The following is a 57,671-nucleotide window of genomic DNA, read 5'->3' on the forward strand; positions in this document are numbered from 1 at the left end:
AATGTTTATGGTGGATTAAACGGAATAGAAGGTATTTTAAATAAAAAAATAATAAATCTTTCAGAACTTGATGAACTTCAATTAGAAAGATTTAAAAGTTCACCTGCCTCTGGTTTAGGTTCTTGTAGATATAAATTAAAACCTCTTAGCGAAAGTGAAGATGAGTATTTAAAACTTTTAAATATTTTAAATTCACTTAATATAAAAGCTTTCTTTTATGTAGGTGGAAATGACTCAATGGATACTACTGCTAAATTAAATGCTTTTGCAAAAGCTAAAAATATAGATATAAAATTCTTTGGAATCCCTAAAACAATAGATAATGATTTAATGCACACAGACCATACTCCAGGCTTTGGTAGTGCTGCAAAGTTTATATCTACAGCTGTTTTAGAAACTTATTTAGATTCAAAAGTTTATAGTAATAATGGAATTTTCATAGTTGAAACTATGGGAAGAGATACAGGCTGGCTAGCAGCTTCCGGAGCTTTAGCCAATATAAATGGAACTAAGTGTGCTGATTTAGTATATTTACCTGAAAGAGCATTTTCAGTACAAAGCTTTTTAACTGATGTAGCTAAAATATTTAAAGAAAAAAAACATGTTTATATAGTAGCTTCTGAAGGATTAAAAGATGAAAATGGAAAGTTTCTTACTGAAACTGCATCAAATGGAGATTCATTTGGACATGCTCAATTAGGTGGTGTAGGTGATTACTTAAAGAACCTAATAATTCAAGCTAGTATAACAAATAGAGTTAAATCTCTAGAACTTAATACTCTACAAAGATGTTCTATGCATGCATCCTCTAAAATAGATGTAAATGAAGCTATTATGGTAGGACAAGCTGCCTTAGAAGCTTCTGTTAATTCAGAAGGTGGCTATATGGTTGCTATAAAAAGAGAATCTTCATTCCCATATAAGAGTTCTACTTTTTTAATTGAAGCCGATAAAATAGCTAATAATATAAAATATTTCCCAAGTGAATGGATAAATGAAGAAGGTAATAATATAACGGAGGAAGGTTTATCATATCTTAAACCATTAATTAGCGATTTCAAGGATAGAGATTCTCTTCCTCTTTATCATAGTTTTGTTTTATAGATATTGTTTTACTCAATTACCTACATTTAATGAAAGACATGCAAAAATGCATGCCTTTTATTTTTCTTTAAGAACATCTTTTAAAGTATCATATGCAAAATCTATTATTTCTCCACAACTTACCTTATTTTTCTTTATATCTTAAAAGTTAAGAATTTATTTAGAATGAGTTTCATAGCCTAAAATCTTTTTGTTTTACTATTTCTAATGTATTTAAGAATTCCTCTATTTCTTCTTTAGTATTATATAATCCTAAACTTGTTCTTAACATTCCTGGTCTAGGCTTATTACTATAAGCATATTTTGAAAATTCTTCATCCTTAAGATTTAAAAGTCTCCTAACATACGGATGTGCACAAAAAGCACCATTTCTAATTGATATTCCTCTAATATTAGATAATCCTTCTGATATTACGTCATGATGAATATCCTTAACATTAAATACCACTACTCCTATTCTATTTTCATAATTAGAATCTCCATATGTTATTATATCTGGCATACGTTCTAACCCTTCTAGTAAACTTTTTTTCAAGTTTTTTTCTAATAATTCTATTTTGTCAAATCCTATAGATTTTATTAATTTAATAGATGATAAAAGTGAACATATCCCTATTATATTAGGTGTACCTGCTTCAAAACGCTCTGGCTCACTATCTAAAAAAACTTTATTATCTGAAACTAGATCAACTGCTCCACCACCTTTTAATAATGGATCTTTATCTTTTATAAGATCTTTTAATGCAATAATTACACCTGTTCCAAAAGGAGCATACATTTTATGAGCTGAGAACACTAGAAAATCTATATGATCATTATTTCCTGTTCCCCCTATATTTATTGGTTTATGAGCAACTAATTGGGCTGCATCTACTATTATTTTAACTCCATTATCATGAGCTATTTTTGCTATTTCATTTATTGGATTTAAGTATCCTGTTACATTAGAGGCACCTGTTATTGTTATATATTTTACTTTTCCCTTATGCTTTTTAATTAATTCTTCTATCTTTTCTTTTCTTAATACTCCTAGTTCATCAACTTCAATATATAGAATATTGCTATTTTCTCTCCAAGGCAAGTCATTTGCATGATGCTCCATTCTAGTACTTATAACATAATCTTTTTTATTTACTAAAGAATGGGCTAAAAGATTCAAGCCTTCAGTAGAATTTTTAACATATATTACAGTATAATCTTCTGCATTCTTAACATTAAAAAACTCTAAAATCTTTTTTCTTGAGTTTTCATAAAATTCATTACAAAAATTTGCTTTATATCCTTTTCCTCTTCCAATAGAACTATATACATGCAACATGTCACTAACACATTTTAATCCTTCTTTTAAAGCAGGTGTAGTAGCTGCATTATCAAGATTAATGGGTACTATCTTTTTTCCATTGTAAATAGTTATTTCTTCATCAATACCTATAAATAAATCTCTAAAATTATTATTCATAACACATCACTCCAATGGTATATAAGTATTCCAAAAGCTTAAATTATATTCTTAAAACATAAGGATTCTATAAAATAATTCATACCTAAACATTTAATTTGATGAAATTCTTCATTATTAGTATAATTGTATTTGATTAATACTATAAATTCGATGATAGGAGTTTTAAAATGATTATTTTAAGCTGTAGACACTTAACTAAAAGTTTTGGTATTGATGAGATTTTAAGAGATGTAACATTTAATATAAATGAAGGTGACAAGGTTGGTTTAATAGGACCAAATGGAGAAGGTAAATCAACATTATTTAAAATTCTTACCAAGCAAATAGATTATGATAGTGGTGAATTATTTTTAGATAAAAACAAAACACTAGGATATCTCTCTCAGAATTTATCTTTAGATAGTGAAAATACTATTTATGATGAGATGCTTTCTGTATTCTCATCTTTAACGGAACTTGAAGATAAAATTAAAACCTTAGAAGAAAAACTTAATGAACCTTATGACGCTTCAAATGAAGAATATCATAATAAACTTATAAAAGATTATACACTATCTCAAGAACTTTATGAAAATAGAGGTGGTTATACTTTTAGAGCAGAAATTTCTAGAGTTCTTAAAGGTTTAGGTTTTTTAGAGGAAGATTTCAACATCAAAATTGTAAACCTTAGTGGAGGCCAAAAAACTAGATTAGCACTCTGCAAACTACTTTTAAGTAAACCAGACTTACTTCTTTTAGATGAGCCTACAAACCATTTAGATTTAGAAGCTATAGAATGGCTTGAAGAATATCTTAATGCTTATAAAGGAACAGTCTTTGTTATTTCCCATGATAGATTTTTCTTAGACTCTGTAACAAATAAAACTTTTGAACTTATTGGCGGAAAGATACATTGTTATAATGCAAGTTACACTAAATTCCTTGAACTTAGAAAAAATGATATTGAAGCTAGATTAAAAGCTTACAACTTGCAACAAGCAGAAATAAAAAGACAAGAAGAAATAATAGAGAAATTCCGTTCATTTAATAGAGAAAAAAGTGTTAGAGCTGCTGAAAGTAGACAAAAGGCTTTAGATAAAATGGATCGTTTAGAAGCACCAGAGGTTATAAAAGAAGCTTCTAAAATAAACTTTGAGACTTTAGTTAAAAGTGGTAATGATGTTTTACATATTGAAAACTTAAAAAAGAGCTTTGATAATCTTTTATTTGAAAACGTAAATTTAGATTTAAAGCGTGGAGAAAAGGTTGCTCTAATAGGTGAAAATGGTAGAGGTAAAACTACTCTATTTAAAATAATAATGGGAATGTTAAAGCAGGATTCTGGTTCTGTATCTCTTGGTAAAAACGTATTTACAGGATATTACGATCAAGAACAATCTAACTTAAATCCTGATAAAACCATAATAGATGAAGTTTGGGATGACTTTCCTAACCTTACTACTACTGAAATTAGAAATTATCTTGCTTCTTTTCTATTTACTGGTGATGATGTATTTAAAGAAATCTCTCTATTAAGTGGTGGTGAAAAGTGTAAGATAAACCTTTTAAAACTTATGCTTTCAAAAGCCAATCTTCTTCTTTTAGATGAGCCTACAAATCACTTAGATATTATGTCTAGAGAAGCTTTAGAAGATGCTATTTTAAGTTATGATGGAACTTTAATAGTTATTTCCCATGATAGATACTTTTTAAATAAAGTCATTAATAAAATCGTTGAGCTTCAAGAAAATGGTCTTAAAACATATTTAGGAAATTATAACTATTATATACATAAAAAAGCTAATCCTAATAGATATGAAGATATTGATGAAGAAATAAACCAAGGTAAAACCAAAACACAAATAAAAGAAGAAAGAAAAAAGAAAAAGTCTGCTGAGAAATCAGCTAGAGCTTTAAGAGCTCAACTTAGAGATGTTGAAAAATTAATTTCTCAAAAAGAAGAAGAACTTGAAAAACTTCAAGAAATGCTTTGTAATGAAGAGGTTTATTCAAATCCAGAAGAAAGCGTAAGAGTTAATAAAGAAATTAATTCAACTCAAGAAGAAATAAATTCTCTTTACGCTACTTGGGAAGAACTTTCTGAATCCTTAGAGGAGTAAAATATTCCCTCTAAAAAAGAGAATTTAGTGAGATTTTTTGATTAAACAAATCTCACTAAATTCTCTAATTACTTTTCAAACTACTTTCTTCCTGTAGTACCAAATCCACCACGATCTTCATTTCCAAATGATTCCACCTCTTCAAACTCTATTTCTGGCATAACTTCCATAATTCTAAATTGACCTATTTTATCACCTTTTCTTATCCAAGTTCCTTTAATTTCTTCCCCATTATCATTTTCAACATCTTTTCCCTGTAAGCAATAAACTGGCATATGCCACTGATCATTGTCCCCTATATATGTATCATCTACAACGCCAACACTATTAGTCTGTATAATTCCCCAAGTTTTAAAAGTTGAACTTCTAGGTGCTAAATGTCCTTCCCATCCTTCTGGAAGTTCTAAAGCAAATCCTAAAGGTACCATAGCTCTATCTCCACATTTAACAAATACATCCTTATTAGCATACACGTCTATCCAATTACCTTTTGTTATTTTTTTTAATTTAGTTGCTTTATCAAAATACTTAATTCTAATTATCATATCAAATTCCTTTCTTTTGTTTAATATATATAAATTTTTAGAAATTAAACTATAGCTATTATATAATTTTATTTATAAAAATTAAAGCCCACAGAATATTCTGTGAGCTTCTAAATGATATTATTTTAATTATTGACAACTTGATTTGCTATTACATCTACAATGCATAGGTGGTCTATTACAATCTTCTCTATCTCTTAACTTGTTTATTATTACTATTTTAGCATATTTATTTCTTGGACAAATACATACTTCATAACATGGATAATATTCTGGTGCTTCAAAATAGCAACGATCTACAGGTTGTTTAACAGCATATAAACCATCTTCTAGACATTTAAAACAAACCCTTCCAAAACGATCTGTATATTTACAATCTATAAGTTCAAAACCAGTATTACAATCTATTTTATATAATTCTATTGGCATTCCACTTATTGGTTCACCGTCAGAACATCCTAATAAAGATTGAACTTCAATAATCCCTTTCTTAGGAATTGGCTTTGGTTTAGGTCTCTTACAGCAATCTTTTCTATCATCATGACATCCATGATTATGATCATGATGATTGCAATGATTATGATGATCACAATGGTTGTGATGGTCATGATTATCACAACCATTGTGATAATAATTATTATATCCTGCATCTTCAAATAATTCTTCTAATTCATCTAATTCTATTCCTTTTGAATCACATTGGCAATCTCTATAATCCATAATTTACCCTCCTAGGTTTTATCATATGATTAATATATATTATGACTACCAATTACAAAATGTTACATTTTATGTGTTTTAATGTCTATTCACTATCAAGTATTTTTTCAGCTAGCTTTTTATATATATTTGCTTTGTCCACAAGCATTGCACAAAGAAGTAATTTCTTTTCACTACTTTCTAATAAATTAAATTCTTCTCCTAAATTATTCAAATCTATATTAACCTCATTTTTTATATCTTCTATATTCTTTTTTTGCCCTATTAAATATATTTTATAAAGCTTTTTTATATCATCCGAATTAAATTCATCCTTATTATATCTTTCAACAATATCTCCTAAAGCTAGTTTTATATCACTAAGTGCTAATATCCCCTTCATATTATATATAAAACACATAAGTATAATATGTTCCTTACTATACTTTTTATTTTTAATATCCATTAACAATTTTCCCTTAGCATAATTGTTAATCATAGTTTTAGTTAAAATCTTATCTTCTTCAAATCTCTTATTTCCACCTAATTTATTTTCAAATAATTGTATTACTTGATCCATATATAAATCTAATTCTGGTATATCTTCTAAATTAATATTGTTATCCAAATTTAAACTTTCTAATAAATCATTTAAATTCATAAAATCACTTCCATTCGATTCAATTTATCATATAGTTTCTAAAACTACATTTCATCCTATATATATTATATTATAAGTAAATAAAAATAAATTCAAGCTTTTTGGCAATATTATCTATATATCATTAAAATTCTCCTTAATTTAAAGGTTGATATCTTACTATATTTGAATCATAATTATAACATGATAATAAGTAGTTTTGAAAACTACTTGAAAACTTTCTCTTGGAGGTATTTTATGAAAAATAAGTTTTTTAGAGAACCAATAAACGGTTTTACTCATTTATTTGGTGCTATTTTATCAATATTCGCCTTAGTAGCACTAACAGTTAAAGCTACTTATGTGTACGGGATAGGCTTACCACTTTTATCAGTTATTCTATTTGGTTTTTCATTAGTATTGCTTTATAGCGCTTCTGCTATATACCATTTAGTTAAAGCAAATAAAAAAACTATAGCATTTTTAAGACGTTTAGATCATTCTATGATATTCATACTTATATGTGGAAGCTATATGCCTTATTGTCTTATTGGTCTTGAAGGTAAAGCTCAAATTTTTATAACTTCTTTAATAGTAACTCTTACAGCTTTAGGTATTTTATTTAAGATGGTTTGGTTTAATTGTCCTAGAATTTTTTCTACTCTTATGTATATAGGAATGGGCTGGATTTCTTTAGGCGCTATTCCATTTTTCAAAAATATAACTAATTTAGCATTAATTTGGTTAGCAATAGGAGGAGTTATATATACAGTTGGTGGAGTAATTTATGCGCTTAAACCAAAATTTCTTGAATTTAAATACTTAGGATTTCATGAAATATTTCATATCTTTATATTATTAGGAAGCTTATGTCACTTTATATCAATTTTCTTTTATTTACTATAATCAGTATAAAATAAAAAGGATAGTAATACTTATTAACAAGTATTACTATCCTTTTTATATGTTTGAATTTTTAATTTCATCTATAAATATTTCTAAATTTTTAGATATAAATTTATCTTTATGATATACAAGATATAATTCTCTACTTATATTAACATCCTCTATTTTTATTTCTTTGATTAATCCTTCTTTAATCCTTTCCTCAGTAGCCTTACAAGAAACACATGCTATTCCAAGTCCTGTTTCAACAATTCTTACAATAGCTTCAGTATCACCAAGTTCCATATATATATCATAATTACAATCTCTATTTATAAGATAATTTTCTAAAAATTCCCTTGTTCCACTTCCCGCTTCTCTCATAATAAATTTTTCATCTTCTAAATCTTTTAAAGTTATTTTTTTCTTTGAGAATATAGTATTACCAGGATTTGCTATAAATATTAATTCATCATATCCTACTGTTAAAACTTCTAACTCATCAGATTTAATATGTCCTTCTACTAAGGCAATATCAACTTTATTTTCCATGATAAGCTCTTCTATTAACTGAGTATTTTCTATAATTAAAGATATTTCTATATTTTTATGTAACTCATTAAATTCTTTTATTAATTCTGGGAGTATGTATATACCTATTGTTGTACTTGCACCTATAACTATTTTTCCTTTTTGACCTTCTTTACTACTTCTAATTGTACTGTTAGCCTCTTCATAAAGATTTAAAATTCTTCTACTATATTCAAAATATACTTCACCCTCATGAGTAAGATAAAGCCTTTTACCTATTCTATCAAAAAGTTTAACATCAAGATCACTTTCTAATTCAGCTATAGCCTGGCTTATAGATGGTTGACTTATATACATAGACTTAGCTACTTTTGTCATATTTAAACATTTAGCTGTTTCAAAAAATATTTTTAACTTTCTAAAATTCATGTAATCAAATCCTTATTCATCTTCTTTTACTTCTTCAAAATTAACATCAATAACAGGGCCATCATCTTGAATATCAGCCTCTGATTTATGCTCTTCTTTTGTAAATGTGTAAGTATAAGCTTCTGTTTTTTCTTTTTTATTAATATACTTTCTTATAAATTTAAAGTACACCCATCCTATAAGGATTAGTATTATAGCCCCTATTAAAATATAAGGTAATACCCAAATTACAAAAGCGAATATAAGTATTGTAAAAATTATTCCTAATCCTATTCTTAAATAATTCTCCATATATTATCACTCTCTTTTATATTTTTTATTTATTAATTATACCATAAAGTCAAAGAAATAAAAAATGATTATTCGTAATCTACGGTGCTTATATTTAATACTTTTTTTGAAAATACTAATTAAGATATCTCAAATATATAGTAATAATTAAGGAAGTGATAAAATGAAAAAATTTTCTTTTCTACTATTTACATTAATATTTTCTTTTTCAACCTTAGCTACTTATCCCAAATATATTAAAGCAGCTAACTTAGAAGAAAATACAAAAAAAATTTTTTTAACCTTTGATGATGGTCCTGGTGGTAAAGTTACAGAAGAAATTTTAAACACTCTTAAAGAAAATAATGTGAAAGCTACATTTTTTTTAATAGGAGAGCTAGTAGAGAAACATCCTGATTTAGTAAAAAGAATGAATGATGATGGTCACTCCATAGGTGTACACACATTTACACATGATAGAAATAAAATTTACAGAAATGATGCTTCATTCTTAGAAGAGAACTTAAAAGCTCAAGAAGCTATAGAAAAAGTTATTGGAAAGAAAGTATTTTCTCTTAGATTTCCATTCGGCTCTAATAATAGTACATATACCTTAAAAAGATCTTTAGTAGACTCCTTACATGAACAAGGTTTTAGAATATATGATTGGACAGTAGATAGCACTGATGCTCTTAATCCAACCTTAGACCCAAGTTCTATAATTCAAAAGTCAATTTCTAACTCGGATTATATAGTGCTTTTAATGCATTGTGGATACTCTAATAATAATTCTGCTAAAGCATTGCCATCAATAATAAAACATTTTAAATCAGCAGGATATAGTTTTGAAGTAATAGATGAAAATACTCCTGAAATTTATAGATTAAAAAATGAAGGTTGAGAATTTCTCTCAGCCTTTATTTAGTCCCTAAGCTTAAAATAGATTCAACTAAAGTTTTCGCTATACATGCTCCTTTTTCAATAACTTCAGATTCATTATTAATATTCAAATTTAAATATATTATTACACTTGGTTTATTTACATACAAAAGATTATAAACTTCTGAACTCTTAACCCCTTTATTCTTATAATTACTTAGTTCAAAAAATGAGCATATATTCTCTGCAAACTTTCTACCTTTCGAATCAAACTCTTCTACAAAACAAAAGATTTCATTTTCCTTTGAAAAATCAATGTTTAAAGTAATATGCAAATCTGATTCACTTCTATTTACTCTTTTAACTATGCTTTTTAACTCTTCTCCATTTGAAATAAAAATTTCATTATATGGAGTATAATCAATAAATCTTAAATTATTTTTAACTTCTTCCTTTTTTAAAAAATAAATAATAGTTTGCTCAATCTTTTCTTTTAAATTATCTGATGTATCTTTATCTATAATATGACCTTTACCTAAGTCCAAACTTATAATGGCACCTTGAGCTAAATACATATTTATCCTCCTATGTTAAAAGGTTCTAATTTATAATATGTGGTTCATTGATAAAGTGCCATTATCTTACTTATTTCACTATCTTTTTATTTATAACATGTAAAAATTAATACGTTAAACTATTTTCTTACTATAACCTTATCTCCATTTTCATAAACAAATAATTCTAATTGAGGATTAATTTCTTCAACAAAGGCTTTTATCCATGCATTTCTTAAATTATGAAACTCAGCTACATCTCCTCTTACTTCACTCCAAAATCTTTCATGCAAATCTCTACTCATATGCCAAACTATTTTTTCAGAAGAATTTTCTAAAACTTCATTAATTCTATCACAAGGCATACCATCTAGTATATAATTATTTAAAGAATTATATACTTCTAAAATATTTTCTCCATCTATTTGTCCTTTACACTCATTTGCATTTATTTTTCCCTGTCTTTCATAAAGCTCTATAAGTTCTTTTTTTATTTCCTTCTCTCCACTTAACATATTAGTTATGTAATATGCACATCTACCCTCAGCTGAATTTATTCTTGCTTCTAACCAGTCATGTATATTATTTTCATCTATTATTTCATCTAAAGGTTTATTTGGAGTTTTTTCTCCAAAATTTAAATTGGCATAAGAAACCCAATTATCTACTGGCATATTTCTTTCCTTTGCCACTTTTAAAACTTCTTCCTCTAGATTTTCAAACCATTTTATTTTATCAAATAACCAAAAATGTATTTTACCTAAAAATAAGCTCATACTTTCACCTCTTAATATAATTTATAAATCAATTATATTATATTTCTCTTTACCCTTCCGTAACACAAGTTACCATCAAGAGAATTTTTGTAAACTTTTTGTAAACAACACCTTTATTTCCTAATTAATAACGTTTCAAATCGTTCTACGAAATTGTAAATGTACAATTTAAGTAATATAATAAAAATCGACTGTTTTATAAGGAGTTGATATATTTCAATGTACAAACCAAAATTAATTTCTCTTTTAAATGATAAAGAGAACGGATTTTCAAAAGAACAATTTTTTAAAGATTTAGTTGCTGGGATAATAGTTGCTATTATCGCATTACCACTATCTATTGCATTAGGTATTTCTTCAGGAGTATCTCCTGAAAAAGGATTAATAACTGCAATTATAGCTGGATTCATAATTTCACTATTAGGTGGAAGTAGAGTTCAAATTGGTGGACCTACGGGTGCCTTTGTTGTTATAGTATTTGGTATTATACAAAATCACGGAATTGATGGACTAATAATTTCCACATTTATGGCTGGTATTATTCTTGTTTTATTTGGCTTATTAAGATTTGGTAGCTTAATAAAATACATACCTTATCCGATAACAGTAGGATTTACTTCCGGTATAGCTGTAACACTTTTCTCAACACAGGTTAAGGATTTTTTAGGACTTACAATGACTAAAACCCCTTCTCAATTCATACCTAAGTGGGAAGCTTACATATCTCATATGAATACTACAAATTTTTACACATTAACTATAGGATTACTAGCACTTACTATTTTAATCTTTTGGCCAAAAGTAAATAAAAAGATTCCAGGATCTTTAATAGCCTTAATATTAACAACTTTAGTAGTATTTATATTTAATCTACCAGTCTCAACAATAGGAAGTCAATTTGGCAAAATAAGTTCAAATATTCCAATGCCTCATATTCCTAATCTAAACCTTAATACATTAAAAGCATTAGTAGGACCTGCTTTTACAATAGCTCTTTTATGTGGAATTGAATCATTACTATCTGCTGTTGTTTCAGATGGTATGATTGGAGATAAGCATAATTCAAATGCAGAACTTATAGCTCAAGGAGTGGCTAATATTGGTTCTTCTCTATTTGGAGGAATCCCTGCCACTGGAGCAATTGCTAGAACTGCTGCTAATGTTAAAAATGGAGGAAGAACTCCTATTGCAGGTATAGTTCATTCAATAACTTTATTACTTATAATGCTTGTGTTTATGCCTCTCGCTAAATTCATTCCATTAACTACTTTATCAGCAATATTAATAATTGTTTCATATAACATGAGTGAATGGAGAACTTTTAAGGCAATTCTTAAAGCTCCTAAAAGTGATATAGCTATATTACTAACAACATTTTTCTTAACAGTATTATTTGATCTAGTAATTGCTATAGGAATAGGAATGCTAGTTTCTATGTGCTTATTTATGAGAAGAGTTGCTACTTCTATAGAAGTAAATGAATTAAATGAGAATGACTGCTCTGATAAATCTAATATAGATACTGATATGGAAAATCTTAAGGTTGGAGAAAATGTATTAGTCTATGACATAAGAGGTCATCTTTTCTTTGGTGCTGTAGATACATTCATGAATACAATGAAAGAAATAAATGATGATGCAAAAGTTCTTGTTTTAAGAATGAGACATACTAAAACTTTAGATGTTACAGGATATAAACAAATAAAAAACATAGCATTAAGTTGCAAGTCTCGTAATATTACTTTAATAATATCTGAATTACAAGAACAACCCAAAAAAGTTATGAGACTTATGGGCTTTATTGATACTTTAGGTGAAAATCATTTCGCTACAAATTTTGATGAAGCTTTAGAAAAAGCAAATTCTGTAATTTAGAATAACATATATTAGACTGTAAGGATATTTTTTAAATAAAATTCCCTACAGTCTAATATGATTTTTATAAATTAAATTATATTATTATCTTCTAGAAATTGCTTATCTGAACATACATTATTAAAATTATCATCTCTTATAATTTTATGATCATCTGAAAATACAATAGCCCTATTAAATACATCTTTGATATATTCAAACTCATGAGTTGAACAAATTATTGTCTTTCCACTTTTATTAAGTTCTATAAGAAGTTCTCTTATAAATTTTTTACCTTTTGGATCTATTTCATTTAAAGGTTCATCTAAAACTAATATTTCAGGATTCAAAGCTAAAACACTAGCTATAGCAACCCTCTTCTTTTCTCCTCCACTTAATTTATAAGATTCTTTATATTTTAATTTTTCTATACTTAATAATTTAAGACAATCATTAACTCTAACATCTATTTCTTCTTTACTTAATCCCATTTGCATAGGACCAAAAGCTATTTCATCATAGACATCTGGACAAAAAAGTTGAACATCAGAATTTTGAAATATAAAACCTATTTTTTTATGAAATCTCTTAGAAAATAAATTATCTTCTAAATTCTTCTTTGTTATTTCTTCTCCATCTAAAATATACTTTCCTTTTGATGGAAGCAAAATACCATTTAATATTTTTAATAATGTTGTTTTTCCACTTCCATTAGGACCAATTAACGCAATTGCTTCTCCTTTATTTATAGTTAAGTTTATATCTTCAAGAACAATTTCATCTTTATACTTAAAGGATAAATCCTCTAATTTAATCATATATATACTCTCCTGTATCAATACTTATATTACAAAAAAAGCACCAATCATCAAACAAGTTATTGCACAATATATATAGTCATTCAAATGTAATTCAACTTTGTGCCTTGACTTAAATTCTCCATTAAAGCCTCTACATTCCATTGCAGAATACATTTCATCACCCATATTTTTTGACTTTAAAAATAAAATACCTATTATTTTTGATAAAGATTGTCTTTTATTATTATTTTTCCCAACTGATTTTAATTTTAATGAATATAACATATTAAGAGAAAAATCACCTAATATATATATATATCTTATTGTTATATCAAATACAAGTATGAAAATATCTGGAATAGCAAAAACTTTAAGAGATTTTATTGCATCACTCCATTTTGTAGTATAAGAAAAAGTATTAACCATAAGTACTGTTATAAATATTTTCAAAATCAAATTTCGACAATTTACAAAACTATTTCCTAATAATAAAGATGGCGCTAACATTATAATAGTAAAAATAGGAATAGTAATACTTGTTTTTAATATTTTCTTAATATCATTACCATCTAAAGTAGCTAGACAAATCATTGAATATGCTAAAGAACAAAAAATATAATGAACATTTCTAGTTAATGATAAAAAAATTATAATTAAAAATGTTGATGCTAATTTTACAGTAGGATTAATTTTATAAATAAAACCATTATACTTTTCATTGTCTCTCTTAATTTTAGATAAAACTCCAACAAAAGCTAATATGGTTTTATCTAGAAACCCTTCTTTATCTGCCTTTGGTTCATATACATCAGTTTTTAATAACCAATCATTTATTTTCATACTAAACTTCTTCTTTCATTAATAAATTAACACTCAATAAATATATTGAATCATAATTTTTTTTATCCATTTACTAAATATCTAGTTTTCTTTGACAAACAAGTTACTAATTAATTTAAATATTATAATTAATGTAGCTACACCTATTATTGCAGATATTATATATCCAACAATATTATTAGTACCACTTATATTATATCCATCTGCAAAAGCATGAAAAGACGAAGATACTTCCATTCCTTTTGGGACATATCCTAAAAGTGATTGTATTTCCTCTGTGCTCCACTCTCCCCAAGCAGCACCTGAAGCTAATAATCCTAATGGTGTTAATCCTATTGCTACAATTATTGGTAGTAAAATTGTTTTTCTAAAAAAACCAACATTTGACTTAACTTTTCCTTTATCTTTTGAAAAGTCTGTAATTAGATCTGGAATTACTTTTTTAATATACGCATAAACTCCTACAGTTATTGCTCCTTCAACTAACCCAATTATTAAATGAGTAAAAAGCATTGCAGGTACTGACACACTTAATGAATACGGACAATATAAGGCATGTCCTAAAGAATCCTTAAATAATAAAGGTTGAATACCAAACTCTATAGAAGCACAAAAACTAGCTAAATTTAATCCTAAATAACCTGCTATAAATGCGGATATATATTCTCCCTTTTCGCCTTTTATTTTAGACTTTAAAAATTTATAAATATAATAACCTGCAAAAGGCATTATAAACGCCATATTAAATGCATTTGCACCAAATGCAAGAATTCCACCATCTCCAAAGAATAAAGCTTGTATTAACAAAACTATACTAACCGATATGGTAGCCGCAGCAGGTCCTAAGAGTATTGCAATTAGTACTGCTCCAACTGCATGAGCTGTTGTTCCCCCTGGAGCTGGAACATTAAACATCATTGCTAAGAATGAAAACGCTGCACAAACTCCTAAAATTGGTATTTTCTTTTTACTCATTTCTTTCTTAACTTTACTTATAGCATATTTCCAAACCGGAACCATAGCTACTCCCATAACTGCACAAGTTGATGGACTTAAATAATTTTCTGGTATATGCATAAAATCAACCCCTTTATTAACTATTTATCGACATATTTAATATTTGTTTTAAATCAACTCCTTCACTAATAATTTGTCGACACATTTCATCTTTATTTTACATCCAATTAAATATTTATTCAATAGTTTTGTATATTTTATAAATTAATTTTAAAAAAATAAGGTTTGAGTTAAAATATTTTAAAAATTTCAACTCAAACCTTTTTACTATCTTTTATTCTTCAAATTCTATATTTCGTAACTCTAACCCTGAATTTTCCATATCATTCTTATCTTTTTGCTTTTTGTCATATAATAATGATGCTACAAAAGCACTTCCTGCTAGAGCTAATAGAGCAAGTTTTCCTTTTTTTATTTTTTTACTCATAATCTCACCTCACCACATTTATATATTTATATAGGATTAATTATTAAGCCTACAATGAAATTTAAAATATGTTATTCTATCTATTTAAATCGTATTTTTCTTCTTCCCAAGTTGTTTTTTCTAACTTAGCTAAAACGGTATCTAAAGCCATATCTGGATGAATTGTTTCCTCATGTGATATTGTTATATTAGACATTGTTATAGCAAATTTAACAGTATCTTCTATAGGCATTTCATTCATATATCCGTATCCTAATCCAGCTACAAAAGAGTCCCCTGCTCCTGTAACATTTTTAACTTCAACTTCTGTTGCTTTTATTTTACCGCAAGATAAACCGTCACTATAGAATATACCGTCAGCATCTAAACTTATAAATACCTTTTTAATTCCTAAACCTAAAAAATAATTACTTGCCTTTATTAAATCCTCTGTATCTGTTATAGGGAAACCTGCTAATATTTCAGCTTCATGTCTATTAGGTTTTATTGTATGGAAATCCTTTATAAGATGTTTTACCCAGCTTGCTTTTTCAGCTGATACTGGATCTAAGATAAAATTAGTTTTATTCTTAAAGTTTTTTAATAAATACTCCATTATTTCTGGATTATCAGAATCTAAAACTGTATATTCAGCATTCTCAAAGATTTCTCTTTTAGAATCTATAAAATCAGTATTCATAGCTCCTATACTTTTCATATCTGCAATAGCTGAAACCATTTCACCATTTTCATCTAAAATAGCTAAGTAAGTTGGTGTACTTCCACCTTCTATAATCATAGAATCATCCATATGATATCCTATTTTCTTTGAGTGTTCTACTATGCTATTCCCATTCTCATCATTGCCTAATATTGACATAAAATTAGTATTTACGCCTACTCTTGCCATATTTTCAGCAATGTTTCTGCAAACTCCCCCAAAAGATATCTTTACATGACCTGGTGTTGAGTTATATGGTCTATAACTAGCCTTGCTAAATCCAAATACATCCACTACAGAAGCTCCAAACACCAATAAATATGGTTCTTTTCTTAAGTTCATTTAATTAATCCTCCCTATTTAAAAAAACATAAATTATAATTATTCAGCAACAAACTGATTATTTTCACTATTATATATGTATCCACATTCTTTAAGTCTTTGTCCAATAACTTCTTTTTCAATTCCTAAATCATCACACATACTATCTATATTGCTATAATAATCTCTTAATTTTAAATTTATAATACTAAGTAACATATACGGATCCATCTCTCTATAGTTTCCAATGTCCATTATAAAAATCTCTCCTTAAAAAAATTCTTTAATATTATTATATACAACTTATTTAACTTCTACAATTTTTTATTTAATTTATTATCACATTTTAATAAATCTGCATAGTATGTTATTAGGTTACTTATAAGACAATACCTCACTTATAATAAGTTAACCTCCTGTTTAAAAAATCACTATAACTCTTACTATACTATATTTACTTCTTTGCATTTACAATAAAAACCGTTGATAATCAACGGTTTTTATTATTTTATATATTTTTTCTTTTATTTCTTATTTCAAATATTAAAAACAATAAAAGCGTACTCAACTCAGTCATTGGAATTGTTAACCATACTCCATAAACACCTATAATTCTTGGTAATACTATTATAAACATAATAACAAATACGAGTCCTCTAAGTGTTGATAAAAGAGAGGATTCCTTTGATTTTTCAACTGCTTGTAAATAGGCTATATTAAGTATGTTACTTCCATTAAATAAGAATGCTATAAAGTATAAATATATTCCTTGTCTAGTTATACTCAATAATCTTCCTGTATTACTTGTAAATAACCCTATCATTTGATTTGGTAATAATATCCCCATACCAAAGAATCCTGCACCTAAAATCAATACTATTATTCTTGTTAATCTTAAAAATTCTTTAACACGCTCTTCCTTTTTAGCTCCAAAATTTACACTTATTAAAGGTTGAACCCCTTGAGATACTCCATTAAAGACTGCCATGAATATTAAAACTATGTTTGTAATTATTCCATAAGCTGAAACTCCTAAATCCCCTTCAAATTTATATATTACAATATTAAAAATAAATATAACAAAGCCTGCTGATATTTCATTTAAGAAACTAGGCACTCCATTTTTAAGAACCTTTCCTATATTATCTAAATTTATTCCTCCAACCTCTATATGCATACTATTCTTTTTCTTTATAAAATGTATTGATAAAACTCCTAAAGCTACCAATTGTCCTATAGATGTTGCTAAAGCTGCTCCAAACATTCCTAGGTTAAAAACATATATAAATACATAGTCTAATACTATATTAGCTGTATTTGATCCTATTACTGCATACATAGCCAATTTAGGTTCTCTATCATTTCTAACAAAAACAATAAATGCAGATGCAAAAATAAAAGCAGGATTAAAGGCTAAAATAATCTTTAAATATTCCTTAGCTAAGGAAAAGGTCGCTTCTGAAGCTCCAAGCATATAAACTATTTTATCTAAAAAGAAAACTTCTAATAAACTTATTATTATACAAAATATGATAGTTACAAATACTGCTGAAGTAAATATTCTATTTACTCTATGAAATTTTTTTTGACCCATAGCTACTGATAAGGATGTTGCCCCTCCAACGCCAATAGTAAGCCCTATGGCACTATATAAATTATATATTGGCAAAGCTATATTTAGTGATGCTAATCCTAATTCTCCGATTTTATGTCCTATAAACATAGTATCAAATAATATACATACTGATAGTCCTAACATTCCTGCAACTGAAGGTATCATATATTTTCTTAATAATATATTTTCTTTATCCTGTAGTAAATCTAATTTTTCACTCATTGTACACCACCTTTATAACCTTATTCTTTTAAAATAAGTAAAATTTTTTCTTCTATATTATTTTTTCAAAATGATTTCTCTTAAATATATCAACATATTTTTAATTTTTTCTTTCCTTTCATCATTTTTCAAATTTTTAACAATGGTAATTCAATATTAGTATATATACTATTCCATTCAATAAGCCTATCCTCTTGAAATATATAAGCTATTTTTATAAATCCCTATAATTTCACCTGATTTAAACTCTTCAAGTTTAGCTATTATATTTAATAAAGTGCTATTTCAACATCCAGCTCTTCCTAAAATACAGTTTATTTTTCCTTCTTGAAAGGTCAAAGAAAATCTATCATATATTTTTTATTCCAAAATCCTTTTCTATATCTATTAATTTAATGCTCATTTTATTTAATCCACCTAAAAACTATACCATCAATAATTTTTTGTATTAAAGAAAAAATTATTCCTACAATAATCACTAGTATTATCCATGCAAATACCATATTAGTATTTAAATAATTCTTTTCCACAAAATAGCTGTTCCTATATCATGTTTAGGTTGTCCAATAACTTCTCCTCCAACCACCAATTTTATAGTTAAAGAAAATGTTGAAACCATTATTCTACATATTACAAAACTTATGCTTGGCAAATATATATTCTTTATTAAGTTAACTATACTAAAATCATAAATCTTCGTCATCTCTAATATGTTTTTGTCTATATTTAATATAGATCCTATTATAGCATCATAAAATATAGGAAAACTGGTTATAAATCCAACTAATATAGGAGCACTACTTTGACTTAACCAAATTAAAGCCAGTATTATAAATCCTATTGTTGTCAAAGATTTCATTACATTTAATATAGGTATCATAAAGTTATAAACATATTTATTAAAAGCACTAAATACGCCTAAAAATAAACCAATAACTAAGGCTAAGATAAAACTTATGAAAGTTCTTCCTAAAGTACTTATTATTATTTTGAAAAAATCATTTGATTTTATTACTTCAATTAACCCCTTAAACGTTAAATAGGGAGAAGGTAGTACTACCTCACTCCCTATAATCATACTAGCTAATTTCCATAAAATAAAAAGTATAACTGAAGATAAAAATATTAATTTCTTATTTTTGTAAGAAAATTTCTTAATTTATCTTTTTACCTCCTATAGCTTTAGGCTCTAAGCTGTAAATCTTGTCATAAAAATTAATATATTCACTTTCACTATCCATAGCACTTACATAGTTTAAGTTTGCTCTTTTTAGAGATTTATCTATTATTTCTTTTTGGCCTGTTATGCATACCTCTTCTGCAAAGCCACCTGCTTCTTCTTTATTTTCATTTGCCACTTAGTACTATCATCTATTTCCTTTAAGATTTTTTAATAATATCTGAATTGTTTTTCAATAAATCCTCTTTAACTATAACACTAGACTGAAGATATCATATTTTTGAATCACTCATTTTCTTCCACTGTTCATTTAATGATTATACTATTTTTGTTTCTGGTTTTTTTATCATTATTTGAATTAACATAGGTTCTGGAACAACTGCATATTTAGCTTTTCCTTCTATAAATAGAGGAATATATCCCCTTCTCCTCTTAACACCTTAAAAACTAACGCATCTGATCCTTTTACTATCTGATAATTTATATCTAAGCCTTGCTTATTTCTGGTCTTTCTTTTATCATTTTAACTATACTAATAGCTGGAAGTCCATCTGGTACTACTATTTCTATGTGTACTTTTTCTTCAAGTAACTTAGCTTCTTATTTCTTAAAAGTATTTCATCCTATTAATATATAGTTAATGAGAGTAATACCATGAGATCTAATTATAAAAAACTTATTTAAGTTTTTTTACCCATGAACCTAAATATAATAAATTTTCTATATTTTATTTTGCCAATTATTAATTATTTTTTCAATGTATATCTATTTTTCCCCTTGAATTTCTGGCACTGGTTCTTCATTATTCTTTTTAGGTGCTTTAAATCTTTTTGAATTCCAAGAAGATTGTTGATCTTTCTTTGCCATAAATTTCACCTCCTAATCTTAAATCAGTTTTATTTTATGATTAAAGGATTATTTTATTCATGGCAAAATTAATTTACTTATTTTCTCTAATTCTAGTTATTAATTCACTTTCTATAAGTTCTGATTTTGAAAAACCTTTTCTAAAATATCTTATTTGTTTGTACTTTATCCCATTCATTTCAAAATCTAAAACATCTATTCTATCACCACTATAAGTAAAAGGATCTCTTCTTCCTTTAACATAAACTAAAAGTTCCATCTTATTACTACTCTCCTTTAAAAAATCTATAATGATTTTAATTATAGCATATTTTTCATTTTTATGAATATCCTCTTTATGCTCTTCATATTTTCAATATATTATTTAAAGCCATAAAAAGAAATAGACTTTGGAGAAAAATAATTTTAATTATTAAAAACTCTTTTCATCCAAAGCCTTTTTTATTTAAAGCAAATCTTACTATACTTTCTAGCCCTCTGCATTTTGAAGCTCATAAATTTCTTCTATTGTTATACCTAGCTTTTCTGATATTAACTCAGGTGATAATATCCCCGCAAGGCTTTTTGCTATTCTTAATTGCTCTTCTTTTCTTGCGTTTTTAACAGCTAAATCTCTTTCTTCATTGTATAATCTCTCAATCTTAGTCATTTCTAACAACTCCTTAAGTTCTCTTGCTTGCTCTTCACTAATAAACTTATCTGTAGATTCAATTATTCCATTTAATATAATTGCCTCATCTCTTTCAGACTTTATTGATTTTGCTAATTGAACACAATCTCTTAAAATATTGCTGTCATCATGTTCACTCTTCATAAGTGGTAACATAATGAATTTTATCTTATCCGCTTGAGTTAAATTACCTTCTAAAATTTTCTCCCTTAACTCCTTTAAAACTTTCTCAGCAGTTATCTTATTCATAAATATACTTTCTGAACAAATAAGTATATCTCCAAAACTTAATGTATTTCTTGCTTCCTTGACACTTGAGTCATAAATTATAGCCATCCTAACCTTTGGAAAGGCTCCTCTATGCTTATAATATCTCTTTACAACTTTAACAGCCACTTCTAAATATATAAACATATTTTCATCTATATTTTTTTCATCCTCATAGCCAAAAAGTAAAATAGAACCATCTTCTAAAATAAATATTTCGTTAGGCCCTCCCTCAGAAACTTCATTTTCAAAAAAGTTTCTAGGTAGCCTGTCCATTATTTTAGGAATATCGTTAACCCCTAAAGTTTCTAATGGCTTTCCTTTATAAAGTTGTCCCATAAGCTTATATAAAATATCCTTAGCTCCGTAGCTTATATTAGTTCTTCCCATGTTTTTATCACCCTCACTTTGTTGAGAATATATTCTTTTCAATTATTATATCACATTTTATTTGCATATATATTTCATATAGGTGTAAATTAAAAAGTTTTTATTAAATAGCAGTTATGAAATTATATATATTTAGTCCTATAATTAAAATCACTACAGTATTAAAAACTCTTAATATTATTTTATTACTAAACATTCTATTAAATTTAGCACCTATAAACCCACCTAAAACACCTCCAAATATCATATATGGAAGCATAGATAGATCATATCCAGAAAATCCAGTTCCAATAGTAATAGTTAAAAGTTTAGAAGCTTGTGAAAATAATATTATCATAACAGAATCTCTAGCAGCATTCTTAGCATCCATAGAAAAAAATATTGTTAAAAAGGCCACATTGATTGGTCCTCCTCCAATACCTAAAAAGGCTGCTATTAATCCTAAAAACACTCCAATTATAATGCTTAAAATAAAATTATTAATTTTGTAACTCTTAAACTTATCTTTATTATTCATGTATATATAAACAAATAGTAATAGAAATGTTAAAATTCCACTTTGTACTAAAAGTACAATTCTTCCTTCAATAATTTTTAATGTTAAAGTTAATAACTTTTGTCCTATTAACCCTCCAAGTACTGAACCAATACCTAATAATCCAGTATTTTTTATATCAATCTTACTTTTATAAGATAATTGCTTTATTATTGAAACTAATGCCATAGAAAAAATAGTAAAAGATGATAAAACTCCAATAGTTGCTATGCTATAATCTCCCAAGAAATCTAAAACTGGCTTTATTATCACTCCACCACCTAGTCCAGCCATTGAACCAGCAATTGTTGATAATAAAGCTACTAAAAAATATATTAAAAACATATTATTACTCCCTTTAATTAAAGATTTGTATTATTTCAAAATTCTTACTTATATAAATCTAAAAGATTCACTTAAATTCATCTTAAAAAATCTATATTTGTATATTACAATAAATGATTTTCAATATTAAATCATATATTGTTTACATAAGAAATCTTATGTAGTATGTTATAATTATATATTACACTATAAGGAGATATATTATGGAAACATTAAATGACTTATTTAATTTAGATTTAAATAAATCTAATATTTTTGATATAACCGAAGAACACTTAATCTTACTTAAAACAAAGGATTTTCATACTCAAAATAATTTTTATTTTTATCTTTATAACAAACTTACTTCTATAGAAAAAACGAAAAAAAAGGAACTTGCTTATTGCAATTATCTTATATCATACTATTTATTTATAGTAATGACACCCTTATATTATGAAGAATTAGCATTTTATCATGGGAAAAAGGCATTTGAATTAGAAAATTCCACAAAATATATGGAATGGCTTTTATTATTTGGAACATTAGAAAAGCCTCTATTAACTTATGAAATTTGTTCTAACCTTGCAAAACAAATTTTAAAAGAAAATCCTAATTCAACATTAGCTAATTTCTTTCTTATGTAAAATATAATAAAACAGCTTCTACTTTTATCTTTAGCTAAAAATTACTTTTCTTTTAAATTGGCTGTATTAAGATAATTAAAAATTAAACTTAAGTATATTATTAAATTCTCTAAGATTACTTAATAAATTTCAGTTTCAACTTACACTTTTCATACAGCCTTTTTTATTTATATAATAATTTTTATTTTAAAAACAAATCTCCAAAGAAATATCCTATAAATATAAATCCTAAATTCCACAAGAATATTCCTGGAGTAGAATATATTAAAAACTTCAAAAAATTCATTCTTACAGAACCTGCTATAATAGAAACTATAGTTCTTAAGACAGGTAATAGTCTACAAAGAAAAACTCCAAATAATCCTCTTTCTTTTAAAATAGTACTACTTTTTCTTATGGTTGGTTCAATTTTAGGAAACTTCAATCCTAATTTATCTAAAATCATAGCTCCTCCATAATATCCTATTAAATATAATACTATACTTCCTAAAACTCCAGCCACAACTGATACCAAAACTACAAGAATTAGACTTTGATTATTTCTAGAAGCTAATATTCCAGCAGCAGGCATTATTATTCCAGCTGGTAGTCCTGGTAAATTTAAATATTCTAAAAATACTATTACAAATAACAAGGTTAAACCATAGGTTGCAAAATAATTTAGCATAGCATCTATGTCCATAAAACTTTTCCTTCTCCTTTCAAATAATCCCTTTAACTTAATATTTTCTCCTAAAATCTTAATAAAATTCAATACACAAAATTAAAATTACAAACTAAAACTTTATATTTCCTCCAAATAAATGGCATATTACAAATCCTATAAAGCTCTAGCCAAATACATAGTATAAAAAAATAATAAACTAAAAAATAATATTATACTCTCTACTCCACTTATGATTAATTATATAAACATTACATCAATAAACTAATATATAAAACCATTATAACATATAGTCATTTTTGAACCTTATTATTCCTATTAAGTAAGTAGAAAATAAAAAAAGATATATAAAGACCAACTTATATTTTGCCTTTATATATCTCACTTTTTTAATTATCTATTTGCATACTTTTTATTTCTTTTAAAGATAAGCCTGTTTTTTCAGCTATTACTTCATCATCTAATAATCCTATAAGATTTCTAGCTATATTTTGTCTTTCATAGGCAACAGCTTCATTTACTAATCCTTTTTGCTTTAGCTCTGCCGTTGAATTTAATAATGACTCTTCATTATAAAAATCTAAGTAAGAATAATGTTCTCCATCAATATCCCATCCCAAAATAGAATCTACACTTACATTTTGTGCCGCTCTGAATATTGATTTATCTACTCCATCAAACTTTTCTTTGAACTCTTCAATCATATCTTTAATTTCAAAACGCTTATTACCTATTTTTTTTGCTGCTACCATACATGCACAGTTTAATGGCCATATTCCAGCTCTTTGAATCCATCTTTTTATATATTTTTCTTCTATATAATATAGAGGTCTTATAAGCTCTATTCCATCAAAGTTAGCAGCTTTTAATTTTGGTAACATGGTTTTAAAGTTACCTGCATATAAAACATTAAGCATTGTTGTTTCTATAACGTCATTAAAATGATGTCCTAAAGCTAACTTATTACATCCAAGCTCCTTTGCTTTACCATACAATGATCCTCTTCTCATTCTTGCACACATATAACATGGATAATCCTTAGCTATTTTGTCTACAACTTGGAATATTCCAGAATCATAAATATATACTGGTATATCTAAGTATTTACAATTATCCTCAAGTAACTCTCTAATTTGAGGATGATATCCTGGATCCATAGCTAAAAATACAAGTTCAAAATTTATTTGACCATGCTTTTTTAACTCTTGAAAAAGTTTTGCCATTATTAAAGAATCTTTTCCTCCAGAAATAGCAATAGCTATTTTATCTCCTTCTTCTACTAATTTATAATCCTTTATAGCTTTTATAAATTTTGACCAAACTTGTTTTCTATATGTTTTAACTAAACTTCTCTCTATCTCAGCTAAAGGTCTTCTCTCATTAAATGGCACTAAAATCTCGCATCCTTCTCCTGCTACACCACTCATTTTAATCACCTCACAATATAAAACTCTTTTGTTATTATAACAATTTTATCTCTTTTTGTCTTTATAAAATAGCACTTAATTAAATCACTCTACTATTTAACTAAATTTAAATAAACCTTACAAACTTATTCGAATATTACTAGATTTACTAAGAATTTAAATTCTCAAACTTATCTAGTTATTCTTTAAATAGAATTTGTAAGGTTTTTTATTAGTTTTTGTAAAACAAATTATTTATATATAAATAAAATTATTTTGTTAATATATTTAATTTGCTAAAATATTTTTTATTTATAAAATTAAATACAGGTACTCCTATTATTGTTATTACAACAAATTCACCTAATGCAACCTGTCCCATTGATAAAACTAAAGGAAATCCATAAACATAATTAAGCATCCAACCTATTATAATGCCGTTAAATATTGTTGGCCAAATTGAAGCAATCCATATAGATTTCTTTCCTTTTATATATTTACCAGTTAAATATATTCCCCAAACACTTAGAAAAGTTGCAAAAGTTCCTAAAACAACATCAACGGTACCGTTTGGCCCTAATATATTTGCTATGAAACATCCTAAGGTTAATCCTACTATATAATCTTTTTTATAAAAGGCTAAAAGGACCATAATTTCTGATATTCTAAATTGTACCCCTAAATAACTTATAGGAGCTAAAGCTATTGTTAAAGTTGCGTATAAAGCCGCAATAAATGCTGATATAACTATTCTTTTTACATTTTTATCTGTCATACTTCCTCCTTAAAACATATATTCTGAAAAACTCCTAACTAAGATGTTTTAAGAAAGATAAATAACACCTTAAATATATTAAATTTAAAAACAATATATTTAAAGCTAAAAATAGTTGCAAATAAAAAAACCGTAGAAAATTCTACGGTTAAAAGCAAACAAAATAAATCTTATATAAAAACTATATAATTATGCTTAAAACACCGTAGTTTTATTTAAAGACAGGAGGCTTTCGAACTGTCTATATATTATTTTTCTTAGTCATTATATAATATATATTCTTAAAAATCAATTAAGCTTTAATAATTTAACTTTTATTATTTATTTTCACTATGTAATTTTACATCTAAATTTTTACCATCTGAACTTATTGTTATGTCACCATCTCTGAAAGTTTCATAAACTGTTACACCAGCTTTTTTGAGATTACTCATAGTTTCTTTATGAGGATGGCCATATTTATTATCTTTAGCACAAGAAACTATTGCAATACTTGGATCAACAGCTTTTAAAAAGTCTTCACTAGTTGATGAGTGCGATCCATGATGTCCTAACTTAAGTACATCAGATTTTAAGTTCTTATTTTCACTTAAAATTTCTTTTTCTACCAAACTTTCTGCATCTCCAGTAAACATAAAGGAATTTTGTCCATAAGATATTTTCATTACTGGTGAATAGTTATTTAGTTCTTCATACTCAGATTTAACTGGTGAATAAACCTCAACCTTTGTATCCTTCCCTAAATCAATCTTTGTTCCTTCTTTTATCTGTTTTATTTTTAAGCCCTCATTTTTTACTGCCTTTAACATATTTTCATAAGTTTTTGTTGTATGCGCTACTTTAGGAGCATAAAAAGATTTAACATCGAAGTTTTCTAAAACTTCATCCATTCCCCCTATATGATCTTCATGAGGATGAGTTGCTATAGCTATATCTATAGTTTTTATTCCTCTATTTTTTAAATCTTTAACTAATTCATTTGCTCCTGCATTAGTTCCCGCATCAATTAACATATTAATTCCATTTACCTGAATTAACTCACTATCACCTTGACCAACATTTAGATATGTGACACTCATTCCACTATATTTATTATTGTCAGCCCCTTTACTAATATTATTTTTTTGAGCTCCACATCCTACAAAGCTTAAAACTGTAACTGTACTTATTATTGCTAATATTTTTTTAAACATTTCCCCTCCAAAAATACTTTTTTTTATAATATTAACACATTTTAAACTTTTTTTGTAATTTAAAATATTTTTATTTGTAATTTAAAATATTTTTAATAGAAAATATACCCCTTCTAAATTTAACATAAATATAATATAATTATAGACATAGTCAGCAAATATATAAATAATAAAAAAGAGGCATAGATTTTTTTATCTAGGCTTCTTTTTCTTGATTTATAGGAATAAGCATTTTTAATATGAATTTGTCATCTAAATGTTCTATAATTATTTCTCCATTATATTTTTCTACAGACAATTTTATATTTTTAATGCCAATACCATGTAAAAACTTATCTTTTTTATCAGTTAAAAAATCTCCATTTAGCTTTTTTATTTTATTTGTTTTAGAATTTTCAATTTTAATAACATAAAAATTATTTACACAAACTCCTTTTATACTTATATATCTATTATGATTATTCTTAACTTTTTTACAAGCTTCAATAGCATTATCAATGCAATTAGCAAAAATCGTACATATATCAAAGTACTCAATAAAATTAACCTTTGAAAAATCTATAAAAACCTTTAAAGAAATGTTATTATGAACACATTTTTCTCTCTTATTATTTAATATTACATCTAACACTTCATTTCCTGTATTAAACCCTAAATTTAACCTGTCTATTTCTAAATTAAGACTATCTATATATTTTTTTCTTATACCCGCTTCTTTATTATTTCCTTCAATACAGGATATGTGATTTTTAATATCATGATAAAGCCTCTTTACTTTCTCTTGATTATCTTTTAAATTAGAATAATACTTATATTCTATTTCTAATTTATCCTTTATAAATTCATTTTCTAATTTTAATTTGTTATTTTTTATTATTTTACTAACAATAAACATTAATGACATATTAGATAATAACAATAATATTGAAACGAAGAATATGGATACATTTTCTCCAATTCCCTCACTTCCCTCTTTAAAAGCAAATCTAAATATAACCAAAATAATAATTATATTAGTAACTATAGGAGTAATAACATATATAAAATCTCCTTTTCCAATATCTATACGAAACTTTAAACATCTAACAACTATTATTAAAGATATTAAAATAACCTTTGATAGTATCATAGTTTCTACTCTATATATATTTTCACCTAAAAGTTCTGATATACTAACTAAATTATTTGTTTTTACTATAAAAGAAATCGATAGAGCTTCTACTGTTAGCATAAATAACCAAAATATTGAAGAAATCATAATGCATTTTATATTATTCACTTTAAAATTAAATTTATAATATATCAAACCTATAAAAAAGCATATTATTATTCTTTCGTTTGGATGTACATTTAAGACTTTTAATAATATAGAAAAGATTATTACTAAGACAAAAGAATAAATCTCTTGTTTATTTTTTCTTTTTTTTGTGCTAAATTGACTTATAATTAAATAAAAACTTATCCATTCTATAACAAGAGAAGCACTTTCCATAAAATCCCAAAAAATTTTATTCATTAACATATTAGATCCCCTAAAATACTAGTTAATCTTAATTTTAAATTTTTCATTCTATGCTTACTTACAGGTAAAGTAAACTTATTTATTAAAAGATAATCCTTTTTAAGCTCTTCTATCTTTATTAAATTTACAATGTAACTAGTATGACATCTAAAAAAACCTTTATTAGTAAGTTCCTTTTCTAGTTTATTCATACCCATCTTTACTGTATAATCCTGAGAATTAGTATGTATTATTACCTTTCTCTCAAAAGTCTCAAGAAAAAGTATATCGTCTGTTCTAATTTTTAAAACATTACTTTTATCTTTTATTGTTATATATGTATCTCTTTTATGTAAAATATTTTCTACACAAGCTGTAACTTGTTCTTGTAGTTCCCTAAATTTAACTGGTTTTATTAAATATCTAAAAGCACGAACTTCATAACCTTTTTGAACATAATCCCATAGGGCAGTTATAAATATAATTTCAACTTTATCATCATATTCTCTAACCTTTTTAGCAGTCTCCATTCCTGTTAACTCTCCCATTTGAATATCTAAAAAAAGTATGTCCAATTTTTCTGGATACTCTTTTAATAAATCCTCTCCTGTCTGAAAGATTAAAATTTTATACACTACTCCTATTTCATCCAAAACTTTACTTAAATTATTTTTTAATTCTTCTCTTTGCAAGGAATTATCTTCACATAAGGCAATACTAAACATGTCTAATAATCTCCTTTTCAACTTATATTTCTTATGTAATTTTATCATATTTTAGTTTATATTGCTTAAATAAAAAAAACAAATTTGAAATCTTAAAAATTAATAATATTTTTTAAATTTAAATTTATCTAAAAAGCATCTATAAAATACTGCTTATAAAAAACTAATTTAAATAATCTTAAAATATAGCAACTAATAAAATACAAGTTTTTCTTTTTATATAAAACTTAATCAAATTAAATAAGACCTAGAAAACTAGGTCTTATAAAAATCAATCTAAACTTATATATTTTGCTGTAAACCAAGCAGTCTTGTAGCCATCACCTGCAAAATAAGTTGCTAGAACATATCCACTTTCTATTTTATGAACATAAAGTCTTTCAGCATTTTTTACATATCCCATCTTACTGGATGTTTCAGATTTTGTATATCTAGCATCTAGTTCTGTAACTACATTTATAACAGTAGCATTGGTATCTAATTTTAAATAATTCTGATTTGAACTAACCCATACCTTTTGAGATTCTATATTAGGTGAATCTTTCCAATAAGTTATTGGCAAGTAATTCTTTTTATCACAAATTTCTGGCAAAATCCTTATCCTTTCACATTTATATATCTCTCCTAAATCTCTATAGATACTACTTGGATTATCTCTAGAATCTAAATCAACTAAAGCCTTTGCATTAGTTGATTTTAAAAATTTTTCCTTAAAAGAATTCTCTGTTTTTTCAAGTTTCACCTCTTCTTTTACTATTTTCTTTCCACTTATAGATTCAGCAATTAGCTTTCCTATAAAGTCTGCACCTTTTTCTTTATATATTCTAACATCCTCAGTTGCTTCACAAAAACAAACTTCTACAATAATAGCTGGCATTGATGTTTTTCTTAACTCATATAATTTAGAATTCACCTTAACACCTCTATTTTTAAGTCCCGTTCCCTTTGAAACATTATCTACTATTCTCTTAGCATATACCTCTGCTTTTCCACCTTCACCATAAATCCACGTTCCAGTTCCTAAAGCCCCTTCATATCTATCATAAGCCTTATCAAAGTGTACTGATATAAATAACTCAACATTATTATCTTCAGCTTTTTGAACTCCTAAATATAAATCAGTATTAACATCACAGTCTCCAGGAGTCACATCTACAACATTATGACCAGCTATACTTAAATATTTTATTAAAGCTTTATAAACCTTTCTATTTTCAATAGTTTCATCTATTATACCACTAGCTCCTTTTGCCTGAAAATTATGGCCACCTCTTACTGCTATTTTCATACAAAATACCTCCTAAAAATATTTTTCTTCACTATATAAATATTTTAAAGAGATAAATTAAGTTACATTATATAAAATTTATTTTGAAAAGTTTCCATAGGACCTACTTCAAACTTTACTCCTGTTTATTCTATATATTCAATTTGATATTTTAAATACATCTTAATTATATTTTTATATAAATAATAAATTTATTTAAATATAAATTTTAAAATAAAAAGACAGACCTAAAGTCTGTCCTTTTATCGTAGTTAATTTAATATATAAACGTCTAAATTTCTAACGCCCCAGTTAGATGCTTCTGCTTCTGTGTTAAAGAAAAGATCTACCCTATTTCCTTTTATAGCACCACCTGTGTCAGCTGCAATAGCATATCCATATCCTTCAACATATAATTTTGTTCCTAAAGGAATTACATTTGGGTCAACTGCTATTGTACTATATCCATTTGGATCTCTAAGCACATGCATTCCTGATGCAGTATATGCTTCTGCAGAACCTACTGGATGATTGTAAGCTGTAGATTTAACACTTAGTTTTTTCTTAAAGTTTATGCTTTCTCCACCTCTACTTAAAGTTTGTGTTTTCTTTGTTCCTTTAACAACTTCCTTATTAATAGGTTCTTTTACAACTAGTTCCTGTATAACGTTATTACTTACTTCTTTTCCATTTTCATAAACAAGTTCACGAGTTACTTTTTTCTCTCCATCTTGTCCATCATTTAATACTTCTGTGTACGTTTGTGGTTTACTTTCATCCTTTTTTACCTCTGTTGTAAACTCTATAGGATGAACTTCTGTAACTTTTTTCACATCAACTTTTACCACTTCAACATCCATTCCGTCTTTTAAATTTTCTTTTTTATTTGGTAGTATCTTATCATCATCATCAAAAGATATTCCTTCTGATTTTAACATATCCTCTACATTATCTTCCGCACTAACAACCTCTTTTTCGCCATCTTCTGTTTTTACCTTTACTTTAATGGCCTTGTTTATAGTGATTGTTTCATTTTTTGATATTTTACTTTCTAATGAAGGTGTTACTTTGTCTTTAGGTGCTAATGTTATTCCATTATCGTGTAAAGCCCCTTTTACTGTACCTTTATAGGTAACAATCTCCGTTCTCTCTCCATTAACTACTACGTTAAGAGTTTTTCTCATTGAAAATACTACTACGCCTCCAACTAGAACTAATCCAGTCAGTCCTAATGCTAAAGTTTTATTCCTATTTTCCTTTGAAAACAACTTTTTAATATTTACCATATTATCTCCTCCTTCTGGCAAGTAAAAGTTTTACGCTTCCATGCGAAAGTTATACGCTTTTCTGTATGTCAGAAGGGATTTTACACTTTTTAAGTAAAATATATTATTTATTGTAACCTATTTGTAATTATTAATCAAATAGCCTATCTTACGCATATTCTTACTATTTCTATAAATTTTTAGATATATGCTGTAAAAACCTTGTTTATGTCTATAAATGCTCTAAGATACTTCTTCTTTCTTTAAATAATGCATAGTTTTATGCTATTAATTAAAAATTCAGACAATTTAACAAGCTAATTTTAAAGGCTTTTTTAGAAAAAATAAACTAAATTCTATTAAAATAAACTTTGATAAAAATCTAATATTTTATCTTTCATTTAAATTTCTTAATAGAATTTAGCTCTTTTAATCAATATTTATTTTTCATTCATTAAACCTAATTTATCAAATAACATAAATGCTATACTTAAAATCATAGCAACTATAGTTGCTAATCCCATTCCTTTAATTTCTATTGCGCCAAATCTTACTGCTATATTACTTAATCCAACTATCATTGTAACTGATGTTAATATTAAGTTTTTTGATTTTGAATAATCAACCTTCTCTTCTATGAAAGTTCTTAAGCCTGATGTTGCTATAGTACCAAATAGAAGTAAACTAACTCCCCCTATTACTGGTGTTGGTATACTTCTTATTAAAGCTGATAAAGTTCCTGAAAATCCCAATATTACAGAAAGAGCTCCAGCTCCACAAATTACATAAGAACTATAAACCTTTGTTAGTGCCATTACCCCTATATTCTCACCATAAGTTGTTGTAGGCACTGATCCAAAAAATCCAGATATAATAGTTGATAAACCATCTCCTAAAAGTGACCTATTAAGTCCAGGATCTTTGGATAAATCTTTTCCAACTATGCTACTTGTTACTACTAAATGGCCAACATGCTCTGCAACTACTACAAAGGTTGCAGGTAAAATTGTTAAAATTGCATTTAAACTTGGTTTAGCTATATGTATTTGAGGTATTACAAAAAGGCTTGCCTCTTTTATTGGTGTAAAATCTACTAACCCTAAAAAACAACTAGCTAAATATCCAGTAACTATACCTATTAATATAGGTATTACCTTTAAAAATCCTCTTAATAATACTGAAGATAAAATTACTGTTATTATTGTAATCATTGAAACTAGTACCCATGTTGGATTTAAAACCTTTGAATTGGATAAGCCTACTGGAAAACCAGCCATATCTGCTGCTGTTGGTGCTAACTCTAATCCTATTATTGTTACTATAGCTCCCATAGAAGCTGGCGGAAATAATTTTCTAATCCATCCTGTTCCTACAAAGCCTACAATAATTGCTATGATAGCAAACAATAAACCGGATACTACAAATCCACTTTGCACCTCAGCAAATGAGTATCCCTCTCCCATTAAAAGTAATACTGGTGATATAAATGCAAAACTTGATCCTAAATATGCTGGAATTTTTCTTTTTGTTATGAAAGCATATAATAATGTTCCTATTCCATTAAAGAACAAGACAGTCGCAGGATCAATATTTAAAAGAATTGGTACTAAGACTGATGCTCCAAACATTGCAAATAAATGTTGAACACTTAAAGGAATTGCTTTTTTTAGAGGTAAACTATCCTCTACTCCTATAACTTCTAGTATTTCTACCTCTTTATTTTGTGCAGATTCTGCCATGTTATTCTCCTCCCTTTTCTAGACTCTCAGGTCTAAATTAAAAGTTTATATAAAATATAGCATACCGTTCATAATAATTCAATATTTTTTTGTCGCATTTTATGTTATAATAAGTATTCATGTGCATAAAAATAGTTTTTTGCATTAACAAATTATTAAATTTTAAAGAAGAAAGGACAGAACTTAATGATTACAGTAAATAATGTAAGCTTAAGATTTGGTGGAAGAAAACTTTTTGAAGATGTTAACTTAAAGTTTACTCCTGGAAATTGCTATGGAGTTATTGGTGCAAATGGTGCTGGTAAATCTACATTTTTAAAAATATTAGCTGGTGAAATAGAACCTAATACAGGAGAAGTTTCAATTCCTGCTAAGACTAGAGTTTCTGTTTTAAAACAAGATCATTATCAATATGATGATTGTGAAGTTTTAAAAACAGTTATAATGGGAAATCCAAGATTATTTGAAATAATGGAAGAAAAAGATGCTTTATATGCAAAGCCTGATTTTTCTGATGAAGATGGAATAAAAGCTGCTGAACTTGAAGCAGAATTTGCAGATTTAGATGGATGGGAGGCAGAATCAGAAGCTTCTTCATTACTTCAAGGCTTAGGAATAGGTACTGAGCTTCACTACAGTACTGTTGGTGAACTTAAAGGTGATGAAAAAGTTAAAGTTCTTTTAGCTCAAGCTTTATTTGGTAAGCCAGATGTACTTATACTTGACGAGCCTACAAACCACTTAGACATAAAAGCTATTACTTGGCTTGAGAACTTCTTAGCAAACTTTGAAGGTACAGTTATAGTTGTATCCCATGATAGACATTTCTTAAACATGGTTTGTACACAAATATGTGATGTTGACTTTGGAAAAATCAAATTATACGTTGGTAACTATGATTTCTGGTATGAATCAAGTCAACTTGCTCTTCAAATGGCTAAAGATCAAAACAAGAAAAAAGAAGAAAAAATTAAAGAACTTCAAAACTTCATTGCTAGATTCAGTGCTAATGCTTCTAAATCTAAGCAAGCTACTTCTCGTAAGAAGTTATTAGATAAAATCACTTTAGATGATATTCAACCTTCAAGCAGAAAATATCCTTTCGTTGGATTTAAACCTGAAAGAGAAGTTGGAAACGACATTTTAGAGGTTAATGGAATATCAAAAACTGTTGATGGAGTTAAACTTCTAGACAATGTAAGTTTCAGAGTTAACAAAGGTGATAAGATTGCCTTTGTTGGAAACGAAAGATCAATAACTACTTTATTTAAAATAATAAATGGTGAAATGGAACCAGATTCAGGAGATTATAAGTGGGGTGTAACTATAACTAATGCTTACTTCCCTAAAGATAACACTGAATTCTTTGACGGTTGTGAATTAAACTTAGTTGATTGGCTTAGACAATTTTCTGATGAAAAATCTGAATCTTACTTAAGAGGATTCTTAGGAAGAATGTTATTCTCAGGTGAAGAAGCTCTAAAACAAGCTTCTGTATTATCTGGAGGAGAAAAGGTTAGATGTATGCTTTCTAAATTAATGCTTAGTTCAGCTAACGTTTTAACTTTAGATCAACCAACTAACCACTTAGATCTTGAATCAATAACAGCAGTAAACAATGGTTTAGCAGATTATAAGAGCGTATTATTATTCGCTTGTCACGACCACCAATTTGTTGAAACTATAGCAAACAGAATCATAGAATTAACTCCAGAAGGAATTAAATTTGATAAAGTTTGCACATATGATGAATATTTAGAGACAAAATAATAAAAAGAGCGTGTATTAAAATAAATTTTAATACACGCTCTTTTTATTTTATATATTAGCATCACTTATAGTTTTAAACTCATATCCTTCTTCTTTATAATATTTTATTATTTCAGGCAATATTTTTACGGTCTTTTCTTTTCCAAAAGTATCATGCATAAGTAAAACTACTTGATCTTTACCCTTTGATGTTCTTTTTACATAATCAATCATTTCATTTAGAGTATAAGGTTTTCCTTCTGCATCACCATTTAAAGCATTCCAGTCTATGCTTACTATTCTATTACTTTCTAAATTATTATTTAACTCTTCTAAATTTCTGTCGTTATAATACACTCTACTATTATATCCTCCTGGCATTCTTAAAACATTTGTATCAAACTCAACACCAAGAACTTCTCTCATTATATCGTTTGTTTTTCTAAACTCATCCATAAAATAATTGACATCTGTCATATTTCCTGGATAAAGCTTTTTAAAATTATGACTATAACTATGATTAGCTATAGCATTTCCCTCTTCTATCGCTCTTTTTAAACTATCCTTAGGCGCTTGTCCAGAGTCTAATCTAGAGCCTAACATAAAAAAAGTTCCTTTTACATTTTCATTTTTTAATACATCTAAAACTTGTTCTGTAAGTGGACTTGGTCCATCATCAAAGGTAAGAAAAACATATTTCTCCTTTCCTTCATAAGAACCATCTAACATTTTACTCACATCTTTTGCATTTACAGCATAATTTTTACCATCAAAAGTAACATTTCTACCTGGAATAATATCTGTTGACTTATATTGTGGAAGTTTAACTGTAGCTTCTTGCATTTCTAATTCTTTATTTTCACTTTCATTACCTGTATTGCCCTTAGCTACTTCGGCTTTGCCACTTAACGCAATTCTTGTCCCTAAAAAAATCAAAGCAAATATAGCAAGTAATAATACCTCAATTCTTCTTCGTATATATTTTTTCTTTAAATTTTTATTTTTTCTTTTGCTCAAAGTCTCCTTACTCATAATACCTCCAAAACACAACTTAATTCTATTTAATTATACATTTTTTTCACCCTTGAAATAGTAACCTTTTTATTACAGAATAGTATTATTTTTAGTAATTTTATTTGATATTAGTATGAATTTTTTAAATAAAATATTTTCTATATACAAATAGTATACTCAAAACAAAAATTTATATTATTTTATAAAAAAATAACTCTATCCATTTTTACTTATTTAATGTAAATAAGTTATTAAATGAATAAAGTTGATTTTTTAATTTTTCACTTTGAAATTGTTCATAAAATTATTTTTATATTATAAAAATAAAGAACTATACCAAACTCTAAAATAAAACTTATACATATTCACTAAATATGTTTAGTAAAATTTATTAGATTATTTTTGGTATAGTTCTTAAAATTTAATTAGTCAAATTTAAGACCACTTAAAAGATCAGCAAAAGGATTATTTACACATTCATTTGCTTCCTTTTTCATTTTTTGCATTATTTTATTTACTTCTCTTTTGTTTGTTTTGTTATTTTTATCAAATCTCTTTTTAAATTGAGATTCTTTTTCTCTAAAGTTACAATTTGCTCCTGGACAAACATATATTTTACCTTCTCCATGTCCTCTAATCTCTAATTTTTTCTTACACTCAGGACATCTAGCATTAGTTATTCTTGATATATTTTCTCTATATCCACACTCTCTATCTTGGCAAACATTCATTGTTCCATTTTTGCCTTTTACTTCAAGCATATATTTACCACAATGTGGACATTTTTTGCCTGTTAAGTTATCATGATGGAATTTACTTTCCCCAAGCTTAACATCCTCAACTAAAGCAACAGTATAGTTTCTTATATCTTTTATAAATTTCTTAGAATCCTCTTTTCCTTTGCTTATTCTTTCTAGCTTCTCTTCCCAATTAGCTGTTAAAAGAGGTGATTTTAAATCTTTTGGTACTAAATCTATAAGTTGTTTTCCCTTAGAGGTTGGTATTATTTCCTTTCCTCTCTTTTCTATTACAAAAGAATTAAATAATTTTTCTATAATATCCGCTCTAGTTGCAACAGTACCAAGACCTCCTGTTTCTCCCAAAGTCTTTGCTGAAGATTTATCTAGTGATATAAATTTTTGTGGATTTTCCATAGCGGATAATAAAGTTCCTTCATTAAATCTTGCTGGTGGCTTTGTTTCACCCTTTTTAACATTAATCTTAAGAACTTTAAATTCATCTCCCTCTTTTAATTTAGGAAGTTCTTGTTCTTTTATATCATCGTCTCCATCCTCATCTATTTCTCTATCATAAAGCTTCTTCCATCCTTTAGATTTAACTACTTTTCCCTTTGCAATTAATTTTTCCCCATTAACTTCACCAGTTAAAGTTGTTTGAATATATTCAAATGGAGGCAATAATACACTTAAAAATCTCTTAACTACAAGTTCGTAAACTCTTCTTTCGTCAGAACTTAAAGTAGCTAGATTTCCTTTTTCCTCCGTTGGAATTATAGCATGGTGATCAGAAACCTTATTGTCATCTACAAAACTTTTGTTTGCTTTTATAGGATTTTTTAATATCTCATTTGCTATGTTTCTAAATTCACCTGTAGATACAGCTCTTAATCTCTCTGGAATAGTAGAAACTATATCATTTGAAATATATCTTGAATCCGTTCTTGGATATGTAAGAAGTTTATGATTCTCATATAATCTTTGCATTATATTAAGAGTCTGTTTTGCTGAATATCCAAAAATTTTATTACAATCTCTTTGAAGCTCAGTTAAATCATATAATTGAGGAGAAAATTTCTTTTTATTACTTTCATTTATCTTGATTATTTTTCCTATTTTCTTCTCATTTAAATGAGAAACAACTCTTTCTTTGAAATCATTTTTAAATATTCTTGAATTATTATCCTTATTTATCCATGTAAAATTACATTTATCTGTTTCTATTAAAATAGTACTATACTCTTTTGGTTTAAAGTTTTTAATATCCTCTTCTCTTTGAACTATCATTGCTAAGGTAGGTGATTGAACCCTTCCTGCTGAAAGCTGAGCATTATATTTACAAGTTAAAGCTCTAGTAACATTTAAACCTACTAACCAGTCAGCCTCTGCTCTACACTGAGCAGCTTGATATAAGTTATTGTAGTTTTCTCCTGGTTTAAGATTTTTAAATCCATCTAATATAGCTTTATCTGTTTGAGAGGATATCCAAAGTCTCTTTATAGACTTTTTAACATGTGCTTTTTCTATTATCCAACGTGCTACAAGTTCCCCTTCTCTTCCAGCATCTGTAGCTATTATTATTTCATCTATATCTTTTCTTTCCATTTGCTTTTTAACTTCATAAAATTGCTTAGTAGCTTTTTTTATAATCTTAAGTTTTATATGCTTAGGAAGCATTGGAAGAGTTTCCATAGACCATATTTTAAGCTTGTTATCATAATCTTCTGGAGATTGTAACTCTACTAAATGACCTAAAGCCCATGTTATTACATAATTCTTTCCTTCAATATAACTTCCTTTATTATTATTACACTTTAAAACCTTGGCAATTTCTCTACCAACACTAGGTTTTTCTGCTAGTACTAATTTCTTCAATAAAATCATCCTTTCATGATACTACATATTTGTAATATCTTCTTACAGAATTCTATATGAAATAAAATACTATTATTTTCATAGAATTTGCTCTATTTTATATATTTTCACTCTAAAAAACTCTTAGTTTTTAAGTTTATATTAGTAAAATTTAAGTTTTTAAATGATAAATAAACCTGTACAAATTAATTTTTTAAAAAAAGTGTAAAAGCCTATATATTGAGTAAATTAACAATATACGTACTCTTACACTTTCTTAAATTAATATATTAGTGAACATTCCTATTTACCATGTAACACAACTTAGAGTTAATTTAGAATTTTATTACTCTTAATATATTATATGGTATAATATGGTTAATTCTTCATTCCAAAATTAAAAAACTTTAAGTATAATACACTATCTATATTACATTGTTAATTATATTCGATTTTCAGCTACTTTGCAATTTTATTTTAATACTTATATTTAAGCATCCGGTAATTACATAGAGTTTTCTTTACATCTATTTCTTAATCTAAACTCTCATTTTTTCTAGTCCTTAAAAATATAACTTTTACAATTGAAATAATTAATAAAATTAATATATACATAATAACACTCTTAATATATTTATAAAAAAATTAATGAGAGAAGGTAACATTACCTTCTCTCACTATGCTTATGTGTTTATAATATTAAATTGTACGGAAGAATTCAAATAAAAATCGAAGTGATATATTATTATTAATAAAATTCTTCTCACTTATATTTTATATCACAAATAATAAATAATCTAATAGTATTTACTAATTGAAACTATAATTAAATTAATATGAATTATATTTAAACGCTGTAGCTCCAAGTTAGTATCGGAATAAGAGTGCTTTCTTCCATTTATATAAAATCTATAACTTAAAGGAGTTTATTTATGAAAACTTTTAAATTTTAGTTATAATGCATTAAATAAAAAAGAAATAAGTTCCGTGTAGCTTATTTCTAGTCTATACACAAAAGTCTTTTAATTATAAAAAGTCTTTTTATCTTTTAATATATTTATTTAACAAATAAAATTCTATATTTTATTAGGCCCACTTCTTTAATTCATCATAAATATCTAATTTTAAGTTCTTTAATTTTATCCAATCAAGTTTCTTTTGGGAATAAAATCTAAGTTTAAAATTACCAAGTTTTTTTCTTATTTGAAGTGGATTTGATGTTACTCTTATTTCTTCCATGCTAGATTTTTTTATAAAAAATTGTCTTCTATTAAATGATTTATAGCTAACATAATATAAATCTCTTCCAAAACCTATTTTAGTATTTTTATATAACAAAGTTCTATCAATAATAACTACTGGCACACTTACTAAAAACAGCCATATCTCACCAGTTAATAAAAAAAATCCTACGCTAGAATATAAAGCAACTTGTATTGGAATGGTAAAAAATCTTCTACGATCTTTCTTTTCTGGCTTGTACACTTTCCCTTCAAATAGAAACTCTGGAACAAGATTTTTTAATATATCTATATATCCTTTCTCATTACATAATGGAAATATAAGTTCATCTTCCTTAATATTATTTCCATATCCAACCACACAGCATTTTATAGTATAAAGCTTAAATATTTGATTTATAATATTTTGCTCTATTTTTACTGCATGTATGCTTTCCATAGGAATTGAATAGCTTCTTCTTGTTATTAATCCATACTCAAGTTTTAAATAGTTATTATCTCTATATATTGTGAACTTATAATACTTAGATAATATTGCTAATATAGAAAATATCAATATTATTAATAATAAAATACTAAATAAAAAAAGTGCTGATAAAAATATTGCTAATATTGTATTTCTAGATATTACATTTTCCTCAATAACATTCTTGAAAAAACTTATTAATTCTTGATTCAATCTCTTATGTATCTTGCTCATAAAATTTATACTTGAATATAAAACCCCTATTCCTAATAATATATTGTTTCTAAGCATTGAAAGTAAAATCAAATGAATAGCTGATATATTATAAACTAAGGTTTGATTTATTTCTCTTTCATCATGTATTAAATTTCTTATCCTATAACTTAAATTTCCATAAAGAGATTCTAAATCAGTCTTTTTTAATACCATTATTATTTCTGCATTTTTTTTTGAAGAAGGATATACACTATCAATCTTTATCTTTCTTAGCTTAAAAATTCTATAAATTACATTTCTCTCAAGCTCTATTATGGATATACTCCTTAATGGAATAAGCATTTCTTCCTTAAGTATAGCCCCTTCCTTATATATTAAAAAATTTTCCTCAATTAAAATACTAGTATTAAACCATTTCGCTAGAGAAAAAGTTAAAATTAATACTATATAAATAGAAGTTGTTTCCTCAATATAATTGTTAAATTTCAAAACTAAAAATATTATTACTGGCCAAGTATTTTTCATCAATTTAAAAAATGTTATAAAAATGTTACACCAATGATTTTTTTTATAAAACTTCATTTTCCACCTCTAAACTTGCTCTTTAACTATATAATGGAAAAATCTTATCTGTTCCTTATTAATTGCTGGAATCCCAACTTTTCCTCCTGCAGTATAAATATTTATACTCTTTATCCTTAAAAGCATATCTATTGGATTTTCACATATATTTATGTATTTTATATTATCACTTTTTATACATATATATCTTTTAAACAATACTCCATATCTAATTTCAATAAAATCACTAAATATAAAATAAGACCATGTAAGGTACTTAATTATTGGCCATATTAATACTGCTATAATAAATATCATTGCAATTAATAACTGAAAAATTCTTAAATTATTATTTATAACTCCATTTAATTGATTAAAGCTACTAAAGTTTTTTAATTTATAAAGCCCCAATCTTAAAATCAAATATAAAAGTAAAAAAATTAAAAATCTAAGAATAATAGATTTAATAATAAATAATTTACTTAATTTATACTTCATTCACTCCTCCTTTAATAATAAAAAAACCTATAAGAAAACCATTCTTATAGGCTACCCTACTCATACTAAAACTTTCCTTAGTATTAAATATTTTACCACATTATAATACTTATTTAAATCATTATATATTACCATATTCTAAAAGTTAATTCACCCTATATTTATTTAAGTTAATTTGCTTTTTAAGTTGAGGCAAAATAAAATTCATCAATTCCTCTCTATTATTTTTTTCTACAAAACTTTTTACTTCTTCATAATTATCAAGAATTATTTCTATTATTGATTTTATCCAATTTACTACTTTCTTTTCAGAAGTAACTGTGCAATCATAAGAAATGATTAAATTTAATTTTTCATAAAAAAATTCAATCTTATTTATCTCCTTCATTGTCATTATTGATTCTTTAATAAGTTCTTCATATTTACTGTTATTTGCTAATCCTCTTAATATTAAATCATTCTTTAATGTAACTTTTCCCCTTTTACTATCTACTACCTTTATATTTGAAGCCATTTTTATTGCACATCTTTTTAAATCAATCATATTTTTCTCCCTAAATAATATTCCCTATCTAAAGCTTATGATTAATATCCATTGAAAATTCCAATCCCTAAATAATACAACAAACTAAAAGAAAGCGTACCAAAATTACCTATAAATAAAACTTACAAATAATTTGAATAAGTAATATTCATTAATATATTTGTAAGTTTTATTAAATTTAATCTTGATATACTTTCTTTTTTAATTAGCTATTTGTTCGTTTCTTGTCTTATAGGTAAAACAATTATAAAAGTACTTCCTTTATTTAATTCACTTTCTACTCTTATTGTGCCATTATGAAGTTCTATTATACTTTTTACCAATGTCAAGCCTATACCACTACTTCTATATTGTTTTTTTGATACACTATCAGCTTGTGCAAATCTATTAAATATAATCTTCTGTTGCTTCTCAGATATTCCAACTCCTGTATCTTTTATAGCAATTTCTACAGATTCATTTTCACATTGTCTTATGAAAACTTCAATTGTTCCATGCCCATTAGTATATTTTACAGCATTAGATAAAAGATTAATAACACATCTTTCAATCTCATTTTTATCACACTCTACCTCTAATTCTTCTATTTCAGGATCTATTATGATCTCTAAATTATTTTCTTCAATATAGGCTTTTAGACTTAAGGATGTATCTTCAACTAAAGAAACTATATCCTGTTTTTCTATATTCAACCTATATGTACCTGATTCTATTTTTGATGAATCTATTATATCATTTATTATCTTAAGTAAATGATTAGCATTATTCTTAAGAGTATTAGTATAATCTTCTACTTGATATTTTCCTAAGCAATCTTTCTTATTCTTTAATTTTATTAGCTGTACCGTAGATAATATAACATTTAATGGAGTTCTAAGCTCATGTGAAAGATTTACAAAATAATCATTTTTAAATTTTTGCCTTCTTATCATCTCATCCTTTAAATCTGCTGCTTCTTTATAAAGCTTCTCTTTTTCTATGTAAAGTTTTTCTTTTTCCTTTGCCTCTTTCTTCAATTGCTCAGCTCTTTTCTTTACGGTTTTCTCTAAAGCATTTACATAACTCCACATTAAGAAAATAACTATTAATGCACTTGAAAAATATATTAAATAAGCCATTGGTGTACGCCATGGTGGTGGCGCAATTTTCAAATCTAAAGTAGTTACTGAAGTTAAGTCTCCATGATTATCCCTAGCTCTAATTAAAACCTTATATGTTCCTGAATCTAAGTTTGCATAATTAGCATTATTTCTTTTATTAGCAAAAGTCCAATCTTCATCAACACCTTCTAACTTATACTCATATGTAATTTTCGTTGTATTTAAATAATCTGGCAAAAAGAAATCAATAGATATATTATTTTGATTATACTTTAAGCAAAAAGTTCCTCCATAGTATGGATAGTCTTTATTATTAACCTTAATTTTATCTATTACTACTTTGCTATTATTTCTATTATCTGCTAATTTCAAAACGTCCTTAGGATAAAATGTAGTTAACCCATTTATACCTCCAAAAAACATTTCTCCATCTTTACTTTTAAAATAAGATCTTCCATTAAATTCATTACTTTGTAATCCATCCATAACAGTATAATTTATGAATTTATTTTCTTTTTGATTAAATCTAGATAGACCATCATTTGTGCTTATCCAAATATTATCTTCTTCATCTATAAGTATTCCATATATATAATTATTAGCTAATCCATCTACAATAGTGTAGTTAGTAAATTTATCAGTTTTAGGATCTAGTTTACTTAACCCTGCTTCAGTTCCAATCCAAACATTTCCTTTTGAATCCTTTGCTAAGCAATGTACTCCATTGTTTATAAGACTATTACTATCAAAGCTATTATTTAAATAACTTTTTAATACACCCTTATTTTTGTCAAACTTTACTACACCACCATCAATCCCAATAGTAATCCATAAAAATCCCTCTTCATCTTCTGAAATACTTGTTACAACATTTTCAACTATACCTACAGTATTAAAGACATTAGAATAATCAGTAAAAGTTCCGGTTTTATCATCATAGGATTGTAATCCACCTCTTGCTCCTATCCATAATAATCCATCTTTATCTACAAAAACATTCCTAGCATCCATTTTATTTCTTTCTTTCATATTATCTGGATACTTTAATCTTTCAACTTTTCCACTTTTTTTATTTATCTTATTAACTCCCCCTTGAGTTGCAACCCATAAATTATCTTTGTCTGCTTCACATATTTGCCAAACTACATTACTACTAAGAGTATTCTCATCATTGTTATTACTATAAAAATTTCTAACTTCACCAGTCATGGTATTCAATGCATTTAGACCTGCTGAGTTAGTCCCAAGCCATAATATCCCATCAGAATCTTTATATATTCCACTCATGCTATTATCACTAATTGTGTTTTCCTTATCTGGCTCTCTTCTATATTGGTTAAATGGTTGGTTAGGATTTAATAAACTTATTCCATTATAAGTACCAAACCAAAGCAATCCACTTCTATCTTCATATGCAGTTAATACATTGTCATTAACTAAACTGGTATCATCATAATATCTATTTTTAAAAAGATGAATCTTTTTATTCTTCTTATTATATTCTAATAATCCTTTTTGAGTTGATATCCATAAATTATAATATTTATCTTCATAAATAGCATTTACACTCTCTGGATCTATTTTAAAAGACTCTAATTCTTTATCTAAATAAGTAATATCTTTATAATTACTTGATATTAACATAATATGACTATTTGTTACTAACCATATATTATTCTCTCTATCCTTATAAATATTAGAAATTGCTGAATTCTCATTATCTAATAAATCATTTATTGATAGAACCTCTCTATTCTTAGAATTAATTATACTTAATCCTTCACTTGTTCCAACCCATACATTTCCGTACTTATCTTCACATAAAGAAGCAACTACATCACTTTTTAATCCTTTTGGTTCAGTATCTTTAAAAATTTGAGACATCTCTCCTGTTTTAGGATTATAAATATTTAACCCTCTTCTAGTAGCTATCCAAATTGTTCCATCACTATGTTTTAATATATCCCATATATTATTATTTGATAGCTTGCTCTTTCCTTCTTCATCCTCAAACATTCTACTTATTTTATTTGTTATTACATTTATTTTACTTATACCTTTACTAGTTCCAATAAGAATATTATCATTATCATATTCTATTATAGATGATATTAAACTTGAGTTAATACTATTTTTATCATTTCCTAATTCCCTAAAAACAACAAACTCATGTCCATTATATTTATTTAATCCATCTGATGTCCCAAACCACATATACCCTCTATTATCTTGAATTATCTTATTTACAGTAACTTGAGATAGTCCATCCTTTAATGTTAAATTGTTGAATCTTACCTCTGATTCTCCTAAAGCAAAAACATTTTTACCTTGAATTAATATTAGCATTGAGAAGAGAAAAGCATATATTATAATTATTTTTTTTATATTCAATTTTATTACCTCTCTAAAACTAAAATAATAATTTAATTTAATTTTCTCAAAAAACAAAAATATTGTCAAACAATGTCGCCTCAAATTTAATATTTTATCCTAATAATATTCACACTCCTCAAAAACTTTTCCATATTATACAATATTAATATCTCATCAAAATTAATGTTTTTTAATATATTCACTTACTTTCCATGAAAAACTTCTAAATAGAATATTTTTAATTCTTTAGTAACTTTTAAAGATTATTTTTTTATAATTACATAACTTTCTTCTAAAATTATTTTAATTAAACTCCAATTAATAACAGACAAAAACTACTAATCAAATAAAAAAGCACCAAAAGAAATGGATTCTATGGTGCCTTATAATATATTTAATTATATTTTTTATATACTTTTTTAGTTAAATTGCTTTTCTTTTTACTATTGTTTTTATTTGAATGAACTTTTTTTACATCTGTTTCATGTATCTTTCCTTCATATAAATAAACTCTAGGAATTTTTATTTTTAATTGTCTTTCACATTTTACTATTATTTTTTCTTCTTTATAATCTGCTAAAGAGTATGCAAAGCCTTTTTCACCTGCTCTTCCTACACGTCCTACTCTATGCAAGTAGTTCTGAGAATTCATAGGAATATCTAAATTAATTATATGTGTAGCTCCCTTAATATCTAGTCCTCTAGCTGATACATCTGAAGTTATTAAAACCTTAGCTTTTCCACTTCTAAAGTCTTGAAGAGCTTTCTTTCTCTCCATTTTATTATCACTTCCATGAAGAGAAACTGCTTCTATTTTATTATACTTTAACTTCTGAATTACATTATGCACATTATAGCTATTATTTATAAAAACTATTATTTTTTTATCACCACCTATAGCATGTATAAGCTTTCTTAAAAAATCTATTTTATCTCTTAATTCAACTTGAAAATATCCATGTTCTATATTTTCATTAACTTTATTTGCAGCTTTTGCTTGAATAAGTTCACTTGTTCCTATTAATTCTTCTGCAGTTTCTAGAGCTTTTTCATTCATTGTAGCTGAGAATATAAGTTTTTGAGTATCCCTTGGGCAAGACCTAACAACACTTTTTACATCTTTTATGTTTATAAAATCTAATAGCTTATCACCTTCATCAATAACTATTGTTTTTATAGTATTAGTAGTTATTTTTTTCTTATTTATAAGTTCTAAAATTCTTCCTGTAGTTCCAACAAGTATATGAGGCTTATTTTTAAGTTTTTCAATTTGTCTCTTTATATTTCCACTTCCAACTAAAGTTGTTGAAGTTATCTTTTTTCCAAGACCTCTTTTAAGATCATTTAAAACATTATTTATCTGAACTCCTAATTCATGAGTTGGTGAAAGCACAATAGCTTGCATCTCATTTTTTGAATCATCAATATTTTCTATTATAGGAAGTAAATATGCTAAAGTTTTTCCTGTCCCTGTTTCAGCTTTTCCTATTACATTTTTACCGTTTAAAATTTCAGGTATAGCTTTTTCCTGAATATCTGTTGGCTCATCTATACCTAATCCTACTAAGGATTTTGCAACCTCTTCACTTAATCCTAACTTTAAAAATTTATTCATTAGCATCCCATCCTTATTTAACTCTAAAGTTTAACTTTATTGTTTTTTAATATATTCTCACAAAGTGTTTCAAAATGTGAGGTATCTACACCTTCCTTCTTTAAATTAGAAAGCCTTAAATTTATTCTTTCTAAAGTTTCCTTACCTTCTCTTTTATCTCTTTTTTTGATACATGTATTAAAATAATCAACTAAATAATCTATCTTTATTACTTCATTAGCTAAGTCTTCTCTATGATTATTTATAAGCTCTATCAATAAAGAATACACCTTAGGAGAAGTTGAATTTCTATGCATTTTTAAGAAATCATTATTTCTACTAGTTATCTTTGCCATATTCTATTTCCTTTCTAAACAAATTATGATTTAACATAAATTATTAACATAACATCCTTTAATATATCATAAGTAAAAAGAAAAAAACAGAAGAAACTATATTAAAATCAACTTTAAATAAAACTTATTAATATATTTTACTAATTAATAGATAAATCTATAAGCTTTATTTTTAAAGATTCAGTATAGTTTCTTCTTAAAACAATAATATTCTCTATTCTATTATTCTATAAATTAAATAATACCCTGGTCTAACATAGCATCTGCAACTTTTTTAAATCCTGCAATATTAGCTCCTACTATTAGATTTCCATCATAACCATATTCAGAAGCTGCATCTCTAGAATTATAGTATATATTTTTCATTATGTCTTTAAGTTTTGCATCAACTTCTTCAAAAGTCCAAGACATTCTTATACTATTTTGACTCATTTCTAAAGCTGATGTTGCTACTCCACCTGCATTAGCAGCTTTTGCTGGAGCAAATAAAATTTTATTATCTACAAAAAGTTTTTGAGCTTCTAAAGTTGAAGGCATATTTGCCCCTTCTCCTACAGCAATTACTCCATTATCAATTAAAGTTTTTGCACTATTTCCATCTATTTCATTTTGAGTGGCACAAGGAAGTGCTATATCACATTTAATATTCCAAATCTTTGAAAACCCTTCAGTAAACTTAGCAGTTTTAATATAGTTTACATATTCAGAAATTCTTCCTCTTTTTACTTCTTTAATTTCTTTTATAACTTTTAAATCTATTCCATTTTCATCATATATATATCCTGATGAATCTGAAAGTGCAACTACTTTACCTCCAAGCTCTTGAACTTTTTCAGTAGCATATATTGCAACGTTTCCTGATCCTGAAATTACAACTGTTTTTCCTTCTATTGTTTGCCCATTATCTCTTAACATTTCATCTACAAGATATACTAAACCATATCCTGTTGCTTCTTTTCTAGCTAGACTACCACCATAAGTTAAGCCTTTACCAGTTAAAACTCCAGCATCTACTGAATTTTTAAGTTTTTTATACTGACCAAACATATAGCCTATTTCTCTTCCTCCAACTCCAATATCACCTGCTGGAACATCTATATTAGGTCCTATATGTCTATAAAGTTCACTCATAAAACTTTGGCAAAATCTCATTATCTCTCTATCTGATTTTCCCTTAGGATCAAAGTTAGATCCTCCTTTTCCTCCTCCAAGAGGAAGAGTAGTTAAAGAATTTTTAAATATTTGCTCAAATCCTAAAAATTTTATTATGCTTAAATTAACTGAAGGATGAAATCTTAATCCTCCCTTATATGGTCCTATAGCACTATTAAATTGTACTCTATATCCTCTATTAACTCTTACATTTCCAGAATCATCAACCCAAGGAACTCTAAACATTATAACTCTTTCTGGTTCAATAATTCTTTCTAATATTCCCTCTTCTATATACTTAGGGTTCTTTTCCAAAACAGGTACTAAGGAGTATAATACTTCTTCTGAAGCGGCTAAAAACTCACTTTCTCCAGGATTATTTTTCTTTAAATCTTCCATTAAATTATCTAAATACTTTTTTACTTCCATTTTAATGCCCCCTTTTTTATATTACTTACAAATTTTACATTGGCTACATTATTGTTTTAAAAACTATAAGTTTTAAACTATTATTTTAGAAAAATATTTTCCTAATTAAATCTTATTTATATTATATCATAAAGTACCATTTACTAAATAATAATCTTAAATATTTAGTAAATTAATAAATTCAACAACATTTTTTTCGTAAATAAATATTTTTAATATTAAAATTTTTATATTACTACCTTTTTTACAATTAGTTACCTATAGACCTTATGACTAATAAACTACTTTTCATAATTTTAATTACATAAATTTACTTACATATAATTTTAATTTAATGTCATAAACAGAAAAAGGTCATATATCAAAATAAGTTTTATTTGTTATATTTTGATACAGACCCTTTTATTTTTATTATCTAATAACTTTTTGAGGATTTGAAAAAAAGAATAAATCAAGCATTTTTTGATCTATCAAAACTTCATATGCAACCATTTTAGTTTCAAATCTAACTACAATTACGTAAACCTTTTTTCCTTCTTGAATATTGTTATAACATTTTTTTACTTTTATATTAGAATATTTATTTAATTCACTATTACCTAATGGTGCAACAATTTCAACCTTTTTTAGATTTATATTCCCCTTTACTTTTCTTCTAACTCTCTCATAAATAGCACTTATTTCAAGTTCTCCATCAGTAAATTCATAGTCATATTCAACCATTGTTAACCTTTTAGCTATAAAAAGAGGTAAACATATTATTATTAAAAATAGCAAAGCTGGTATTAATCCTGTAAAAATAAATATTCCAGCTGCTAAAAATAAAGATATAATCATAGCTGGTACTATCATCTTATGTAATTTTGATTCTTCACCACTTATACTTAATTCATAAAATTTCTCCATACCTTTCTCCCTTTTCCATTTGTTGTTTTTTCTTACATTATATCATAAATTTCTTTTCAATTTTATATACTAAACATAGTAATAAATATTAATTTTTTGTATTATTTTAATATTTATATTATTTAAATTTAACATTAAAATAATTTTGTTTTGCAATTTTGTAATTTAAATATTTCATTTTCTTAAATAAAATGATAAAATTAAAAAGTATTAATTTTGATGGGAGTGTTAAACTATGAATAAAAAGACAGATATTGATTGGAATAATCTAGGCTTCTCTTATATTAAAACAGATTACCGTTATATATCTCATTATAAGGATGGTAAATGGGATCAAGGAAAATTAGTTACAGACAACAAATTAAATATAAGTGAGGCTTCAACAGCCCTTCACTATGGTCAACAATGTTTTGAAGGTTTAAAAGCTTATAGAACAAAGGATGGAAAAATCCAACTTTTTAGAGTAGATGAAAATGCTAAAAGAATGAATAAATCATGTGATAAACTTTTAATGCCTGAAATACCAGTAGAAAAATTCATAGATGCCTGCATGCAAGTTGTTAAGGCTAATGAAAGATTTGTACCTCCATATGGTACTGGTGCAACTCTTTATATAAGACCTTTCATGATAGGTGTTGGTGATAATATAGGTGTTAAATCTGCTCCTGAATTTATATTTTCAGTATTCTGCCTTCCAGTTGGTTCCTATTTTAAAGGTGGAATGAAACCTGTAAACTTTATGATTGCAGATTATGATAGAGCTGCTCCTAAAGGAACTGGTGCCGCTAAAGTTGGTGGAAATTATGCCGCAAGTTTAAAAGCTCATGAAATAGCTGTTAAAAAAGGCTTTGCTGATTGTATATATTTAGATCCAGCAACTCATACTAAAATTGAAGAAGTTGGGGCTGCAAACTTCTTTGGAATAACAAAGAAAGGTGAATTTATTACTCCATACTCAGAATCAATTTTACCAAGTATAACAAAATACTCTTTAATGCAAATAGCCAAAGATTATTTAAAGATGTCTGTATCAGAAAGAGATGTTTTAATAGATAACTTAAATGAATTCGCTGAGGCTGGTGCTTGTGGTACAGCTGCTGTAATAACTCCAATAGGAGGAATAGAATATAAGGATAAACTTCATGTTTTTTACAGTGAAAATGAAGTTGGTCCTATTACTAAAAAACTTTATAATCTTTTATCTGGAATGCAATTTGGAGATATAGAAGCTCCTAAAGGTTGGATATTTGAAGTTAAATAATACATAAAAAGAGAGTGAGTAATAATCTCAACGGGTTCCGTTTCTAGGTGCAAAATACACTAAATAGACTAAAATCTCAATTGAAATCACATGTGAAATCACACTAAGATTCACTTGTGATTTTTTTTATTAAATCGTTTATATTTCTTATTTTAGGGAATAATTATAATATATAATTGATTGAAAATCACATAGTAAATCACAGGGTAAATCACATATAAAATAAAAAAATAATAGTTTTATTATCTTTGTGAATATATATGTGATTTTATATGTGAATACGTATGTGATTTATACCTAAACGAAAGGAGTTGCGGAGGTGAAGTATATAAAACCTAAAAAAGAAAATAAGAAAAAGGTTTCTTTGGAATTATCAACAAGAACACTTGCCATATTAGAGCATTACTCTAAATACACTCAATATAGCCAAGAAGAAATACTGGATATGTTTTTATTAAACCTATTAGAAGATACTGATTTCATAGAATGGGTTAATAAGCAAAGATACAATAAGAAAATACTTGCTTCATTGTATGATACTATTAGTGATTCGGAGTTGAAGGATAATGAAACTAAAGATATTGTCAGATAAAACTGTTAGTAAAGTAAAAGTTATTCCACCTATTACTCAAGAAGAAGTTAATCAGAGGGAAATAGACTATACCACTTTATCAAAGATGGAGTTTTCGAGAAAATATGGATACCTTTTATATACCCCAGTAGAATTAGTTGTTGATAAAAAGTTTTATAACATTCAAACTAACTTTTATGCTAACCCTTTTTGTAAATGGTATGGTAAAGAGCAATTTAAGTATAAGAATCTAAAGGGAAATCCTTCTCGATATATAATTACAGGAAAGAGTTTTAAATCAATAAAGTGTAATGATATTGATGATGATACTATTGATAAGCCTGTAATAAGAAGTTATGTGGCTCCTTATTCAAATTGGGCAATGGCAGAAGAAATTAAAAGGTTAATAGATATTAATACTACAGTTCCTATCGAGCTTGATTATATATTCCATAAAGAAGATTGTTCTAAAAAAGATTTAAATCCGTTTGATAATCCTAATAGTTTTTATAGACGTGGTAAAAGTTCAAGCAACTCTCAAAAGTATCAGTGTAAATTATGCAAGAAAATTACAAATGTCTTACCAGAGCAGAAAGAATGTTTTACTTATTATCAAAAGAAGAATGATATACTACCTCTATTTATGAAACTAATATTAAGCAGAACTCCTGTAACAAGAATATGTGAAATATTAGATATTGGTAGCAGCACTTACTACAATAAATTAGAGTGGTTATATAGAAGGTGTTTAGAATTTCTTGAGCGACATGAAGATAATAAGTTAAAGAAAACTCATTTCGATACATTATGGCTTAACACTGATAAATTCACTTATCATCTTAACAATGTTAGAAAAAAGGGACATGGTAAAAATCTATTTTGGAAAAAGAGAAACCGTTGTTTCCTACAAGCATTATAGCGACTACAGATTCGAGAAGTAGATATATATTTAGAGCAGATGTTGCTTTTGATTTTACTACATCCGTAAACGAAGTTAAAAATGACTATATAAGATATAAGGAAGATAAGTTGAATACATATTTGCAAAAGACAAGTAAATATAAAATATCTAAAACAACTACTGATTCTACTTTAAGTGAATTGGAACTTTTTTTAAGAGATTTAGAAGTTAGAAAATCATATATAGATGGATTTCATGTTAATTCAACATACACTACTTATGCACATCATTGGCTAATAAATAACTTGTTAAATGTTGATAAGTTATTTATAGTTACGGATGAAGATACTTCTTTACTAACATCTCTTTTGAGAATATATAAAGGAAGTATTTCAAGTAAAGATACTCATATTTTCACCTGCAAGATTGATAAAGAATTAGATAAAAATGAAGCATATAAACAATATTTAACTCATAAAGAAAATATTAAATTATGGCAAGAGGCTAATGATTTAAAAGAAGGTTTAGGCAAAGCAGCGATAGACCTATTGGCTCATACTATATTTAATAATGATATATATATAACTGAAACAATTAACGGAAAAGATTATGTTGTTGGAACTAATGGTTCTATCCCCCATCCATTTCCTTATAAAGATGAAGGATATAGATATATTAATTGTGTTACAGATTTATCTAGCCTTAATTGTTATGAATTAGCAGAGATAATGTATAGGGTAGATTTGAGGTCTATAAACACTTTTTTCAATCAGATAAGAAGAAAGGTATCAATATTGGAAAGACCATTATCAGGTGGCAGAGGAGAAGGGAAAAGTTATATATATGCTAATTTTAATCCTAAATATGCTCAATATATGATAAATATTTTAAGAACATATTTAAACTTCTGTGAGACTTATAAATATAAAGGTGAAGAAATAACCTCTGCTATGAGGTTGAGAATATCTAAAAAGAAATATAACATTGAAGATATTTTATATTTAAAGTAATTGAATATAAATAAAGCGTAAATGACTGACTATTAATAGTCAGTCATTTACACTTTATTCTAATTATCGAAATCATCTTCATTTAGTTTATTATCAATAATTTGTTGTTTTTTCTTATTTATATTTATCATTACCGAACGAAATACAAAGAAGAAAAGGACAAAACTAACAAAATATAATGCCAAATTTTTCACATTATATTGCCCGCTTAATATTGCAAATAAAATTACGGAAGCAATCCCTGAAACAACTGTGTTTAATAATATTTTTTTCTTACACTCGCCATTTGGGTTCCATATATCAATCCCTTTTGTTAAGTTACGAATTGAAATAAATCCCCCACATCCTATTAATGCAAAAAATTCAACAGCATATTGAGCGAATGGAGCATTCATAAGAAATTGCTGTACAATAATAGAAATCATCAATCCAACCACTAACCACCCGTATGCATCACTTTGAATTTTTCTTCTCTCCAAAAGTATTCTTTCATCTTGAATTTTATTGTTCTTCATCTAATCCCTCCCAAAATAAATCATTTAGTGTTTTGTTTAATGTTTTGCAGATTGCTATACAAAGATTTAATGTAGGGTTATAATCACCAGATTCAATAAGCCCTATAGTTTGTCTTGTTACGCCTACTGCTTTAGCCAAATCATCCTGTTTCATATCGCATTCAATACGAGCGATTTTCATTCGTTTATTTTTCATATAGCACCTCCTTATATTACATACTATATGGTATATATTACTAAATGTCAAATATATATTGCATTAAGAATAAAATAATAGTCATATAATATTTGAAACGCTTTGGATAAATATACATATTTTTACTTACTAATCCTTTTTTATTGTATATATAATGAAAAAAGTTCTAAGTCATTTATTTAACTTAGAACTTTAGTGATTTATTATGTGATTCTGTATGAGATTTTAATTGTGATTTCTTATGAGAATTTATAACTTTGCACCTCAAAACGGAACCCGTTGTAATAATCTCCTCTCTTTTTTAATTTCTTATTTAGTAAAATTCTCTTTTACTTTACTTAGTAAATCTTTATATTTGTCATCGGAATCTATTATCCTAAAAGTTTCATCATTAATATTAATAAATTCATCACTTAATGATAAGTTAATATACCCTTCTCCCATGTATATATTATACTGATTTAAAATCAATGGATTTTTAAAAGTTTTAACTATTTTTATTTCCTTAATATCATCATATAGACTTGCTATATAATTTTCATCTTCTATTTTATAATTATTAAACTCTGAATCATTTTTCTTTTCTTTAACAACTATAAATTTTGGATTTTCACTTGACATATTAAATGCTGCTTCTAACTTAATAGGCATAAAGAAATATGAAGAAATAATAACTGATATTGTTATAAAAAAAGTAATCACTAATTTATTAAGAAGTTTCATATATTGCCTCAAAATTAATTTCTTACTTTAATACTATTCCTCTTACATATAAATTGTGCTTTTTAATTAAATCCTTATATACTTCTAGAATATTATTTTCCTCAAAAAACATAGGAAAACTCAAGTTGTAATTTCCCCATATAGTCATAGGCTTTTCCATAAAATATATAGTACAAAAAAATAATTCTCTAGTGTTTAATCTAGTTATAAATGACATAAGATCTTTATTATCAAGCTCAAAATAAACACTTTTTATTTTTGAGTTATTAATATTATCTATTAAAATATTTTTATCTCTTTCATCTAAACTCTCTAAAAGCCTTGCTAAACTCTCATCTTTTAAGTTTTTTATGTATAAGTCTATTATTACTTTCCCATTATTAAGTTCTAATGCTTCATTAAAGAAATTAATAAAACATTCCTCTTTTATTTGAAAAGAATCATTATCTCCATTATATTCTAGAAGCCCATTTGAATATCTATCAAACCCATCTAATATATTATTAAATCTTATTTTTATTTTATTTTTAAATTCATCTTCACTTATAGATTTTAAGATTTGACTCAAAAATAACACTCCTTTACTTAACTTATTATGATTATTATACACAAAGCTTATTTTATCTGGCTATATTATTATGTACTTCTATATAAAAATTCATCTCTTAAACTAAAATTTAAAGGCTATGTTTTTACTAAACTATTGTTTTATATAAACTTTAATTTTCAACTTAATTTTACAAATCATAATCAATTAATTTTTCTTATAAGTCTATATAAAATCAATTCTAACTTAAAACATAGCCGTAATTAATTCATTTTAAAATATTTAACATCTATCTTGATGTTCTTAGTGTCATTTAGCCTCAGTTATATTATTATCTACTTTTAATTTATTTGAGCATTTAAATCTCAAATCTTTATCCAATTTTCCTCTAAATCTTTTATACTTACCTTAGCTCCTTAAATTCTATTCTAATAAAAATAATTATTATACTTCTTAGCTTTGCCTCTGGTCTTCATCAAAAAACTCTTCTTCATATTCACAAACATCATAGGTCTCACTGCCTTGCTCTTCATCTTTTTCATAATTAATATTATTTGCAATATTCTTACTCTCTTCCTTTATTGAATCAAAAGTAAATTGTACATTATTTTTATCTTTTTTAAAATCTTCAACTTCAAAGGAATTAGCTAAATTCAATATTTCTTCAAGAATTGTTTTTGCTCCCTGAATTATCTCATCAAAACTATTCTCATTTACTTCATTAAACATTCCAGTCTCCCCCCATATACTTGGATTTTGGAATAAATCTAAATTATCAAAATAATGTTTAAAGTTCTTTTCTTTTTCACCAAAATTATCTATAGAATCTTCTTGTGAATTCAAACTATTGTCTATATCTTGATTTTTATTAATATCATATTTTTCTTCTATATCATCTTTTGAAACCATATTATTTATAAATTCTTTATCAGTATGTTTTATAATAGGAATCTTTTCTTCTTTCCTGTAATTTAATTTATTTCTATGAAGAATTATCCTAGTGAAACTAAAGCTGTCCCTTAAAGTAATTCTATAAATTTTCTTTTTGAATAAAGGATGGTCTATTGTCAACA

Annotated in this window: 54 protein-coding genes and 1 pseudogene (1 of these 55 running past the window's edge); 11 read left to right on the forward strand and 44 right to left on the reverse strand. The window is 26.3% G+C overall.

Annotated features, from left to right (window positions below):
* On the forward strand, positions 1-1,104 hold a 1,104-nt coding region (locus tag Q1J60_RS05645), incomplete at its 5' end, for a 6-phosphofructokinase (RefSeq protein ID WP_300259451.1).
* 172 nt (positions 1,105-1,276) lie between these two features.
* On the opposite strand, the gene Q1J60_RS05650 is transcribed toward Q1J60_RS05645, so the two are convergent.
* Positions 1,277-2,563, reverse strand: coding sequence for an aminotransferase class V-fold PLP-dependent enzyme (locus Q1J60_RS05650; RefSeq protein WP_300259453.1), 1,287 nt, complete (start codon positions 2,561-2,563; stop codon positions 1,277-1,279).
* 170 nt (positions 2,564-2,733) lie between these two features.
* Here Q1J60_RS05650 and Q1J60_RS05655 point away from each other — a divergent pair, with 170 nt between their 5' ends.
* On the forward strand, positions 2,734-4,665 hold the full coding sequence (locus tag Q1J60_RS05655) for an ABC-F family ATP-binding cassette domain-containing protein (RefSeq protein WP_300259455.1): 1,932 nt from the start codon (positions 2,734-2,736) through the stop codon (positions 4,663-4,665).
* Positions 4,666-4,745: 80 nt separating this feature from the next.
* Here Q1J60_RS05655 and Q1J60_RS05660 read toward each other — a convergent pair whose 3' ends face one another.
* The 3 genes from Q1J60_RS05660 to Q1J60_RS05670 form a co-directional block, all read right to left on the reverse strand.
* Positions 4,746-5,210 (reverse strand): dUTP diphosphatase, encoded by a 465-nt coding sequence (locus Q1J60_RS05660; protein ID WP_300259457.1) that lies wholly within the window; start codon positions 5,208-5,210, stop codon positions 4,746-4,748.
* A gap of 129 nt (positions 5,211-5,339) precedes the next feature.
* Positions 5,340-5,930: a hypothetical protein gene (locus Q1J60_RS05665; protein WP_300259459.1), complete on the reverse strand. Its 591-nt coding sequence runs from the start codon at positions 5,928-5,930 to the stop codon at positions 5,340-5,342.
* An 85-nt stretch (positions 5,931-6,015) separates the two neighbouring features.
* Entirely contained in the window at positions 6,016-6,570 is a 555-nt protein-coding gene (locus tag Q1J60_RS05670) for a DUF1836 domain-containing protein (protein WP_300259461.1), read from the reverse strand.
* Positions 6,571-6,807: 237 nt separating this feature from the next.
* Between Q1J60_RS05670 and trhA the strand changes: the two genes are divergently transcribed.
* Positions 6,808-7,455, forward strand: a complete 648-nt coding sequence (trhA, locus tag Q1J60_RS05675; protein ID WP_300259463.1) for a PAQR family membrane homeostasis protein TrhA — start codon at positions 6,808-6,810, stop codon at positions 7,453-7,455.
* A gap of 54 nt (positions 7,456-7,509) precedes the next feature.
* Here the strand turns inward: trhA and Q1J60_RS05680 are convergent, their stop codons facing one another.
* On the reverse strand, positions 7,510-8,394 hold the full coding sequence (locus Q1J60_RS05680; RefSeq protein ID WP_300259465.1) for a LysR family transcriptional regulator: 885 nt from the start codon (positions 8,392-8,394) through the stop codon (positions 7,510-7,512).
* 12 nt (positions 8,395-8,406) lie between these two features.
* Positions 8,407-8,685: a hypothetical protein gene (locus Q1J60_RS05685; RefSeq protein ID WP_300259467.1), complete on the reverse strand. Its 279-nt coding sequence runs from the start codon at positions 8,683-8,685 to the stop codon at positions 8,407-8,409.
* Between the two features lie 163 nt (positions 8,686-8,848).
* Between Q1J60_RS05685 and Q1J60_RS05690 the strand changes: the two genes are divergently transcribed.
* Positions 8,849-9,565, forward strand: a complete 717-nt coding sequence (locus Q1J60_RS05690) for a polysaccharide deacetylase family protein (RefSeq protein ID WP_300259469.1) — start codon at positions 8,849-8,851, stop codon at positions 9,563-9,565.
* A gap of 16 nt (positions 9,566-9,581) precedes the next feature.
* Here the strand turns inward: Q1J60_RS05690 and Q1J60_RS05695 are convergent, their stop codons facing one another.
* Positions 9,582-10,118, reverse strand: coding sequence for an N-acetylmuramoyl-L-alanine amidase CwlD (locus tag Q1J60_RS05695; RefSeq protein ID WP_300259471.1), 537 nt, complete (start codon positions 10,116-10,118; stop codon positions 9,582-9,584).
* A gap of 119 nt (positions 10,119-10,237) precedes the next feature.
* Entirely contained in the window at positions 10,238-10,873 is a 636-nt protein-coding gene (locus Q1J60_RS05700) for a hypothetical protein (protein WP_300259473.1), read from the reverse strand.
* A 219-nt stretch (positions 10,874-11,092) separates the two neighbouring features.
* Here Q1J60_RS05700 and Q1J60_RS05705 point away from each other — a divergent pair, with 219 nt between their 5' ends.
* Positions 11,093-12,748, forward strand: coding sequence for a SulP family inorganic anion transporter (locus Q1J60_RS05705; protein WP_300259474.1), 1,656 nt, complete (start codon positions 11,093-11,095; stop codon positions 12,746-12,748).
* Between the two features lie 71 nt (positions 12,749-12,819).
* On the opposite strand, the gene Q1J60_RS05710 is transcribed toward Q1J60_RS05705, so the two are convergent.
* The 12 genes from Q1J60_RS05710 to Q1J60_RS05765 all read right to left on the reverse strand — a co-directional run bounded on the left by Q1J60_RS05710 (position 12,820) and on the right by Q1J60_RS05765 (position 22,923).
* Positions 12,820-13,545 (reverse strand): energy-coupling factor ABC transporter ATP-binding protein, encoded by a 726-nt coding sequence (locus Q1J60_RS05710; RefSeq protein ID WP_300259476.1) that lies wholly within the window; start codon positions 13,543-13,545, stop codon positions 12,820-12,822.
* Between the two features lie 24 nt (positions 13,546-13,569).
* A complete protein-coding gene (locus Q1J60_RS05715) occupies positions 13,570-14,367 on the reverse strand; it encodes an energy-coupling factor transporter transmembrane component T (protein ID WP_300259478.1) in 798 nt (265 codons plus the stop codon).
* An 81-nt stretch (positions 14,368-14,448) separates the two neighbouring features.
* The gene (cbiM, locus tag Q1J60_RS05720; protein ID WP_300259480.1) at positions 14,449-15,444 is read right to left on the reverse strand and encodes a cobalt transporter CbiM; all 996 of its coding nucleotides are present in this window, start codon (positions 15,442-15,444) and stop codon (positions 14,449-14,451) included.
* 214 nt (positions 15,445-15,658) lie between these two features.
* The gene (locus Q1J60_RS05725) at positions 15,659-15,811 is read right to left on the reverse strand and encodes a hypothetical protein (protein WP_300259482.1); all 153 of its coding nucleotides are present in this window, start codon (positions 15,809-15,811) and stop codon (positions 15,659-15,661) included.
* Between the two features lie 76 nt (positions 15,812-15,887).
* Entirely contained in the window at positions 15,888-16,853 is a 966-nt protein-coding gene (locus Q1J60_RS05730; RefSeq protein ID WP_300259484.1) for a carbohydrate kinase family protein, read from the reverse strand.
* A gap of 39 nt (positions 16,854-16,892) precedes the next feature.
* Positions 16,893-17,087 carry a DUF4250 domain-containing protein gene (locus Q1J60_RS05735; RefSeq protein ID WP_300259486.1) on the reverse strand — a complete coding sequence of 65 codons (195 nt, stop codon included), beginning with the start codon at positions 17,085-17,087 and terminating at the stop codon, positions 16,893-16,895.
* 253 nt (positions 17,088-17,340) lie between these two features.
* Positions 17,341-18,669 carry an MATE family efflux transporter gene (locus Q1J60_RS05740; protein ID WP_300259487.1) on the reverse strand — a complete coding sequence of 443 codons (1,329 nt, stop codon included), beginning with the start codon at positions 18,667-18,669 and terminating at the stop codon, positions 17,341-17,343.
* Between the two features lie 511 nt (positions 18,670-19,180).
* Positions 19,181-19,747: an ABC transporter permease gene (locus Q1J60_RS05745; RefSeq protein ID WP_300259489.1), complete on the reverse strand. Its 567-nt coding sequence runs from the start codon at positions 19,745-19,747 to the stop codon at positions 19,181-19,183.
* 76 nt (positions 19,748-19,823) lie between these two features.
* Positions 19,824-20,027 (reverse strand): hypothetical protein, encoded by a 204-nt coding sequence (locus Q1J60_RS05750; RefSeq protein ID WP_300259490.1) that lies wholly within the window; start codon positions 20,025-20,027, stop codon positions 19,824-19,826.
* Between the two features lie 762 nt (positions 20,028-20,789).
* Complete coding sequence (locus Q1J60_RS05755; protein WP_300259492.1) at positions 20,790-20,975, reverse strand: hypothetical protein; 186 nt, start codon at positions 20,973-20,975, stop codon at positions 20,790-20,792.
* Between the two features lie 210 nt (positions 20,976-21,185).
* Positions 21,186-22,043, reverse strand: coding sequence for a hypothetical protein (locus Q1J60_RS05760; RefSeq protein ID WP_300259493.1), 858 nt, complete (start codon positions 22,041-22,043; stop codon positions 21,186-21,188).
* A gap of 103 nt (positions 22,044-22,146) precedes the next feature.
* Positions 22,147-22,923 carry a sulfite exporter TauE/SafE family protein gene (locus Q1J60_RS05765; protein WP_300259495.1) on the reverse strand — a complete coding sequence of 259 codons (777 nt, stop codon included), beginning with the start codon at positions 22,921-22,923 and terminating at the stop codon, positions 22,147-22,149.
* Positions 22,924-23,126: 203 nt separating this feature from the next.
* Here Q1J60_RS05765 and Q1J60_RS05770 point away from each other — a divergent pair, with 203 nt between their 5' ends.
* Entirely contained in the window at positions 23,127-23,549 is a 423-nt protein-coding gene (locus Q1J60_RS05770) for a hypothetical protein (RefSeq protein WP_300259497.1), read from the forward strand.
* A gap of 181 nt (positions 23,550-23,730) precedes the next feature.
* Here the strand turns inward: Q1J60_RS05770 and Q1J60_RS05775 are convergent, their stop codons facing one another.
* The 9 genes and pseudogenes from Q1J60_RS05775 to uraA all read right to left on the reverse strand — a co-directional run bounded on the left by Q1J60_RS05775 (position 23,731) and on the right by uraA (position 34,084).
* A complete protein-coding gene (locus Q1J60_RS05775; RefSeq protein ID WP_300259499.1) occupies positions 23,731-24,231 on the reverse strand; it encodes a DedA family protein in 501 nt (166 codons plus the stop codon).
* A 545-nt stretch (positions 24,232-24,776) separates the two neighbouring features.
* A pseudogene (locus Q1J60_RS05780) lies at positions 24,777-25,640 on the reverse strand (tRNA 2-thiocytidine biosynthesis TtcA family protein); the annotation flags it as partial.
* Positions 25,641-25,890: 250 nt separating this feature from the next.
* The gene (locus tag Q1J60_RS05785) at positions 25,891-26,394 is read right to left on the reverse strand and encodes a QueT transporter family protein (RefSeq protein ID WP_300259502.1); all 504 of its coding nucleotides are present in this window, start codon (positions 26,392-26,394) and stop codon (positions 25,891-25,893) included.
* A gap of 317 nt (positions 26,395-26,711) precedes the next feature.
* Positions 26,712-27,587 carry a ComEC/Rec2 family competence protein gene (locus tag Q1J60_RS05790; protein ID WP_300259504.1) on the reverse strand — a complete coding sequence of 292 codons (876 nt, stop codon included), beginning with the start codon at positions 27,585-27,587 and terminating at the stop codon, positions 26,712-26,714.
* Between the two features lie 196 nt (positions 27,588-27,783).
* Positions 27,784-29,103: a GHKL domain-containing protein gene (locus tag Q1J60_RS05795; RefSeq protein ID WP_300375120.1), complete on the reverse strand. Its 1,320-nt coding sequence runs from the start codon at positions 29,101-29,103 to the stop codon at positions 27,784-27,786.
* On the reverse strand, positions 29,103-29,813 hold the full coding sequence (locus tag Q1J60_RS05800; RefSeq protein WP_300259508.1) for a LytR/AlgR family response regulator transcription factor: 711 nt from the start codon (positions 29,811-29,813) through the stop codon (positions 29,103-29,105). Before Q1J60_RS05800 ends, Q1J60_RS05795 begins: the two co-directional genes overlap by 1 nt.
* A gap of 271 nt (positions 29,814-30,084) precedes the next feature.
* Complete coding sequence (locus Q1J60_RS05805; RefSeq protein ID WP_300259510.1) at positions 30,085-31,101, reverse strand: N-acetylmuramoyl-L-alanine amidase; 1,017 nt, start codon at positions 31,099-31,101, stop codon at positions 30,085-30,087.
* A gap of 251 nt (positions 31,102-31,352) precedes the next feature.
* Positions 31,353-32,366, reverse strand: coding sequence for a resuscitation-promoting factor (locus Q1J60_RS05810; RefSeq protein WP_300259512.1), 1,014 nt, complete (start codon positions 32,364-32,366; stop codon positions 31,353-31,355).
* A 419-nt stretch (positions 32,367-32,785) separates the two neighbouring features.
* A complete protein-coding gene (uraA, locus tag Q1J60_RS05815; protein WP_300259514.1) occupies positions 32,786-34,084 on the reverse strand; it encodes a uracil permease in 1,299 nt (432 codons plus the stop codon).
* A 186-nt stretch (positions 34,085-34,270) separates the two neighbouring features.
* Between uraA and Q1J60_RS05820 the strand changes: the two genes are divergently transcribed.
* A complete protein-coding gene (locus Q1J60_RS05820; RefSeq protein WP_300259516.1) occupies positions 34,271-35,854 on the forward strand; it encodes an ABC-F family ATP-binding cassette domain-containing protein in 1,584 nt (527 codons plus the stop codon).
* A gap of 48 nt (positions 35,855-35,902) precedes the next feature.
* Here the strand turns inward: Q1J60_RS05820 and Q1J60_RS05825 are convergent, their stop codons facing one another.
* From Q1J60_RS05825 to Q1J60_RS05870, 10 genes are all read right to left on the reverse strand, one after another.
* Entirely contained in the window at positions 35,903-36,865 is a 963-nt protein-coding gene (locus Q1J60_RS05825; protein ID WP_300259518.1) for a polysaccharide deacetylase family protein, read from the reverse strand.
* A 407-nt stretch (positions 36,866-37,272) separates the two neighbouring features.
* Positions 37,273-39,459, reverse strand: coding sequence for a DNA topoisomerase III (locus Q1J60_RS05830; RefSeq protein ID WP_300259519.1), 2,187 nt, complete (start codon positions 39,457-39,459; stop codon positions 37,273-37,275).
* A gap of 1,065 nt (positions 39,460-40,524) precedes the next feature.
* Positions 40,525-41,943, reverse strand: a complete 1,419-nt coding sequence (locus Q1J60_RS05835) for a PH domain-containing protein (RefSeq protein WP_300259521.1) — start codon at positions 41,941-41,943, stop codon at positions 40,525-40,527.
* 9 nt (positions 41,944-41,952) lie between these two features.
* Positions 41,953-42,420: a PH domain-containing protein gene (locus Q1J60_RS05840; RefSeq protein ID WP_300259522.1), complete on the reverse strand. Its 468-nt coding sequence runs from the start codon at positions 42,418-42,420 to the stop codon at positions 41,953-41,955.
* A 145-nt stretch (positions 42,421-42,565) separates the two neighbouring features.
* A complete protein-coding gene (locus Q1J60_RS05845; RefSeq protein ID WP_300259524.1) occupies positions 42,566-42,964 on the reverse strand; it encodes a hypothetical protein in 399 nt (132 codons plus the stop codon).
* A 209-nt stretch (positions 42,965-43,173) separates the two neighbouring features.
* Positions 43,174-46,455, reverse strand: a complete 3,282-nt coding sequence (locus tag Q1J60_RS05850; protein WP_300259526.1) for a ligand-binding sensor domain-containing protein — start codon at positions 46,453-46,455, stop codon at positions 43,174-43,176.
* Between the two features lie 376 nt (positions 46,456-46,831).
* Complete coding sequence (locus tag Q1J60_RS05855; protein ID WP_300259528.1) at positions 46,832-48,052, reverse strand: DEAD/DEAH box helicase; 1,221 nt, start codon at positions 48,050-48,052, stop codon at positions 46,832-46,834.
* 23 nt (positions 48,053-48,075) lie between these two features.
* Positions 48,076-48,387 (reverse strand): hypothetical protein, encoded by a 312-nt coding sequence (locus Q1J60_RS05860; RefSeq protein ID WP_300259529.1) that lies wholly within the window; start codon positions 48,385-48,387, stop codon positions 48,076-48,078.
* 234 nt (positions 48,388-48,621) lie between these two features.
* Positions 48,622-49,968: an NADP-specific glutamate dehydrogenase gene (gene gdhA, locus Q1J60_RS05865; protein ID WP_300259531.1), complete on the reverse strand. Its 1,347-nt coding sequence runs from the start codon at positions 49,966-49,968 to the stop codon at positions 48,622-48,624.
* 411 nt (positions 49,969-50,379) lie between these two features.
* Entirely contained in the window at positions 50,380-50,874 is a 495-nt protein-coding gene (locus Q1J60_RS05870; protein WP_300259533.1) for a DUF6106 family protein, read from the reverse strand.
* 235 nt (positions 50,875-51,109) lie between these two features.
* Here Q1J60_RS05870 and Q1J60_RS05875 point away from each other — a divergent pair, with 235 nt between their 5' ends.
* From Q1J60_RS05875 to Q1J60_RS05890, 4 genes are all read left to right on the forward strand, one after another.
* Positions 51,110-52,135 carry a branched-chain amino acid aminotransferase gene (locus Q1J60_RS05875; protein ID WP_300259536.1) on the forward strand — a complete coding sequence of 342 codons (1,026 nt, stop codon included), beginning with the start codon at positions 51,110-51,112 and terminating at the stop codon, positions 52,133-52,135.
* Between the two features lie 319 nt (positions 52,136-52,454).
* Entirely contained in the window at positions 52,455-52,727 is a 273-nt protein-coding gene (locus Q1J60_RS05880) for a hypothetical protein (RefSeq protein ID WP_300259538.1), read from the forward strand.
* Positions 52,702-53,625 carry a hypothetical protein gene (locus Q1J60_RS05885; RefSeq protein WP_300259539.1) on the forward strand — a complete coding sequence of 308 codons (924 nt, stop codon included), beginning with the start codon at positions 52,702-52,704 and terminating at the stop codon, positions 53,623-53,625. Before Q1J60_RS05880 ends, Q1J60_RS05885 begins: the two co-directional genes overlap by 26 nt.
* The gene (locus Q1J60_RS05890) at positions 53,586-54,617 is read left to right on the forward strand and encodes a hypothetical protein (protein WP_300259541.1); all 1,032 of its coding nucleotides are present in this window, start codon (positions 53,586-53,588) and stop codon (positions 54,615-54,617) included. The genes Q1J60_RS05885 and Q1J60_RS05890 overlap by 40 nt, the downstream gene beginning before the upstream one ends.
* A 59-nt stretch (positions 54,618-54,676) precedes the next feature.
* On the opposite strand, the gene Q1J60_RS05895 is transcribed toward Q1J60_RS05890, so the two are convergent.
* The 5 genes from Q1J60_RS05895 to Q1J60_RS05915 all read right to left on the reverse strand — a co-directional run.
* Positions 54,677-55,132 (reverse strand): DUF6773 family protein, encoded by a 456-nt coding sequence (locus Q1J60_RS05895; RefSeq protein ID WP_300259543.1) that lies wholly within the window; start codon positions 55,130-55,132, stop codon positions 54,677-54,679.
* On the reverse strand, positions 55,119-55,328 hold the full coding sequence (locus Q1J60_RS05900) for a helix-turn-helix transcriptional regulator (RefSeq protein WP_111926161.1): 210 nt from the start codon (positions 55,326-55,328) through the stop codon (positions 55,119-55,121). Before Q1J60_RS05900 ends, Q1J60_RS05895 begins: the two co-directional genes overlap by 14 nt.
* Positions 55,329-55,637: 309 nt before the next feature.
* Positions 55,638-56,051, reverse strand: a complete 414-nt coding sequence (locus Q1J60_RS05905; protein ID WP_300259544.1) for a hypothetical protein — start codon at positions 56,049-56,051, stop codon at positions 55,638-55,640.
* Positions 56,052-56,073: 22 nt separating this feature from the next.
* Entirely contained in the window at positions 56,074-56,619 is a 546-nt protein-coding gene (locus Q1J60_RS05910) for a hypothetical protein (protein ID WP_423249110.1), read from the reverse strand.
* Positions 56,620-57,051: 432 nt separating this feature from the next.
* Positions 57,052-57,671, reverse strand: partial view of a hypothetical protein gene (locus tag Q1J60_RS05915; protein ID WP_300259548.1) — the 3' portion only. 154 nt of this gene lie beyond the right edge of the window; the window shows 620 of its 774 coding nt (coding positions 155-774); its start codon lies off the right edge, out of view; its stop codon occupies positions 57,052-57,054.

Source organism: Clostridium sp. (assembly GCF_029258205.1).
In the GTDB taxonomy this organism is placed as follows: Bacteria; Bacillota; Clostridia; order Clostridiales; family Clostridiaceae; genus Sarcina.

Coding starts and splice junctions, on each gene's coding strand:
- Q1J60_RS05820 (WP_300259516.1), top strand. CDS start 34,271: ATGATTACAGTAAATAATGTAAGCTTAAGATTTGGTGGAAGAAAACTT.
- Q1J60_RS05825 (WP_300259518.1), bottom strand. CDS start 36,865: ATGAGTAAGGAGACTTTGAGCAAAAGAAAAAATAAAAATTTAAAGAAA.
- Q1J60_RS05755 (WP_300259492.1), bottom strand. CDS start 20,975: ATGGAACTTTTAGTTTATGTTAAAGGAAGAAGAGATCCTTTTACTTAT.
- Q1J60_RS05795 (WP_300375120.1), bottom strand. CDS start 29,103: ATGAATAAAATTTTTTGGGATTTTATGGAAAGTGCTTCTCTTGTTATA.
- Q1J60_RS05900 (WP_111926161.1), bottom strand. CDS start 55,328: ATGAAAAATAAACGAATGAAAATCGCTCGTATTGAATGCGATATGAAA.
- Q1J60_RS05680 (WP_300259465.1), bottom strand. CDS start 8,394: ATGAATTTTAGAAAGTTAAAAATATTTTTTGAAACAGCTAAATGTTTA.
- Q1J60_RS05845 (WP_300259524.1), bottom strand. CDS start 42,964: ATGATTGATTTAAAAAGATGTGCAATAAAAATGGCTTCAAATATAAAG.
- Q1J60_RS05860 (WP_300259529.1), bottom strand. CDS start 48,387: ATGGCAAAGATAACTAGTAGAAATAATGATTTCTTAAAAATGCATAGA.
- Q1J60_RS05870 (WP_300259533.1), bottom strand. CDS start 50,874: ATGGAGAAATTTTATGAATTAAGTATAAGTGGTGAAGAATCAAAATTA.
- Q1J60_RS05805 (WP_300259510.1), bottom strand. CDS start 31,101: ATGAAAATAGCAGTAAGAGGTGGCCATAATTTTCAGGCAAAAGGAGCT.
- Q1J60_RS05735 (WP_300259486.1), bottom strand. CDS start 17,087: ATGGACATTGGAAACTATAGAGAGATGGATCCGTATATGTTACTTAGT.
- Q1J60_RS05770 (WP_300259497.1), top strand. CDS start 23,127: ATGGAAACATTAAATGACTTATTTAATTTAGATTTAAATAAATCTAAT.
- Q1J60_RS05835 (WP_300259521.1), bottom strand. CDS start 41,943: ATGAAGTTTTATAAAAAAAATCATTGGTGTAACATTTTTATAACATTT.
- Q1J60_RS05810 (WP_300259512.1), bottom strand. CDS start 32,366: ATGGTAAATATTAAAAAGTTGTTTTCAAAGGAAAATAGGAATAAAACT.
- Q1J60_RS05670 (WP_300259461.1), bottom strand. CDS start 6,570: ATGAATTTAAATGATTTATTAGAAAGTTTAAATTTGGATAACAATATT.
- Q1J60_RS05690 (WP_300259469.1), top strand. CDS start 8,849: ATGAAAAAATTTTCTTTTCTACTATTTACATTAATATTTTCTTTTTCA.
- Q1J60_RS05730 (WP_300259484.1), bottom strand. CDS start 16,853: ATGAACTTAAGAAAAGAACCATATTTATTGGTGTTTGGAGCTTCTGTA.
- Q1J60_RS05710 (WP_300259476.1), bottom strand. CDS start 13,545: ATGATTAAATTAGAGGATTTATCCTTTAAGTATAAAGATGAAATTGTT.
- gdhA (WP_300259531.1), bottom strand. CDS start 49,968: ATGGAAGTAAAAAAGTATTTAGATAATTTAATGGAAGATTTAAAGAAA.
- Q1J60_RS05855 (WP_300259528.1), bottom strand. CDS start 48,052: ATGAATAAATTTTTAAAGTTAGGATTAAGTGAAGAGGTTGCAAAATCC.
- Q1J60_RS05885 (WP_300259539.1), top strand. CDS start 52,702: ATGAAACTAAAGATATTGTCAGATAAAACTGTTAGTAAAGTAAAAGTT.
- Q1J60_RS05895 (WP_300259543.1), bottom strand. CDS start 55,132: ATGAAGAACAATAAAATTCAAGATGAAAGAATACTTTTGGAGAGAAGA.
- uraA (WP_300259514.1), bottom strand. CDS start 34,084: ATGGCAGAATCTGCACAAAATAAAGAGGTAGAAATACTAGAAGTTATA.
- Q1J60_RS05725 (WP_300259482.1), bottom strand. CDS start 15,811: ATGAGTAAAAAAATAAAAAAAGGAAAACTTGCTCTATTAGCTCTAGCA.
- Q1J60_RS05800 (WP_300259508.1), bottom strand. CDS start 29,813: ATGTTTAGTATTGCCTTATGTGAAGATAATTCCTTGCAAAGAGAAGAA.
- Q1J60_RS05840 (WP_300259522.1), bottom strand. CDS start 42,420: ATGAAGTATAAATTAAGTAAATTATTTATTATTAAATCTATTATTCTT.
- cbiM (WP_300259480.1), bottom strand. CDS start 15,444: ATGCATATACCAGAAAATTATTTAAGTCCATCAACTTGTGCAGTTATG.
- Q1J60_RS05650 (WP_300259453.1), bottom strand. CDS start 2,563: ATGAATAATAATTTTAGAGATTTATTTATAGGTATTGATGAAGAAATA.
- Q1J60_RS05715 (WP_300259478.1), bottom strand. CDS start 14,367: ATGAAAATAAATGATTGGTTATTAAAAACTGATGTATATGAACCAAAG.
- Q1J60_RS05740 (WP_300259487.1), bottom strand. CDS start 18,669: ATGAGTGAAAAATTAGATTTACTACAGGATAAAGAAAATATATTATTA.
- Q1J60_RS05685 (WP_300259467.1), bottom strand. CDS start 8,685: ATGGAGAATTATTTAAGAATAGGATTAGGAATAATTTTTACAATACTT.
- Q1J60_RS05700 (WP_300259473.1), bottom strand. CDS start 10,873: ATGAGCTTATTTTTAGGTAAAATACATTTTTGGTTATTTGATAAAATA.
- Q1J60_RS05790 (WP_300259504.1), bottom strand. CDS start 27,587: ATGTTTAAAAAAATATTAGCAATAATAAGTACAGTTACAGTTTTAAGC.
- Q1J60_RS05765 (WP_300259495.1), bottom strand. CDS start 22,923: ATGTTTTTAATATATTTTTTAGTAGCTTTATTATCAACAATTGCTGGT.
- Q1J60_RS05705 (WP_300259474.1), top strand. CDS start 11,093: ATGTACAAACCAAAATTAATTTCTCTTTTAAATGATAAAGAGAACGGA.
- Q1J60_RS05745 (WP_300259489.1), bottom strand. CDS start 19,747: ATGATTATAGGGAGTGAGGTAGTACTACCTTCTCCCTATTTAACGTTT.
- Q1J60_RS05905 (WP_300259544.1), bottom strand. CDS start 56,051: ATGAAACTTCTTAATAAATTAGTGATTACTTTTTTTATAACAATATCA.
- Q1J60_RS05695 (WP_300259471.1), bottom strand. CDS start 10,118: ATGTATTTAGCTCAAGGTGCCATTATAAGTTTGGACTTAGGTAAAGGT.
- trhA (WP_300259463.1), top strand. CDS start 6,808: ATGAAAAATAAGTTTTTTAGAGAACCAATAAACGGTTTTACTCATTTA.
- Q1J60_RS05875 (WP_300259536.1), top strand. CDS start 51,110: ATGAATAAAAAGACAGATATTGATTGGAATAATCTAGGCTTCTCTTAT.
- Q1J60_RS05760 (WP_300259493.1), bottom strand. CDS start 22,043: ATGGGAAGAACTAATATAAGCTACGGAGCTAAGGATATTTTATATAAG.
- Q1J60_RS05665 (WP_300259459.1), bottom strand. CDS start 5,930: ATGGATTATAGAGATTGCCAATGTGATTCAAAAGGAATAGAATTAGAT.
- Q1J60_RS05775 (WP_300259499.1), bottom strand. CDS start 24,231: ATGGACATAGATGCTATGCTAAATTATTTTGCAACCTATGGTTTAACC.
- Q1J60_RS05785 (WP_300259502.1), bottom strand. CDS start 26,394: ATGACAGATAAAAATGTAAAAAGAATAGTTATATCAGCATTTATTGCG.
- Q1J60_RS05655 (WP_300259455.1), top strand. CDS start 2,734: ATGATTATTTTAAGCTGTAGACACTTAACTAAAAGTTTTGGTATTGAT.
- Q1J60_RS05660 (WP_300259457.1), bottom strand. CDS start 5,210: ATGATAATTAGAATTAAGTATTTTGATAAAGCAACTAAATTAAAAAAA.